This window comes from Advenella sp., assembly GCF_052108595.1.
Classification (GTDB): domain Bacteria; phylum Pseudomonadota; class Gammaproteobacteria; order Burkholderiales; family Burkholderiaceae_B; genus Advenella.
Window position 1 is genome coordinate 1 of the sequence record NZ_JBQEAU010000011.1, and the last position, 56,219, is coordinate 56,219.

The following is a 56,219-nucleotide window of genomic DNA, read 5'->3' on the forward strand; positions in this document are numbered from 1 at the left end:
GCAAGGCCAGATCATGGTAGCGTTCGGTATTGCCGTCGTTGATCGTAAAGTGCTGTGCCGCCTCGCTGGCCTCGATCACCTGGCCGAAGGGCGCAAAGGCGCTGCGTGTCAGCGGCTCTATTGTCAAACTCCTGAGTGTCATGCTTGTTGCTACCTCTAATCCTCGTTTGTTCCAGTCTGGCCATTGAGCGTATTATGTGCTTGTTGTCGGTCAATATCGCCTTCCCAGGCACCGATAACGATCGTACCGACACAGTTGCCGATCAGGTTGGTCAGGGCGCGGGCGATGCCCATGAACCAGTCAACTGACAGCACCAATACCAGTCCGATAGCAGGAATCGCGGGAATGGCGCTCAGGGTCGCTGCCAGTATCACGATGGCCGAGCCGGGTACGCCGTGCGCGCCTTTGGATGTCAGCATTGAAATTGCCAGGATCGTAATCAAATCGGTAAATGACAAGGCCGTATTGGTCGCCTGCGCGATGAAAACCGCAGCCAGGGTCAGATAAATGGAAAATCCATCGAGATTGAACGAGTAGCCGGTAGGAATCACCAATCCTACAGTGGAGCTTTTTACGCCCATTCGCTCCAATTTATGCATGACCTGGGGCAACACGGCGTCTGACGATGCGGTACCCAGCACCACCAGCAATTCTTCGCGCAAATAGGCAAGCAGTTTGAAAATATTGAAACCGGCAAGTCGTAGAATCAGGCCCAGGATGACCACCACAAATATCGTGCAGGTGACATAGAACAGGACCACCAGCATGCTCAACTGGCCCAGCGTTCCGACGCCATATTTGCCGACGGTAAACGCGACTGCACCCAATACACCCAGCGGCGCCAGGCGCACGATAAAGCCGATGATTTTGAAAAATACATGGGATAACTGGTTCACCAGCGCCGCCACCGGCCGCCCGCGTTCCCCCATCACGGCCACCGCCGCTCCGAACAGAATGGCAATGAGCAGCACCTGCAGGATATCACCGGAGGCAAATGCATCGGTAAAGGTTTTGGGAATCACCCGCATCAGAAAGCTGACCGTATCTGTTGCGTGCTCAGCCTGGGTCGCATAGGGCGCCAGCGCGTCGGCGTCCAGTGAGGATGTGTCCACGTTCATGCCATGGCCGGGCTCGAACAAATAGGCCAGGCCAATGCCCAGCGCCAGGGCAAAGGTTGTGACGATCTCAAAGTACAGCAGGGCCTTGGCGCCTACCCGGCCAACTTTCTTCAGGTCGCTGCTGCCGCAGATACCGTGCACCACCACGCAAAATACCAAAGGCGCAATAATCATTTTGATCAGCTTGATAAAGCCGTCGCCCAGCGGTTTGAGCTGCTCGCCAAAGTGTGGCCAGAACACGCCGATAATCGCGCCCAGAATCAACGCCACAACCACTTGGCAAAAGAGACTTCGATAAATAATACGCATTTTAGATCCACTCCCCGGGAGCACCGTTGAGTGCACCAGCCTGTTGGTTACCTGTGAAATGTCGTCTGAAATGTCAGATAACATTTCAACTATAATTAGAATGACTTAAAATGCGATAGTCGTGAAAACCCTTAAAAGGCCTCTCTCTTACCATGCGAACTCCCACACGCTCTTCGGACCAGTCTTTGGCGGAACAGGCTTTTGATGCCTTTCGGGATTTGCTCGCTTGTGGTCAGATACGCTCGGGCCAGATGATTTCGATATCAGAACTGGTTGAGGTGACCGGCCTGCCGCTGGCCCCCGTGCGGGAAGCGGTAAAGCGAGCCGCTGCGGCTGGACTGGTTTCGATTTTGCCCAAGCGCGGCGTGCTGGTCCTTGAAGCCACCGCAGAGGCGCTGCATGCCGGTTTTCACCTGCGTTATCTGTTTGACCAGGAAGGCGCCCGTCTGTTGGCGCAGCAGGCGCCGGACCGTGAGCTGGCTCACTTGCGCCAGGAACATGAGCGCGTGCTGGAACAGGCTTCAGAAGGCGCCATATCGGCTCAATTACAGTTGAAAGCGATGGAGGTAGATTGGTCACTGCATGCCTGGCTCACCGGAGCGTTGAATAATCCGGTTGCGCTGGCGGTCTATGACGAAAATCGTTATCGCCTGAGTGTCATGCAGCACTCGCGCCGCCCCTTGCCTGAAAGAATCATTCCGGCCATGACCGAACATTTGCAGATCATTGATCACATCCAGGCCGGCGCGCCGGAACAGGCCGTGCAAGCGGTCAGAACCCATTTGCAAAAAAACCTGCGCTGGTGGGGTATCGTTGACAATAACGGCCAGGTGTTCAAAACGGCCAGATAAGCGCAGGCAAGCGTGGACCGCATGTGGTAGCGGTGGCGCGTCCATGTCTGCGTGGCCACGTTACCCGTGTTGGGACTGGCTGGTACAGCGTACACCGTCGTTGCTTTACCTGAGTGGCGCATACAAGGAGAGAATATGACAAATGTTTTTATTGTTGGCGGTTCGGGAAAAGTGGCTCGGCATCTTGCCCGGCAGTTGAGCACGCGCGGGCATACGCCCCATTCGCTGCATCGGGATGCCCTGCAGACAGAGGAACTCAAAGCCCTGGGCGCGACTCCCGTCTACGGAGACCTGCTCCAATTGGAGACAGCGGAGCTGGCCCGATTCATGGCAGGCAGCGATGCGGTGGTGTTCTCGGCAGGGGCAGGCGGCAAGGGCGGAGCCCAGATGACCAACGCCATTGATGGGGATGGGCTGGCGCTGGCCGTAGCGGCAGCCATGGCAGCCGGAATCCGGCGCTTTGTCCTGGTGTCGGCGTTCCCGGAGGCCGGTCGCGGCAAGGCAATGTCCGAGACCTTTGAAAATTACATGGCAGTGAAAAAGCGCGCCGACGTGCATCTGGCAGCGACGGATCTGGACTGGGTCATTCTGCGGCCCGGCACATTGCTGGATACTCCCGGTACCGGCAACGTACGCGCGGGTCTGGCCATTCCCTATGGCGGCATACCGCGTGCCGACGTCGCGGCGGCCCTGGTCGAAATCATTGAACATCCTGAAGTAAACCGGATCATTATTGAGCTGACTCAGGGCGACACGCCGGTGGCCCAAGCCGTGCAGCAACTGGCGCGCGCCTGACTGACGACGGTTGGCTTAGCCGGGCTCACTTTCGGCAGGTACCGGCATTGGCTGCACTGGCCGACCGATCACACTGGGGCCGGGTTCGGCCAGCATCCGGGGAAAATCGGCAAGTGCATGAAGGCCCCGGCTTTCCTTGCGCTGGGCTGCACATGCCGCGATCAGCCAGGCACAGTCCAGACGATTGCGCAAATCCAGTTGCGTTGGTGTCCAGGCCTGCGGTGTTTGTGCCAATAGTCTGCGCCACCGTCCTAACTGGTCAAGTGCCTGGCCAATGCCCGACGCTGTTCGCATGATGCCCATGTTTTTCCCCATGAGCTGCCGGATAACGGCTGCATCAGGTATCACAGACTCATCAGCCAATGCAGACACATCAGGGTCGTCATTGACCGCTTGCTGGCCGTTGTCGGCAAGCGACGCTGTTGAGCCGGCAGGTTGCGTACGGCCCACTTGACTGCATTGCTCAATAATGGCTCGTGCGCAATTTCGCCCGATCACAATGCATTCAAGCAGCGAATTGCTGGCCAGCCGATTGGCGCCGTGCAGGCCGGTATCGGCAACTTCGCCTACAGCATACAGACCGTCAACATTGGTGCGTCCGCTCAAATCGGTAACGATGCCACCGCAGGAGTAATGTGCTGCCGGCGCAACCGGAATAGCTTGGCGGGTGATGTCCAGCCCCACGTCCAGGCAAGTCTGGTAAATCATGGGGAAGTGTTCGCGAATAAAGCCGGCCGGACGGTGGGAAATATCCAGCCATACAGGTTGCCCTTGTTGCCTGGTTATTTCAGTGTGGATGGCCCGCGCTACAATATCGCGCGGTGCCAGTTCGGCGCGCGAATCATAATCAGGCATGAAACGGCGTTTGGCGGCGTTCACAAGCACACCGCCCTCGCCCCGGACTGCTTCTGAGATCAAAAAGGAGGCAGCGTTCGGCAATGCCAGGGCAGTGGGGTGAAACTGTATGAATTCCATATTGGCAATCCGGCAACCCGCCCGCCAGGCGATGGCCTGGCCGTCACCGGTGGCGGTGGGTGGGTTGGTGGTATAGGGGAACAGCTGTCCCAGTCCGCCCGTGGCCAGGACAGTGTGGCGGGCGGTCAGGGTTAACGTTTTACCCGAGGCCATATCCACGGCATCAATTCCCTGGCAGGCAGTTCGATTTGCATGCCCATACGAGAGTAACTCACGCGTATTTAATTCATGCGTAATTAATGCATCGACGCACACGGTGTGCTCAAACACGTCCACGTTGGGCCGCTGTCGCAGTTGTGTCTGCAACACCGAGGTGATCGCTGATCCAGTGCTGTCTGCTGCATGAACGATACGGCGATGACTGTGGCCGGCCTCGCGCGTCAGATGTAATTGATCCGGGCCAGCAAGGGTAAATTGGACTCCATGGCGTCTTAACCAGTCGATCGCCGCCGGCGCGGCTTGCACAATGTGGCTGACACTTGTCATATCGCACAGGCCGGCGCCGGCAACCAGCGTATCGCGAATGTGGTTGTCGGTATGATCTTCGGCGTCCAGCACCGCCGCTATCCCGCCCTGGGCCTTGCTGCTGGCGGTGGTCTCCAGCGACAATTTGCTGACAATGGCAATCCGCATATTACAAGGCAGGGTTAGTGCAACCGACAGGCCGGCCAGACCGCCACCGACAATCAACACATCATAGTCGTGCGCTGTGGCATTCATCATGCAGGTCCGATCTGGGAAAATAAATGAACATCGCGGCTTAGGTCGCCGCTGGCCCGGATGTTCTTTTTGTAGGCAGCAGCAAAATCGAGCATGCGGCCGATGGGTTTGTGCGCCCGATAGCCCAACTGTGGATCTAGCACGATTTGTCCGCTATGCGTTTGCAGGCAGTTGGCCACGCCGGCAAGCCCATTCATTGCCATCCACGGGCAAAAGGCACAGCTCTTGCAGGTGGCGCTCTCGCCTGCCGTGGGGGCTGCAATGAAAGTTTTCTCAGGCGCCTGTTTTTGCATTTCATGCACGATGCCCTGGTCGGTTGCCACGATAAAGCTTGTCGCCGGCAATTCGGTAACGGCCTGGATCAGCCGGCTGGTGGACCCGACCACATCTGCCAGGGCGACCACCGAGGTCGGCGATTCGGGGTGCACCAGCACACGTGCTTGCGGATTGGCTTTTTTCAGGTCAGCCAGTTCTTCGGCCTTGAATTCATTGTGCACCAGGCAAGAACCCTGCCATAGCAGCATGTCCGCCCCGGTTTGCTGCTGTATGTACTGACCCAGATGGCGGTCGGGACCCCACAGAATTTTTTCACCCCTCTGGTGCAGGTAGGTAACGATTTCCAGGGCGATCGAAGAGGTCACAACCCAATCGGCCCTGGCCTTGACCTGCGCGCTGGTATTGGCATACACCACCACCGTCCGTCCCGGGTTGGCATCACAGAAAGCCGCAAAAGCATCGGGCGGGCAGCCCAGATCCAGCGAGCAATTGGCATCCAGATCAGGCATTAACACCTGCTTTTCGGGGCTCAGGATCTTGGCGGTCTCGCCCATGAATCTGACGCCGGCCACAACCAATGTAGTGGCCGGATGATCCCGGCCGAAGCGGGCCATTTCCAGCGAGTCCCCGACGCAACCGCCGGTCTGTAGCGCCAGGTCCTGTAGTTCACCATCAACGTAGTAGTGAGCAACCAGGGTTGCCTGCTGTTTTGCCAGAAGATCAACAATCAACTGCCGATAGGTGTCCCGGTCCTTTTTGTCGAGCGGCTCGGGCACGCTGGCCCAGGCCTGCTTTACCTGACAGGCCGAGCCCATGCCCGCGTCAGATATCGGCCGGTCCAGCGTCGGAAAATCAATGTCAAACGTCTTGCGTACAGAGTTGGAGTTCGATGTCATGTGCCTGTATCCCGTGCCATTTTCGAAAATATATTATGCTCTAATTGAGTATAAATCGTAAAGCACTTTTTATTTCCCAGGCGTAAGCGTTGTGGTGCAAATGCCATCAGGGCCGTTCTGATAGAATCCATACATCTTTGAGGGATATGTACAGGTATGGCTTCAGGTTTTTCCGTGTCGAGCACTGCAGAAGGCGCTACCGAGGTTGTCGCGGTATTGATCGCGATTACCAATCTGAACGCGAGGGTGCTGACCGTGGAAAACGGCAATATCCTGCCCTATGGGCCGCTATCGCCCGTGCATAGCTCGTTGCAGGCTGGTGTGCGCCAATGGGTCAAAAACCAGACCATGCAACCCATGGGTTACGTCGAGCAGCTCTATACCTTTGTCGACACGCTACGTACCCGCGCTTCAGGGCAGCCCCTGCTGTATGTCAGTTACCTGGGGCTGGTCAAGGAAGCCGATGAGCGCCAGTTGGAAGCCAACGCCAGCTGGCAGGACTGGTATCGTTACTTTCCCTGGGAAGACCATCGCGAGGGCAGGCCGGAATGGATCGCTCGCGTGTTTTACCCTTATCTGAGAAAATGGGTCGCCTTTGCGGAGGATGACGCGATTCGCCAGAGCCGGCAGCGACGCGTGGATCTGTGCTGGGGTCAGGGAGAACATGCCTGGATCGAGGACAATACCTTGTACCGCTATGAATTGCTCTACGAAGTGGGCCTCATTCCGGAATCACCGTTGTTTGATGAGGCAATCCCTGAAACCATGACGGGCAAGGCCATGCAGCACAACCATCGCCGGGTGCTGGCCATGGCCATGTCAAGGCTGCGGGCGAAAATCAGATACCGTCCGGTCATTTCCGAATTGATGGCCGCTGAATTTACGCTGCTGCAATTGCAGAAAAGTATCGAAAGCCTGGCCGGTGTAGAGCTGCACAAGCAGAATTTTCGGCGCCTGATGCAGCACCAGGACTTGCTCGAGGCGACCGGACAAAGCACGGTCCAGGAACGGGGACGCCCGGCACAGCTCTACCGGTTCAAGGATACGGTTTTGCTCGAGAGCTTGCTCTCGGGCAGCAAATTGCCTGTTAATAAATAAACTTTCCAATAAGCCATTGTCGGTTTTTTATAGCTGTTATATACTCAATTTGAGTATATAACAGCTCCTAGGGGGCGATTTTTTAACAGGAACTGCGTGCTTATGAATCCGGCTGTTCACGAATTACCCGACGTTGTTTTATTGCCATTTGTGCAGGCAGCGCTGGCAGAAGATATGGGGCGAAAAGGCGATATTACTTCCCAGGCGACCATCCCCGTCGGCAAGCAGGGGCGCCTGCATCTGGTGTCGCGCCGCCCGGGCGTGATCGCCGGAATGGCGCTGGCCCGGCTGGCCTTTGCACAAATTGATCCAGCCATCAAAGTAGATATTGTCCGGCAGGATGGAGCGCATGTTGAGGCAGGCCAGTTACTGGCGACGGTTTCAGGGGATATCCGGTCCATGCTTGCCGCTGAGCGTACGGCGCTCAATTTCCTGACGCACCTGAGCGGTATCGCCACGCAGACCGCAGATATCGTAAAACTGGTAGCCGATACGAACGCGCGCATTACCTGCACCCGCAAGACAATTCCGGGCTTGCGGGTACTGCAGAAATACGCAGTTCGCGTCGGAGGCGGCTGGAATCACCGGATGGCGCTGGATGACGCCATGCTGATCAAAGACAACCACATTGCGCTGGCCGGCGATCTGCGTACAGCCATTGCCCGGGCCCATGCGCATGCAGGACACTTGACGCCCGTCGAGCTTGAAGTCGATACCCTGGAGCAGCTGGCCATTGCCCTGGAAGAAGGCGTCAGGCTTGTGTTGCTGGACAATATGGATTGCGATACCTTGCGCCGGGCCGTGGCAATGTGCCAGGGCAAGGCGCAAACGGAAGCGTCCGGCGGCATTACGCCAGAAACGGTGCAAGCCGTGGCGCAAACTGGTGTTGACTATATCGCGATCGGATATCTGACGCACAGCACCAAAGCGCTGGATATCGGCCTTGATTTTCAGGTATGAATGCAATGGCGATGTGGCGGTCACCACACAGGAGTAGTCACGCTCTTGTCACGTTACGCCGTCAATAACACTGCAGTCAGGCGGCAAGCAAGTGGCAATGAACGGAGGTTAGACTTAAGCACCCGACAGCGCTGCTTTTTTTCGCAATAGGTTCGGTGCCGATACGGACACAACTCGCACAAGGTGCTTAAATTCAGTGTTTGTGCAGCCCATCGTCCTGTACGCGATTATTAAGCGCCAGGCGCCGATCCCAATCCTTATTGCAATGATTTTGGAGGTCACATGACCAGATCGATTGTTGTGGCAGTGTTCGCAGCCGTGCTACTGGCCTGCACGCCTATCTTCTCGGGAGCAGTCATGCAAGCATATCCGTTGCATAGTGCAGCAGGCAATGACGACGTTGCTGCCATCACGCAACTTTTATCCGGCGGGGCAGAAACAGACGCACGCGATAGCTCTGGCGCGACCGCGCTGCTTGTTGCCACCAGGGCGAACAAGGTGCGCGCTGCGCAAACGCTTATCGCGGCAGGCGCCGATGTCAACGCAAAAGACAATATCAGTGACAGCGCCTATTTGTATGCCGGCGCCAGAGGGCATTTGGAGATTCTCAAGCTCACGCTGGCACACGGCGCCGATCTGGCGAGTACCAATCGGTATGGGGGAACGGCACTGATTCCTGCTGCCGAACGCGGCCATGTCCAAACCGTCAGAACGCTGATTGAAGCCGGGGTCGATGTTGACCACGTTAACAATCTGGGATGGACCGCATTGCTGGAGGCAATTATTCTTGGCTCAGGCGGTGAGCAGCACCAGCAGATCGTGGACGCCCTGCTGAAGGCGCAAGCCAATCCCAATCTGGCTGATCGCGAAGGCGTTAGCCCACTTGCGCACGCGCGTTCACATGGCTATCGCGAAATAGAAAATAGGCTGCGCGCCGCTGGCGGGCGTTGACAATCGAAAGGTCACATCAATGCAAGACAATACAAATTTTCTCCAGCAGGCGATCGCGCTTGCCTATACCAACGCAGAAAAGGGTGGTCGCCCATTTGGGGCGTTGGTCGTTCGCAACGGCCAGGTGATCGCCCAGGCGGTCAACGAAATCATGACGACCAACGATCCTACCGCACACGCAGAGTTGCTGGCCATCAGGGCGGCCAGTCAGCATCTGGGTTTAGCCAGTCTGGCAGGGTGCAGCGTTTTTGCCAGCGGTCACCCGTGTCCCATGTGCATGGGGGCAATGAGGCTGGCGGGAATCAAAGACGTTACATACGCCTATAGCAATGAAGACGGTGCGCCCTATGGTCTGTCTACAGCAGAAATATATGCCGACCTGGCCAAGCCGTTTGCCGAACAGTCCATGACCATTCGGCATGTGCCAACCCGGCTTGCTGCCAGGCCCGATCTGTACGCCCATTGGAAACATCAGGAACAAAAAGGGGCTTGAATCCATGATGTGGGGCCAATCGACGCTTGTGCGAGCCATGCTTGTCGCAACTGTTGCGCTTATAGGGTTCAATCTGCGACCCTTCATGACAAGTATCGGACCTCTTGCCGGCAATATTCAGGAGCATACAGGGCTGGGCCTGCAAGGCATGGCCCTGCTTACGCTGGTGCCGATGTTGCTGATGGGCGGTGTGGCGTTTATCGGGCCGGCCCTGCAAAGTACTTTTGGTGCGCGCCGTTCTGTCATTGGCGCATTGCTGGTGATCTGTGGCGGTTGCGCTTTGCGTCTGCTGAGCATAAGCGGATGGAGTCTTGTTGCGACCGCAGCGTTGATTGGTTTGGGTGTTGCTGTCATACAGGCGATTTTTCCGGGGATCATCAAGCGTGAGTTTGCCCGTCATGTCGGTCCCATGATGGGACTTTATTCGGCAATGCTCATGGGCGGTGGAGCACTGGGCGCACTCACCGCGCCTGCCGTGTCTTCGAGCACAGGACTATGGGCCGTTGGCCTGGCCTGGTTCGCATTGCCGGCTGCTGTGGCGCTCATGCTGGCATGGTCCTTTCTGCCGATTGATGCCGGCATGAGCAAGGCGGAAGGCGCTGCCCGGCTGTTGCTGGCCCGACCTCGTACATGGCTTTTGATGCTCTGCTTCGGACTGATGAATGGTGGCTATACATCTGTAGTGGCCTGGCTGGCGCCGGCTTATCAGGAGCGTGGCTGGAGTGCCGGGGCCAGTGGCGGCTTGCTGGCAGTGCTGGCGGTGAGCCAGGCGCTGTCGGCACTAACGCTGCCACTGTTTGCAAGGAACTCACTGGATCGCCGGCCCTGGCTGTGGCTCACACTTGTGATGCAGGGTATCGGTTTTGCTGGTTTGGCGTTAGCGCCGGGCTACGCATCGCTTGTCTGGGTGATTGTGCTGGGGTGCGGTCTGGGTGGCTGCTTTGCCTTACTGATGATCGTAGCGCTGGACCATCTGCCCGATCCCGCACAGGCCGGGGCGCTCTCGGCCCTCATGCAAGGCGGCGGTTTTCTGATCGCCGCGGCGCCGGCATGGCTTGTTGCGGTACTGCACGAGGCGACGGGTAGTTACAAGGCCGGATGGATGGGACATCTGGCAACCGTGCTGGTTGTCACCATCCTGGTCTTGCGTTTTTGTCCCCGGCGTTATGCACGTGCCATGCGTGCGCCTGTCGCCAGGCGCGCGCAACAGGAGAGGTTGCTACCGGCCGCTACCGTGATGCCAACCCACGATATGCGCTGAATCATCAATCGCTTGCGCGGTTGCGATATTCGACCGGATGCCAGCTGAAATGGGTCTTCGCCTCGGAGCGGACATGGCCGATCCCGGGAAATGGCAAGTGGGGTGCAGCGATCAGCTGGCGCTTGTCGGCGAAATCGGAAAACGCATTTTTTCTTACCGATATTGCGTCTTCTGGCTTCAGGTCATAAACAATGGCGATGTCAGGTTCGGGAAATTGCAGAGACGCAACATGGACAATGTCTCCAACGAAAACAATGGATTGGTCTTGGCTGTTGACGGTAAAGAACGCGCTGCCTGGCGTGTGTCCCGGGTGAATGGACGCTTTTACGCCAGGCATTACGGTTTGCCCGTCATCAAAAGTTTTAACTTTTCCCAGTTTTTCATATACGCCTATTGTCTTGATCGCTTCTGCGAAATACTTATCATCATAGCCGGTTTTCTTGGCGTTGTCGGCATCCAGAAAAAAGGCCAGGTCGGGCGCACCGACATGGACGGTGGCATTTGCAAACGCCGGCTTGCCGTTTATCACCAGGCCGCCGGTGTGGTCAGTATGAATATGCGTAATAAGCACGTCGGTCACTTGTTCGGGTTTGATTCCCACGCTGGCCAGGCTATCATAAAGTTTGCCGCCGAAGCCGGGCCCAAAAAGCTCTCCGGAGCCGGTATCGACCAGAATAATACGTTCGCCATCGCGAATCACAAATGCATTGATGGATGCTTCTACCGGGTTCGCAAGGAAAGCCTTGTCCAGCAAATTGTCGATATGAGAATGCGATGGACCAATCAGTAATTGATAAAGATCCTGCGGTACGGTGCCGTCAGATATAGCGGTAATGGTCATGTTACCAAGCGGCATAGAATAGGCATCGGCCACTTGCGTATAAGTAGCGGTCTTGGCAACGGGCGCGGTTTGGGCAGAGGCGGCGGGCAAGGCAATCACACTTGCGATGGCCAGCGCGCCTGAAAAAAGAAGGGGAGTAATACGTGACATTTCGTTGATTTTCCATGGTTGGGTGGAGAAATCACATCATGCGCCATTGTCTGGCGCTGCACAAATTGTAAATTTCAATTCGACCTATCGATATGACTGATAGCTTGCAAACTCAATGACCATGCTTCGTCTGCACAGCGTCGAAAACCATCGACCGCAGCCAGCGGTGCGCCGGATCGGCATTCACTGTCGAATGCCAGAACAGCTTCATTGAGAATGTATCCAAGGTCAGTGGCGGGGTAAACAATTCCAGGTGGCTGGTAAACCGCTGTAGAAAACGTTTGGGTAGCGTGCAGATGCAATCTGTCGAATTCAGAATCAGCGGGGCCAGGGCGTAGCTCTGGACCGACACCGTTACGCGGCGTTGCCGACCGAGATCGGCAAGCGCCTCGTCAATCATGCCGTTGAACATGCCGCCGCTGGTCGAAATCAGCAGGTGATCCAGTTCGCAAAACGTATCCAGGGAGAGGGGACCTGTGCCGCGGGGATGGCCGATGCGTTGCGCCGTCAGGAACTCCTCGTTAAAGAGCAGGCGTCCGATCAGGTTTGGCGCCGCATCCTGCGCGGTGCCAATAAACAGATCCACTTCGCCTCGTTCCAGTTGCCCATTCACCTGGTTTTTATCGGGTAATGTAAAGGCGACCCTGACTGCCGGCGCCCGGGCTCCAATCAACGGTAGCAGCGCCGGGGCAAGAATAGCCGCCGGGTTATCCATCGCGGCAATACGAAATGTGCGTTCACTGGTGGCGGGATCGAAAACGTGCGCCGACTGGACAAACTGCGTCAATTGCTGCAACAGGCGTTGCAGTTCCGGCTTGAGTGCCAGGGTATGCGAGGTGGGCGTCATACCGCGTCCAGAAGATGACGGTACGAATAGCGGATCATTGAAAATACGACGCAGCCTGGTCAGGCGCCCCGATAGCGCCGACTGCGTGATGTTCAATCTGGCTGCAGCATGCGTCACATTCTGGTCCTGCAACAGCGCATCCAGCGCGAGCAGCAGATTGATGTCCAGGTCTCCGATCGGCCGGGTCATCGGCGATACCCTATGGCATTGGGGCTGTGGGCGGCAATGCGCGATGATATCCAGGGCAGCAGTACTATTACAATTGTCATCACCTTATGGGTCATGGATTATTCTGCAATATACATGGAAAGCATCGCATTTTGCCTGAAGCTGCCTGATCGCATTGATATTATTGCGATTGTGTTGCTGTCTTGTCGCTGGCGGGTTTGTCGGTGCTGCCGGGGGTTTGTGGAACATCCGGGCGCGGGTCAGGCACAAAGCCATCCCGATTGGGCATCTTGATTGCAGCAAGCGATTTTGCATCCAGGCGCGCGTCTTGCTCCACAAGCCCGTTCAAGTGAAGAAGATAGGCGGTAACGGCATATACCTGTTCGTTATTCAGGCTCTGGGGAGCAGTCAACGGCATGGCGCGTCTGATGTAGTCAAATAAAGTTGGAGCGTACGGCCAGTAGCTGCCCACTGTCTTGACCGGCTTTCCGCTGGCCAGTTTGCCAATGCCGCCCACCAGTTTGTCGCCACTGCCTCCTTCGCCCTTGCTGCCATGACAGGAGGCACATTGCTGGGCGTAAATGGCGCCGCCCTGCGTGACTGTGCCGCTGCCATCTGGCAGATTGCGTCCATCGGCAAACACATTGATGTCCCACGCGACTATTTCTTCAGGCGTGACTGGATGGCCAAAGCCGAATTTCTGTTCTGCATGAGCCGCGCCCGCAGTTGCACCCAGTAGCGCGACGCATGCAAGCAGCGCAACGGCGTGTCTGGCTGCATATGTTCCTGCAAGAGAAGTTTTAAGCGCGTGCATGAGTCACCTTTCCGTCAGATGCGATACGCCAAGGGGTAATCGCGTTGTTGTGATAGGTGCCATTGACGCCGCGCACCTCGATGAGTGATTCCAGCGTAGGCTGTATGTACCCTGTTTCATCGGTGGCCCGGCTTTGTATTACCACGGGTTCGCCGTTCCATTCCCATGGAAAGAGAAAGCGTGTCAACGCCTTGCTCAGGACCGGCGTCTGCAACCTGGCAGGTTGCCAGGTTTTCCCCTCGTCAACCGAGATCTCTACTTTGGTAATGCGTCCTTTGCCGCTCCAGGCAATACCGCGGATTTCATGAAACCCCTTGCCATCGATTTGCTGTCCGCCCGACGGGCTGGTAATGATGGATTTGGCTTCCATCACAAATGTGAATTCGCGGGCCTTGCCGTCGGGCAGGATGTCCGTGTACTTTGACGTTTCTTCGCGCGAATGCACCGGCTGGTCTGCGACCTGCAGACGGCGCAACCACTTGATGCTCATATTGCCTTCATAGCCGGGCACCAACAGTCTTAGCGGATATCCCTGCTCGGGGCGCAGGCGCTCTCCGTTCTGACTGTACACGAGCATGGCATCGTCCAGGCACTTTTCCAGCGGAATGCTGCGCGTCATGCCTGCGCCGTCGGCACCCTCGGCAATCACCCACTTGGCCTCGGGCTTGACGCCGGCCTCGTTCAGAACTGTCTTGAGCGGCACGCCGGTCCATTCGGCGCAACTGACCAGGCCGTTGGCTTCGGCTGCCGTCTTGCCATAGACCGCGTATCCCGGATTGCCGGAGCATTCAAGAAAATAAATCTGAGAGTGCGAGGGAAAGCGCCGGATATCATTCAGAGTGAAAGACAGTGCATTGTCTACCAACCCATGCACGACCAGTCGGTGTTCAGCGGGATTGATATCGGGAATGCCATTGTGGTGGCGTTCGTAGAAGAGCCCGTTAGGCGTAATGATGCCATCGAGTTCCTGTAGTGGCGTGCGGGTCGAGGAAGAAAAATACTGTTTGTCCGTCTTGCGAAGATGGCGAATAACCCCGCTTTCAAATTCGGATGGCTTGCCATAAGGACGACTGCCAACCAGGGCGCCTGGTTGCTTGGTCCACGGTGGGATGGCCAGCGCATTGTCGGCTGCGGCCGCGGCTTCTTTGCCCGCTGTCGCGGATTGGGCGGCTGCGGCACTCAGTCCGGCGCTGCTTGCAAGAACGCCGGTGACTGCAGTAACGCCATTACGCAAAAATTGCCGACGCGTGTGCTGTGCGTCTGCGTCTGTTACCGCCAGAGCTTCTTCAGTCGATTCGTTAGCCATGTAAATGGTCTCCGGTGCGAATGTTGATTGGATCGGTGTGGCTGCAACTAGTATAGGGTTGCGGTATGGTTGCGTCTAGTACTTACAGCTTATAAATTTAGCGGACGCGGTTATGTGTGAAACGGCAAATTGCAAAAGATGGGGGGCGGGTGTTATCGGTAGATTTATGAGTAGAAGTGCCGGTGAACAAGAAGTCCAAATTTGCACAAGCGTAAATGCAATAATGCACGCGGTTTGGCTACTTTATTTTGAGGAATGTTATGTAGTCGCTTCCAAACCCAGGTGGCTGGTCGGACCGCTCATACTATCTTTTCCGAAAGGAAATCAAATACCTGTCTTGCGCTTGGTGACAGGTCTCGAATGCGGCGGGCGCCAATCAGGATTTTGCGCTCCGCCCATTCTTCATCAAGCCTGACCCTTACTGTATCGGGCACTCTGTATAGATCCACACAGCCTTCAGGCAGAATGCCGATGCCCATATTTGCGTTGATGAGCAGGCACATGGCATCATAGCCCGATGTCTCAATATCAATCCTGACATTGGTCGACTCTGCCCGCGCTGCATTAATAAGCTGGTAATTGAGCTGGGTGCCTGCGGTAAGCGTAATGTGGCTATAGTCGAGCGTATCCCTGAAAGAAACCCGATCGCGCTTTGCCAGGGGATGTCCGGCCGGCACCAGAACGATCAGCGTATCCTTGCGAAAATGCGCAACCTCGATATCGTCCTGATAGGGAATTTGAGTGAAGATGCCGATGTCCAGTTTGCCAGCGGCCAGCGCCCTGGTAATGCTAAGGCTGTTTTTCTCTTCCAGGTGCAATTGGATATTGGGATACTTGCCTGTAAAGTCGGCCAGTAACGGAGCCAGAAATTGCGTTATGGCGGTGGGGTTGGCCGCGAGCGTGACGCTGCCGCGCTGCCCTTTGCCAAAGTCGCTAAGCTGGTGTTCTACAGCTTGTACGCTGTTAAGAATCGCGCGTCCTCGGTACAGCAGTTCCAGACCGGCGGGTGTTGGTGTGACACCGCGATTTGTCCGGTTCAGCAGGATCAGGTCCAGCTTGTCTTCCAGTTCTGAAAGGCGGCGGCTAACTGCGGCCGCCGCGATATTTTCCAGTTCTGCTGCGCGACTGATCGTGCCCTCATCAACAACCCGTATAAATAATTTTAATGTGAGCAGATCAATTTTCACGGCACGTTCAGTGGCAGAGCGAACCCGCTAGTTGCCCGACAGCAAGAATCCGGCGTTAGGCACTCGCGTTTCCAGGTTGAGAGTTTTCAGCATCTGATAAACCGTGGCTGCAGCAGCAGACAGCACAGGCTTGCCGATCTTGTCTTCAGCCTTCTGGATGGCAGGCAGCGACGGCATTTGCACGCAGGCCGACAGAATCACCGCATCCACACCCTCTATATCCAGGCGTGTCACGTGTTCCAGCAGATTAGCCGGATCCAGGCGACCGACTTCAAGGTTATCAGATACTTCCAGGCTGATGGAGTCATGAACACTGATTCCTTCAGCTTCAATGTATTCTATCACGCGCTGTGTGAGTGGCTTCATGTAGGGGGTGATAATGGAGACCTTGCCCAGGTTCTTTTCTTTCAGGCTGTCTACCAAGGCACCGGCCGAGCTCAGGATAGGAATGTTGGTGTTGTTCTCCTGAACCGCTTTTTGCAGTCGCGCCTGTGATTGGCGATGATAGCCGTTGCCCTGGGCCATAATGGCCACCAGGCAAGCATAGGCCATGACATCCATGCGGGCATCGCTCAGTTCGATGGCGCAACGGTCGCTGGCCTGATCCATCGCGGTCAATTCCTCTGGCGTGACGCTCATCATACGCATGCGCGCCGAGTGAAACGTAAAGGTTTCGTTAGGGAACAGGTCGCGGCGCGCGTTCAGCATGGCCGGAATTTCCGTTTCCATGGTGGTATTGGAACTGGGCACAATCTGGCCGATTCGGTAGTTTCTCATTTCTGACCCTTTAAAATCGTTGAAAATTGATTGTAATCAGGCATTTAAATTAACCAAATCAACCATTTACTATGGCGCCATCGCATTTTGCGATAGCTGAGGGCACGGGAAGCAATGCATAACACGATCTCTCTTTCCACTCTGGGTCCCAGAATCTGTATTCTGGGACCGTCAAACGCCGGAAAATCTACTCTGGCCACGGCGATTGCCTGCAAATGCAATCTGGAGCCGGTACATCTGGACCAACTTTTTCATGAAGCCAATACCGATTGGGTACCTCGCCCTGCAGCAACGTTTTCAGCGTTGCATGATGCGGCAATCGCGGGCGAGCGCTGGGTGATGGATGGTAATTATTCCAAGTATATGCCGCAGCGTTTCGAGCGGGCGACCGGTATTATATTGCTGAATGTGCATACGACGACCAGCCTGTACCGTTACTTGCGTCGTACACTATTTGAGCGTGAGCGTTATGGAGCCCTGGAAGGTGCTCAGGATAGTCTCAAATGGGAAATGATCCGCCATATTGCAGTTGTCACGCCAGGAAATCACAAACGTTATACAAAACTGCTTGAGCAAACCGCATTGCCTACAGTGTTGCTTTCCTCGGTGCGCGCCATTAAGGACATTTACCGGCAATGGGGACTGCAGATCGGTCGCTGAAACTGATCTGCGGACTAATGCGGTGAATACGCTGGCCATTGGCTCGTTGCTCGCTGCAAGTAACAAGGTATCCGGCCATTGTCCCGACTCATTCGCAGCGTACGCTTGATGTTTCGCAATAGTCTGTCTTGCAGTGGCTGTGGCGATTCGGTTTTCTTTTGCTGTTGATCAATACACACTCTATCGGAGGATTTATGTTCAGAAACGTATTACTGTGTTCAGTGTTTGCCTGCGCTGCTGTATTCGCATTCGCAAGTAACGAGAGTGACGCTGCGACGCAAAGCGATATGAACCAGGCGGCCAGTACCGACTATAAAAAAGCGGATGCGCGCTTGAACAAGGTTTATCGGGAAGTGTTCAATAAGCTTGAGGCCTCCCAAAAAACCGATTTGAAAGCAGCCCAGAACGCCTGGATCCAGTTCCGCGATCTGGACTGCAAATTCCAAAGCTCAGGAGCGCAAGGTGGCTCCATACAGACAATGCTTATCGCTGGCTGCCTGACGGATAAGACGCAAGAGCGGGCCGACGAGCTCAATACGCTGCTTCAATGCAAGGAAGGTGATGTTTCTTGCGTTACTGCGCCTTGATAAACAGTGCTGCCATGAACGATTGATGGGCGGGCAGCAGCCTTGCCCCGTGTTTTAGCCTGCGATTCGAACAAGGAGCGGGCGGTGCGCTTTCGTTTCAGATCGGGAATGACATATGCAAAAATTTTCATTGGAAATGCAATATCGTCGCCTCCTGCCGGGCGACGTCGCGTTGCTGCGGCAATTGAACTTATTGTTTAGCCGGGCATTTGACGATCCGGGCAGCTATGAGAGCAGGCCTGCGACTGATGCCTATCTGATGGATTTTCTGGCAAAGGAGCATGTTTCTGTCTTCGTTGCATTAGACGACGGACGCGTGCTGGGCGGGCTGGTGGCGTACGCGCTGGACAAGTTCGAGATGGCGCGGCGGGAATATTACATATACGATCTTGCTGTCGACGCAGGCCATCGTAGGCAGGGTATAGCCACAGCGATTATCCGGCATTTATGTGAGTTTGCGGCAGATAACGCAGGCTGGGTTGTCTACGTCCAGGCCGACAGGAATGACGATCCGGCCATTGCCTTGTATAACAAACTGGGCGTGCAGGAGCATGTGCTGCATTTTGATATTCCGGTACCGATTCGCAAGAAATAGCAAAGAGAAGGCCAAATAGTTTGGCTGTATTGGTGCAGCGGTCTGAATAATGAGCACCCGGATCATAAGGCGCTGATCGTTAACGTCCAAATCAGGCCGCATGGGCCACGCTTATCAAATAGTCACGCTCTGTACGGCTGCACGAGCGACATTATTTCAGGCGAACCAGCAGTGGTTTTCCAATACCAGACGCCGATTTTCCTTCCGAACATTAAGAATGTTATTAATCTGTAAATTAGGTTTAACGTCGCCTTTGACGGTATTAGGATAATAACTATAGGCTTCTTTTGAACATCGTTCCGACATGACATTTGTCATAAGGATAGGAGGTGCAAATGGTCTGGCATACTGTTTTTTTCTTTGTTCTGACGGTCATATCCGCAATACTGGGTTTTGGAGGGTTTCTGACCTGGGGGGCGCTGGTGGCGCAAATTCTGTTTATCGTATTTCTGGTGCTTACCCTGCTTACCATTTTCATTCGGAAGAAACGCTAAGGCGCACACTAACAAGTGATGGCCCCTGCCCCGCGTCGAACAAGCGGATATTGAAATTGGTGGTGGCAGCGCCTTATGCTACGGTGGTTGCCACGGAACTCACCAGCCGGTCAGAGGCCACTTGAAAGACTGTTTTTTTATGCTGTTCAATAAGCTATGCAGGAAGTCGCGCCAAGGCATGGTGGTCCGGCATGCCGGGTGGTTTATACTGCGGCTATCGGATGGCGTCGCTCAATGTGGTTCCGTGATTGAGGACAGGTTTGGCGCGTTGATCGGATGTGGTGGTGCCGGGCGTGAGCAGGTTTTATTGTCATCCTGCACCGTTACCCGAAAAAATCATCCAGCAAGGTCATCCGCGAATACATCCACAATACTCCCACAAAAGTAAGGCACCCACCAGGGTGCCTTTGACTTGTATCCTATAGCCGATTCTGCTCGGCCCAGAAGTCGTTAACCTCGCGTTCGGTGTCCTCGCGACTACTGCCATATTTCTCCTGTAATATACCGCACATTTTCTGTGCATTACCGTTGACTTGCGCGATGTCGTCATCAGTCAGATCACCCCATTTTTCCTTGATGGAGCCTTTGATCTGTTCCCATTTTCCTTGAGCAATGTCCTGGTTCATTTCTATCTCCTTTCAACGTAAGTGCATTGAGGTGGAACAACTCGGGGGGTGGATTAACCACAATTCATACTAGCAATTAAAACGCTCGCCTGAGCATTTTTGTTACATGTTATTAATAAATATAGGTATATGAAATATATAGATTTTTTGTATTTTGAGCGAGGCAGCCTGCACCATGGCGGACGGATCGCCGACGTTGCGAGGGCAATGCCAGAATTTATTTTTGATGCAAATGCCTGCCTTACGAGTATTTACAAAACGCCGTCGGCGATGTTTGCATCCTTCTGCATCGCAGGCAGATAATGAAGACGCTCACATCGACACGGAGATATCATCATGCCAGCAAAATCCCAAAGCCAGCAACAGGCAGCAGGCGCTGCATTATCGGCCAAAGAGGGCGAAAAAAAAGTGGGTGATCTGAAAGGCCCATCCAAATCAATGTATAAATCCATGTCCAAAAAGGAACTCAAGGAAATGGCCAGCACCAGCCGGTCCGATAAGCCGAAACACAAGCATTAAAGCCAGACTAACGCCAGTTGCGCACGTGCTCGTGGCTGAAGGGCGGGCCCGTTAAGCAGCGTTTCCCAGGGCCTGTGCCGTATAAAAGGGAATGCGGCTTAACGCATACAGTGCGCTGCGCTTGCGGATTTTTCGACTGCTGCCGGTAAATCGTCTGGTTTCCGTGAAGACAATCTCCTGGTTGTTGCCAGCTTGTCTGAACGCCCATGCATAGCATTGCGTTCCTGCCCTGATAGCGGGATCAATGTCATCGACGACACCGGTATTGGACACGGCAACATTGGCCGGGCTTCGGGCCAATGCGCCCACGGCCATTTCCCTGGCCACCTGCTCGCTCGTAAGATTAAATTTCTCGATCGTGTCAGCACTCACGTTCAATAGTTGCTCCTTGGCGGCCACTGTATACGTGACAAATGCGCAATCGAGCAGCCTGCCTGCGTTCGGCGCTTCCGACAGGGTCGAGGCGATCAGCCCTGCTGTGCATGATTCTGCAGTGACAAGGGATAGATCATGATCTGCCATATATCGGGCAACGAATTTTATAGAGAGCATTGGCGATCCAGCGTTGGTAAATAAAAAAACCGAGTGGAGCGGTACTACACCAGTGATGGGATTTTAAACCAGTCTAAAAAATACAGATCAGCGGTTGCAAACCCATACTCCGGTAGCCAATTGAAATATTTGTTGATTGATATCAAAACGACCGTCACATGCATAAGATATAAATACGATAAGATTGAATTTTCAATTAATGATTTCAGCGCTGTCGCCCAATACCAAACGCCGTATCTGTGCGAATTGAAGTGCTGAAGTATTGATCATTGCTGGTGCCTTATGCTGCTTGTCCTGCCGGTAAAAATGCTGCGATAGGTCATGATCCATGATTTTGTCCGTACTGGCAGCCATTGGGCCGCCGGCATACAGCCGTCATAATTTGTTTCAGAGGGGATGTGGGCCTGGATAACAAACAATTTAATTTTTTATGAATGGAGGTATTCATTGTTGCTGTTTGATTCATCAGATAAATATGGTTTGATTTCTCGGGCATTGCACTGGCTCATGGCTTTGGGCTTTGCCTGGATGTTTTTCACTGCGGCGCTGCATTATTTTGCCGATGAAACGCCTATTACTGATGCGTTATGGCCGACGCATTCGGTCATGGGGTTCACCGTGTTCTGTTTGGGCGTCTTCAGAGTAATCTGGGCGGCACTCAATATTTCACGCCGGCCACCGTCGCTGTCCACCGTGTCGGGATTGGGGCACAGCGTATTGTATGCACTCATGCTGGCCATTCCTGCTCTGGCGCTATTGCGCACCTACGGCTCGGATCGCCCATTCTCTTACCTGGGCATTTCGCTGATGGAACCCACCGGCCAAAAGGTCCAATGGATGATTGATCTGGCCGGGCTGCTGCATGGCGAACTTGGCTGGACGCTGCTGGCGCTGGTGCTTGGTCATATTGGCGTGGTCTATGCCCACAGAAAAGCATCTGGTGCGATCGATGTGCTGCCACGCATGCTTTGATCGGGCTACGTTAAGAATCGCCATAGCGCTCTTGTCATGAGACAGATCGCGTAGAGAACAGGTCTGCCAATAGCCAGCATTGCCTTCATACGGCATGTTGGCTTTTTGTGACTGCCCGTTTCGGTGTAACTCCTCTTCGTGCGACACCCATGCGCCATGGGCTCACTGCTCGTGAATCCGTCTGCCAAGGCATTCAGGCGGAGAAGGCTACACAGAGTGCTGTTTGCGGGCTTGACCTCTGACTGTGACTGCACTTCGGTGCTCAATACGTATTTCCGTTAGCGATCAATCCGCAACTCTGTCATGTGCTGCTTGCCACGATCTTGGCAGATCATTAATGACGGGTGTAATATGGAGAAAATGGAGCCGGCAACATGACAGCGAAGTTCAAAAAAGGTGACCATGTCAGCTGGAATAGCGAAGCGGGCAGCGTTTCAGGCAGGATCATCGCTATCCATACCAGCGACTTCGACTACAAGGGACACGTTCATCGTGCCTCTAAGGATGAACCCCAATACGAAATAAAAAGCGACAGGACCGACCACATTGCCGCACATAAGGGCAGTGCGTTGCGGCACATTAAGTGAAAAGCATTCTCTCGGAGCATCCGTGCAGTAGCGGCCTGCTTGACATGGCTCATGTCACTCGGCCACTGTTGCCATTTTTCTTAGACTTGCAGTCACAGACCCAGATACGACTGCATTGCAGATCCAGCGCATTTCAAGTATGAAACAGTCGATAAAAAATAGCGATGATCCTTCGTTCGCAGAGTATATAAATACGATTCGCAGTTGTCGGGTTTGTCACGACCAGCCTCGATTTGGACAGGCCATGGGTCCAGAGCCGCGTCCCATTATCCAGGTGTCTCAGACAGCATCCATCTGTATCGCCAGTCAGGCGCCCGGCACGCGGGTGTATGAAACCGGACGTCCTTTCAATGATGCATCCGGTGTTCGACTCAGGCAATGGATGAGTATATCTGACGAGGAGTTCTATGACGATTCCCGGGTCGCGATTATTCCTATGGGATTCTGTTTTCCAGGACTCAGAGCCGATGGCAGCGATTTGCCGCCACGGCGCGAGTGCAAGGAAATATGGCGCACGCAATTATTTGCCCGCTTGCCTAATCTGAAATTGCTATTAACAATAGGCGGCTATGCACAGCGCTGGCATCTGGGCCCGCAGGTGGCACGCCAGGGAGTCACGGAAACGGTGCGGTCCTGGCGTCAGTACTATCTGGCCGACCCTTCTTTGCGCATTTATCCGCTACCGCATCCGTCCTGGCACAACAATCGATGGCTTAAGCAGAACATATGGTTCGAAGACGAAGTGCTGCCGCAATTGCAACAGGATGTACGCGACTTGATTGCGCAATAGCTGCGCTTTCAGGCAGTTGCCGCAGCAACGAAGATTGTTGCAAAAACTTCGACAGTACACGAGTGTAATCTTGCACAGTCATGCGCAGCCGGCGCCGGTATTGCATGTTTTATAGATTTCGGCTGTCATATTAAATCAGGGACAGCTTGTTTTGCAGTACGATTATTTTCATACGCGCTCACCTCAAAAGGAACCATCGTGCCGGAAACAACCACTATCATTGCTTTTGCTGCGGTCTCCCTTGGAATGGTGCTCACCCCCGGGCCCAATATGATTTACCTGGTGTCGCGCTCGATCTGCCAGGGGCGGCGCGCTGGCATGATGTCCCTTCTGGGCGTGCTGCTTGGTTTCATTTTCTATATGGTTAGTGCTGCGCTGGGTATTACCGCCTTGCTTTTTGCCGTCCCTTACGCCTACGAAGCGCTCTGTTATGGTGGCGCCCTGTACTTGCTCTATATGGCCTGGCAGGCTGTACGCCCTGGTGGCCAATCTCCATTTCAAGTGAAAACATTGGCGCCCGATAGCCCCAGAAAACTGTTTTTGATGGGGTTTCTGACGAACCTGCTGAACCCCAAAATAGCAGTCATGTATCTTTCCCTGCTCCCGCAGTTTGTTGATCCGGAAAAAGGCAGCATTCTGGCCCAGTCGCTGGCTCTGGGATCCGTACAGATTGCTGTCAGCATCAGTGTAAATATGCTGATTGTCATTCTGGCCGGAAGCATTGCCTCTTTCCTGGCGGCCCGCCCGACCTGGGTGGTGGTCCAGCGCTGGCTGATGGGTACCGTGCTGGCCGGGCTGGCCATCAGAATGGCCATGTCTGCCAGACGTTGATCATATTTATCGGTTCGAGCAAGGCGAAAATGCCTCGCTGGCGGGACAGGTCGGGGCTTTGCTTACTGGCGTTAGGTTGCGTTGCCTGCGAAACGGCATCGCAACCTAACGCACGTTGAATCATTGCACCATTACAAATGCAATTGGCTGCTTTCCCTGATGATCAGATCACATGGCAACATGTCTTCAACGATATTATTGTCGCCGCCTGGTCCGGCCGCCAACTGCTTCAGCACGGTTCGCGCTGCGTGCTGGCCAATCTGATAGCGTGCCGGGCGCAGGGTCGTCAGGGCCGGGCGCAGTCTTGCGGAAATGGAGGCATCGCCAAACCCTGCAATGGCGCAATCGCGGGGCAGGACAAGATCGCATGAAGGGGCGTGCAATATGGCGCCCGCCGCCATATTGTCATTGGCAAAAATCAACGCCTGGGGCCGGGAATCTGCAGGTAAACGGGACAACGCTTCAATGCCAATGGCTCCGGCCTCGAACTCGTCATTTTCCGGAATAATTTGCACGTCCGCGTTCAGGCCGGCATTCGTCATGGCTTGGGCATACCCTTGCGCGCGTTGTTTGGCGCGGAAATCTTCGGTGGTGTGCGACATGACAAACTGGAGCCGGGTGGCGCCTTGTTCCAGAAAGTGCCTGGCCAGTATGGCTCCTGTCTCGATATGCGGGAACCCCACTTGATGAAACGGCCGCCCCGATACCAGTCCCCAGGCTTCGATCACGGGAATGTTGAGTGCGCGCAGCATGGCCTCGGCTGCGGGCGTGTGGTCGTGGCGTGTCAGGATCAGGGCGGTGGGATGCCAGCCAACAAAAGTGCGGATGGCCTGTTCTTCCAGTTCCTGAGAATACTGGGCGTTGGCCAGCAGCAGTTGCAGTCCCGATGCCTGCAGTTCGTCTGTCATACCCTTGACCAGATCGGCAAAGGTGGCGCTGGCGATGTTCTGCATGACCGCGCAAACCACCCGCCCATGTCCTGAAGCCAGCCCGCCTGCTACCTGACTGGGGACATAGCCGATCCGGTCAATAATTTCACGCAAGCGTTCTCGCAACGCTACGGAGACCTTTTCCGGCGAATTGAAGTAACGCGAAACGGTAATTGAGGAAACGCCGGCCAGAGCGGCCACGTCATGGATGGTGTATGAGCCTGCTTTGCGACGCGTGGTACGTGATGTTTGTTTTTGAGTCATGGTTTATCCCAATGGCGTGTTGTTTGACCAACGCCCTACAATTATATCAATGTTACCGGTAACAGTTACCGGTAACATACCGAACCGGCTAAATGTATTCTTACGATTGTGTGTTCCGACGATTGCCTGCACCTATGACCCGACCCATCCTCCTTGTTGTCACACCATTTTCGCAGGAAGCGCTTGTGCCCTTGCAGGAGCACTTTGATATTGTGCAATGGCAATCCTTGCCATCGCCCGAGGCATTTTGCGCCCAGCACGGGTCAGAGGTGCTGGTCTTGATTACCAATGGCATGGCTGGTGTGCCTGCACTGTGCCGCGACGCCTTGGCGAATTTGGCGCTCATTGCGTGCAACGGGGTAGGGCACGACGCCATTGACCTGGACTGGGCCGATGCCCGGGGGATTCGTGTTACCAACACACCAGACGTTCTCTCGGCGGATGTGGCGGATTTTGCAATGGCATTGGCATTGGCGGCATTCAGGCGAGTGCCGGCGGCAGACCGGTATGTGCGCGAGAACAAGTGGAGTCGCCTGGGCGCATTTGCGCTGACCAGGCGGTTCTGGGGTTCAAAAGTCGGCATTGTGGGTCTGGGTCGTATCGGCCATCTGATTGCCAGACGTGCTGGCGCATTTGAGACCCAAATCGGATACACGGGCCGACGACAACAGGACGGGGTTGCCTACGCATATTTCCCGACGGTGCTGGCACTGGCCCGGTGGGCAGACTTGCTTATTGTGGCCACACCTGGTGGCGCCGATACCCATCATCTGGTGTCTCGGGCCGAGCTGGAGGCGCTCGGCCCGGAGGGCGTACTGGTTAATGTCGCGCGTGGATCTGTTGTAAATCAGTCGGCGCTGATTGATTGCCTGGAAAGCGGCCGGCTGGGCGCAGCGGCGCTGGATGTCTTTGAGGAGGAGCCGCAAGTGCCCGAAGCAATTGCCCATTGCGCGTCCACGGTCCTTAGCCCTCACATTGCCAGTGCCACCGTGCAAACCCGCCAGGCCATGGCTGCACTCGTGGTGGACAATATTTTGCAGCATATCAATGTCAAAAGTCTTATTTCACCTGTGAACTGACCCTATAACAAGCAAGGAGATAACATGAACCCATCCAATCTAATACGTCGAACCTATACCATGGCCGTGCTGCTGGCAGGCATGATGTTTTTTTCACCTGTTTACGCCCAGACAGATCAATATCCCGAAAAGCCAATCACATTTGTCGTGCCGTACCCAGCGGGCGGGGTGGCTGATCAGTTTGCCCGAAGCATGGCTACCGAGTTGGGAAAGCGTCTGGGGCAGTCTGTAGTAGTCAGCAACCGTGCCGGCGCCAACGGTAATATTGGGTCTGCCTATGCAGCCAAGCAGTCTGCCGATGGTTATACCCTGTTGTTGGGCTCGACCAGCACCCTGGCCGTGAATCCGCATTTGTACAAAGATATGGGTTACGACCCGATCAAGGATTTGCAACCGGTGACATTGACGCACCAAATGCCAAATGTGTTGATTGTCGGCGCTGGTACCCCTTATAAGAGTGTTGCAGATTTAGTCAAGGCCGCCAGGGGCGAACCGGGTCGTATCGCCTTCGGATCTGCTGGCAATGGCAATTCCATGCATCTGGCGGGAGAGTTGTTCCAAAAACAGAGTGGCACAAAATTGATGCATGTCCCGTATAAAGGTGCACCTCCGGCCCTAACCGATGTCATGGGAGGGTCGCTGCCCACGATGTTTATCAATCTGCCTTCGGTGGTCGGCTATGCCGATTCGGACAAGATCCGGATACTCGCGGTTGCAGCACCCACGCGAGCCAAAGTATTACCGAATGTGCCTACGTTCGAGCAGGCCGGTGTTCCTGGTGTGATCTCCAGCGTCTGGAATGGCATTCTCGTTCGCAGCGGGACGCCCGACGCCATCGTCAGCAAACTGAATCAGAACATTGTGGCAATCCTGCAATCACAAGCGTTTCGCCAGCCACTGGAAAATCAGGGGTATGAAGTGCTGTCTTCCACACCGCAGGAGTTTGCAGATTTATTGCAAAAAGACACCAAGGTTATGGGCGAGCAAGTTCGCGGTGCTGGTATTCAAATAGATTGATCGAGGTATTGTTGTGCAGAAAAAACTACATCAATTGCGCAGCCAGCGCTGGTTTGCGAGCGATGATATTCGAGGATTTGCGCATCGTCAGCGTATGCAGCAGCAAGGGCTCTCGCGTGAGGAATTCATGGGCCGCCCTATTGTCGGTATTCTGAATACCTGGAGCGACCTGTCGCCCTGCCACGCGCATCTTCGGGATCGTGCCCAGGCGATCAAGCGCGGCGTATTGCAGGCCGGCGGATATCCGCTGGAGCTACCGGCCATGAGTCTGGGCGAGGTCATGGTCAAGCCCACGACCATGCTGTATCGAAATTTTCTTGCCATGGAGGCTGAAGAGTTGATCCGCAGTCTCCCACTGGACGGCGTAGTGTTGCTGGGCGGCTGTGATAAAACCACGCCGGGCCTGGTGATGGGAGCCATTTCCATGGATGTGCCGGCACTGTTCTGCCCGGCAGGCTCCATGCTGAATGATCGCTATCAGGGACAGGCAGTCGGGGCGGGAACACACACCAAGAAATACTGGGAGCAATACACCATTGGCGACATCGGTCAGTCTGAATGGATCAGTCTGGAAGCCCGGATGACCCGCGCGCCTGGCACATGCAACACAATGGGCACCGCCAGCACCATGACGTCCATCGTCGAGGCTATGGGGCTTGCCCTGCCCGGTTCAACCAGCCTGCCAGCCATGGATGCAGCACATACCCGCATGGCCTGGGCCTGCGGCCAGCGCATTGTCTCCATGATTTGGGAAGATTTGCGCCCCTCTCGCATTCTGACCCGCGATGCATTCCTGAACGGGGTTGCAACCTGGATGGCGCTGGGCGGCTCCACCAATGCGGCTGTCCACTTGCCAGCGATGGCCGGGCGAGCAGGGGTTGCACTGGACCTTGATGATTTTGATGCATTGGCACGCCAGGTGCCGGTACTGGCCAATCTGTTTCCTTCGGGCAACCGGCTGATGGAAGATTTTTACTACGCGGGTGGTCTGCCCGCATTATTGCAACGTATTCGGGCGTATTTGCAACTGGATGCCCTCACTTGCACCGGAACAACATTGGGCGCCAATATCGAGGGACAAGCCTGTTCCGATGACGATGTGATCCGCCCGCTGGACAACCCGGTCATTCCCGCAACACAACAGTGTCCAGAGGCAGGGATGGCATTGGCCGTATTGCGGGGCAATCTATGTCCGGATGGCGCGGTGATCAAGCCCTCTGCAGCGACCCCGGCCCTGTTACGACATACCGGGCCTGCTCTGGTTTTTGATTCCAATGCCGATATGCTGGCGGCCATCAACGATCCGGACCTGAACGTAAACGAGAATACCGTCCTGGTGCTGCGCAATGGCGGTCCGGTTGGCGGGCCAGGGATGCCGGAATGGGGCAATCTGCCTATTCCGAAGAAATTGTTGAAGCAGGGGATTCGCGATATCGTCCGTCTGTCTGACTCACGCATGAGCGGTACTCATTATGGCACTTGTGTATTGCACATAGCGCCGGAGTCGGCCGTGGGCGGTCCCTTGGCACTGGTGCGTACGGGCGATCTGATCCGGCTGGATATCAATGCGAGAACACTTGATGTTCTGGTTTCCGACAGCGAACTGGCGCTGCGCCGCAGTCAATGGCGTGCCCCCGAACCGCCCTATAAACGCGGCTTCACGCGCATCTACCAGCACGAGGTGACACAAGCCAATCTTGGTTGTGATTTCACTTCCCTGGCCGGAAACGAGAAGACTCCGGAACCACCCATCTACTGATTCAAACCCTTGCATTTGCATTAACGACAACAGGAGTATGTATGCCCGCAGCAACTGATCTGCTAGAAAACCCTTTTCGCGCCCGCCTTGCTCAGCCCGGGGCGCCGCTAGGCACCTGGCTCATGTCCGGTACGTCGAGTACCGCTGAGGCGATGGGGCGCGCCGGCTTTGATTGGTTGCTGGTAGATCTGGAACATGTACCGCTTGATAATCAGGATGCCCTGCATGTATTGCAGGCTATCGCGGGAACCAATGCCTGCGCGGTAGCACGCCTAGCGGCAAATGATCCTGTTCTGTTCAAGCGAGCCCTGGATCTTGGCGCCCAGACCGTGATGGTGCCTTTTGTTGACAGCGCGCAAGCCGCGCGGCAGGCGGTCAGCAACGCCAAATATCCCCCGCTTGGGACGCGTGGCTTTGCTGCAGTACATCGGGCCAGTGGCTATGGCACCGCAGCCGATTATGCAAAGCGCGCAAATGACTCGGTCTTCACCATTATTCAGTTGGAAACGCCACAGGCCGTGGCTGCGCTTGAGGACATTGCTGCCGTGCCCGGGGTGGATGCGCTGTTTCTTGGTCCTGGTGATCTGTCGGCGAACATGGGGCATATCGGCAATCTGGCCCATCCGGAGGTGCAGCACGTGATCGCCGACGTGGCGCGGCGTTGCCAGGCCATTGGCGTGCCTTGCGGCATTGTGGGGCCCACCCCGGAAATGGTCTCGACCTTTATCAGTTCCGGCTATGCGTTTGTGGCAGTGGCCTCTGACATGGGCATGATGATGCGTCAGGCCAGCGCGTTTATTCAGGCTATCCGCCCGGCACAGGCAAAGGGCTATGACGGTGGCGCTTATTGATCTGTCATCGTTGACGGCAAAGTAGTGTGCCGTTGCACTTGAACAATGAAGGAGACAAATATGATATTTGGCATCACGACATCGAATCGGAAAAAGCGTATCAAATATGCAATGCTCTTGGTCGCTACATCGGTCCTGAGTACGAGCGCCACAGCCCAGAACGCCTATCCGGAAAACCCGGTGACCATTCTGGTGCCGTTCGGCCCGGGCGGCACGTCGGATATCATGGCCAGGATTCTTGCAAAACACCTGCGCGAGGCGATGGGTGGCAATCTCATTATAGATAACAAGGGCGGCGCGGGTGGCGCAATCGGCATGATGCAGCTTAAGCGGGCCAAGCCGGATGGCTATACTCTTGGTTTATCCGTCATCGGCCCGGAAGTGTTGCAACCTGGCATGCGTAAGACCGGTTACACATATCAGGATTTTGATCATATCTGCGGGACCTATTCAGTGCCGCTTGTGATGATGGTGCCCCAGGACTCAGTATTCAAAAACATGCAGGATGTTGTCGCATTCGCCAGGAAAAATCCCAAGCAACTGACTTACGGCACGTCCGGTACAGGCACGTTGCTGCATATTGCCATGGAAATGCTCATGAAACAGGCAAATTCAACGGCGCTGCATGTGCCCTATAAAAGCTCTGCAGAAATGGTGACTGGGCTATTGGGAAAACAGGTAATGGTGATCAGCGATACCACAACAGTGGCCAAGCAATACAAGCTGCGTCCCCTGGGCATTTTTTCCGACCAAAGGCTCAAATCCAGTCCACAGGTGGCCACAACTCAGGAAGGTGGATGGCCGATCCAGGCAACCATCTGGGGAGGGCTGATTGCACCCAAGGGACTGCCGCAGGACATCGTCGCGAAACTGGAAACAGCATGCGAAAAGGCGGTGAACAGCGAAGGTTACAAAGCTGATGTGGAGCCCCTGGATACGCCACCTCATTTTATGGGAGCCAAAGCGTTCGCTGACTTTGCCAAAGCTGAATCGGAAAAATACACCAAACTGATTCAGCAGATGGGTATCAGTCTTGAAAAATAGGAATGATTCGATTTTTCACAACAGCAGGGAGGGTGTTTTCTGGGGCAATACGTAACGACCCTACTTGACATAATTTTCTCAAAAGATATACTTATTCGATCAAGGGGAGTAGCTTTCCGCCGCCGCATCGTCATTACGGCTGTCATGCCTTGGCATGACGCCCGGTGCCCGGGCAACACACCTGGTGTTGTAAGCAAGACCTTGCCATTAAAGGGCAAGGTCCATAAATCCTGATTAAGAATAAATGGCCTGTGTCCTTAACGGATCAGGCCATTTTCGTTTCTGTCGATACTTTCTGTATTGGCTGGCAGCACGTCACCCTGTCGTGCTGCCAGAACGGGCCGATCCATATTCAATTCGAATTTTTATATTATTGGATTCCGGGTGAACTTATGCTTGAATTTTTTCAGACTCTGAGCTGGACAGCGGTCTTTCAAATTATCATGATTGATATCCTGCTGGGTGGTGATAATGCGGTTGTGATTGCGCTGGCCTGCCGTAACCTGCCGAAAAAGCAGCGCATGCAGGGAATTTTGTGGGGCACTGCCGGTGCGATCATTCTTCGGGTCGTGCTCATTACATTTGCATTGACACTATTGACGATTCCCTATCTCAAGATTGTGGGCGGCTTGCTGCTCATCTGGATCGGGATCAAGCTGCTCATCCCGGACGATGATGGGCATGACAAGATCGATGGCGGCGCGTCGGTCTTGTCTGCGGTAAAGACGATTATCATCGCGGACTTTGTCATGAGCCTGGATAACGTCATTGCGATTGCCGGCGCGGCGCAGAGTGCGCACGCAGATCATCAGACGGGGCTGGTTATTGCGGGTCTGATTATCAGCGTGCCTATCATCATCTGGGGCAGCACACTGGTGTTGAAACTTATTGATCATTATCCCGGCGTGGTGCTTTTCGGTGCAGCATTGCTGGGCTGGATCGCAGGTGGCATGTTGGTCAGTGACCAGGTTGTGATAGAGCGTTTCGGCGAAGTCACCGGTACGGTCAAGATCGCCGTTGAAGTCGGTGGCGCCTTGCTGGTCGCGTTGGTCGGAAGCTGGCTGGCGCGACGCAAGAAAGTGGTATCTGCAAAGCAGGCATAACGCAGCAGCTGTACTGGCAACGACACAGGCGGTCTTGGTGGTCGCCTGTGCCGGTATCCTGGCGGGGTCGTCGCCCAGTTTGTTTCGGATCGCTTAAAGCGGCCTGCCGCGGCCAGTTCTTCGCGTAATCAGTCCGTAAAATTCGGGCCGTCGGTGGTTTTCAAAATTGAACACATTCTTGCGGAATACGTCTGCCAGCGCCAGATCCGCTTTAACGGTGATTACCTCGTCTTCTTCTGTGCTCGCTTGTGCAACGATCTCACCTGTGGGCGCAACGATCACGGATCCCCCTATCATGTGATGGCCGTCCTCCGACCCGCATTTGGCCGCCGCCGCAGCCCACACGCTATTCTGGTATGCGCTGGCCTGCAGTGTAATCAAATGATGATGCATTCGCAGATGAACCGGTTCCGGCCAATGGATATTCTGCGAGGGCGTGTTATACCCTAGCACGATGACCTCGGCGTTTTGCAAAGCCATGACGCGCCAGGTTTCGGACCAGCGGCGGTCATTGCACAAACACATGCCAATATTGGCGCCCATGGCCTCCCATACGCCAAATGTCTTGTCTCCAACCTGGAAGAATTTCTTTTCCAGATGTTGAAACGGAGCATCCATTTTGTGATCATCGTGCCCTGGCAAATGAATTTTTCTATATTTGCCAACTATTTCCCCTTTTTCATTGACCAGTATCGCGCTATTGTAGGGAGTACCTTCCGGTGTGAGCTCTGCATAACCTAGATAAAATGCGATCTTGCGTTTTCTGGCTTCATCAAACAGAGGTTGTACGGACGGATTAGGCATGCTCTGTTCAAAAAAACGCGCTTGCGCTTCATTTTCGTCCATCCAGTATCGAGGGAAAAAAGTGGTTAATGCTAACTCCGGGAAAACAATCAGGTTTGCACCACGCCCGTGTGCTTCTTTGAGCATTTCAATCAAGCGGTTGACGACCGATTGACGAGTATCGTCAAGGTTTATGCCACCAAGCTGGGCAACGGCGATTCCAAGAGTGCGAGTAGGATGATCTTTCAAGATATATGCGTCCACTATAGATGATGAAGTGAATCATGCCATCGTATTGCGGTTGTCGTAAATAGGGCGTGTGTCGGCAGTCCGTATCGTTTAAATGCAATCACCGGTTGGGTGAGAGTCTTTCCCCTATTGGCGTTGGTGCAAGGTGGTGTAGAAGGGCAGGCGACAACGTCGATAGTCAAAGGTTATGGGCTGCAGACAAAATTTGATATCGGAATCGGCATTATTGCTGCGACAAGGTCTTTTTTAGAGCGGCAACGAAGCGGCGAGCCAGTAAGGGCAATGGACTCAGATTGGACCGGGTCACCCAAATTTCTATCGTGGCTGCGGGCGATATCGGTTTGATAATAATGGATTCGTTCTCGCCGGGCAGGCAACTGCGGTCTACGAGAGCAGGCCCCAGTCCCTGGAGGACGAAGGCGTAGGCGCTGACAGGGGAACGTACCTCTATTGCTGCAGGACAATTGGCGCCGTGTTCTCCAAAGAAGTTCAATAGTGCATTGGCCAGTGGGGTGTTTTGCGGATAGCCTATCCAGGCAGCGTTTGTAAAATCATGTGGCGCAATCACCTCATGATTGGCAAGCGGATGGTCTTTTGGAACGATACAGACAATTGGTTGCTCTCCAATTTTCACTGAGCTCAAATGCGGATGATCCGATGCGTTCATCGAAATGCCGATATCTGCCTGTCCGCTCAGAAAATAGGCAACCTGCTCATCGAACGTGACATTTCGATGGTCGACGTTGGCGCTTTGGTTGCTGGCTCTGAAATATGCGAGCGCCTGCGGAATCAGTTTCTGACCAAAAGTGGCGCTTGAGATAATTTTCAGTTGCCCTGACCCATCGTTGCCCAGGGATGCAGCAAGACTATTTACTCGCTGCACAGTGTTATAGACCTCTTCTACTTGCGTGTATAAACGTCTTGCCTCAGGGGTCGGATGCAGTCCATTGCGAGACCGCTCAAAAAGCAGGTAGCCAAGTCTGCTTTCCGTCAGAGCAAGGACTCTGCTGATGGCAGGCTGGGACACGTGCAGTGCCCGGCCGGCATTACTGATCGAGCCGGCGACCATAATGGTGCGAAAAACCTCGATTTGCCGAAGACTCAGCGGTGGTCGGGCATGACCGGCATCTGCACCCATATAGTCAGAAAAATCGTCATTTTCCATAAGGCTTCCAGTCTTTATCGATAACGTCGGATTATAGCTTGGCAATATTTTTCGATAAGGGGGTTGTTATGTGTCGGTGCTAATCTAGGCGACACTGCATAAAATGAAAACAGGAGACCGTTATGTTTCGAATTATCCCGCAGGTGCTGGCCTTACTCATGCTGTCCGCATCCTCTTGCCTGATGGCGTTTGCTCATGCCGAAACGGGACAGTGGCCTCAAAAACCCGTTTCATTCGTCTTGCCTTCTGCCGCGGGAGGATCGCCAGACGTACTGTCCCGGCTGGTAATGAACCAGGTTTCGCAGCAGATGAATGCGACGTTTGTCGTTGAAAACCGCCCTGGCGCTGCAGGCAGCATTGGCATGGTTCAGTTAAAGCGTGCAGCAGCGGATGGCTATACCATTGGTTATGGCAATATCAATACGCTGGCAGTTAACCGCTCTCTGTTCAATACGCTGAACTACGATGTGCAAGCCGATTTTGCGCCCGTTATACATCTGTTTAACTTATACAACGTATTGATTGTACCTGCGGATTCCTCGGTAAAAAGCGTTACCGATTTAATAGAAAAAGCCCGTAAGGCGCCAAACAAGTTATCTTATGGCGCCTCGGGTGTGGGTACAACCGGGCATATGGGGGGCGAGTTGTTCAAAAGCCTGGCAAAGATTGAAGTGCAGTTTATTCCTTATACGGGAGGGCCGGCAGCATTACAGGATCTTGTCGGCGGACGACTGGATTTTATGTTCACCAACTCGTCTGAGGCGATGCCGATGATCAAGAGCGGTAAGGTTCGGGCGTTGGGGGTCAGTAGTCTGAAGCGGTTGGAACTATTACCAGAGGTACCTACTTTGGATGAAGCAGGTGTCAAAGGCTATGAAACAGTTGCCTGGGGCGGAGTAGTTGCGCCAAAAGGCACGCCAGGCGAAATTATTCAGACATTGAATAAGGCACTGGGCAATGCACTTCGTGCGCCCGAGGTGCTAAAGGGGCTCGCCTTATTGGGCGCGGAGCCGGTGGGAGGCTCTCCAGAGCAATTTACCCGCCTTATTGATTTGGAAACCAGAAAGTGGCGCCAGATTATCGAGACGGCTGGCATTGAGAAGCTCAATTGAGCCGGGAACACCAGAGGCAGGAAAACCAAATGCAAATGGACACCGTAATCGCGGGAGCAATACTGATCGATGGAAGCGGAAACGAGCCGTTTGAAGCTGACATTGGCCTCTATGGTGAACGTATTGTTTGCTTGGGGCAGTTTCAGCATCCTTCGGATGTGTCGGTAGTTGATGCTACCGGGTACATGATTGCACCAGGTTTTATCGATTCCCACACTCATGATGATGGGTATTTATTGGCGCATCCCGACATGTTGCCAAAGGTATCGCAAGGCATTACTACAGTGGTAACGGGAAATTGTGGCATCAGTCTGGCGCCATTGGCCAGAAAGGCGGTGCCACAACCGCTAGACTTGCTGGGACCGATGGATCTTTTTCGCTTTTCCTCGTTCAAATCCTGGATTGAAGCGCTGCGTGCTACGCCAGCAGCCGTTAACGTTATACCGTTGGTAGGTCATACAACGCTACGGGTTGGGGTGATGAACGACACATCGTGTGCTGCATCACCTGCCGAGCGGCAGGCCATGCGTCAATTGCTTAAAGAGGCCCTGCAAGCGGGTGCATTCGGCGTGTCTACCGGTACTTTTTATCCTCCAGCAGCGGCGGCAACCACAGACGAAATTATCGATGTGTGTTTGCCCATGAAAGAGCACGGCGGCATATATGCAACTCATTTGCGAGACGAGGCGGATCAAATCGTTATGGCGATGCAAGAGGCGCTGGAAATTGGACGAGCGATTGACTGTCGAGTCGTTTTTTCGCATCACAAACTGGCAGGTGAGAAAAATCACGGACGGTCACGCGAAACCCTGAAAATGATCGCTGAGGCTGCGCAGCTGCAGCCCGTTTGCCTTGATTGTCACCCTTACCCTGCTACCTCGACAATGCTGCGTCTGGATCGGGTCCGTATCTCGCGTCGCACCATGATTACATGGTGTCAGAATCATCCGGAAGTGGCCGGCATGGACTTCAGTCAAATCATGAACGAGTGGCAATTGGATGAGCAGGAGACGTTCGAGCGACTGAGTCCGGCAGGCGCTATCTACTTTCTCATGGATGAAGAAGATGTATGTCGGATTTTCAAATTCCCGATGACAATGGTTGGATCCGATGGGCTTCCTTTTGACTCACATCCTCACCCCAGGCAGTGGGGAACGTTTACCAACGTGTTGCGCACGATGGTACGGGAGCGCAAATTGCTGACACTTCAGGAGGCAATCCACCGAATGACAGGTCTTGCCGCTGAAAATTACGGATTGCATGAGCGAGGCCTGATACGCGAAGGTTACTTTGCAGACCTCATTATGTTTGATCCGGATAGTGTCGCCGATATGGCGACGTTTGAAAACCCGATCAGAGCCAGCAAAGGCATCGAGGCGGTCTGGGTAAATGGTGTCAGGGTCTGGGATGGGAAACAGACAGGCGCTTTGCGTCCGGGAAAGGTGCTCACGCCACGCCGCTTGAGTTCTTCAAATTAATGTCCGGGCGACGTCCGATTCCAGTAGATGGAGAGGGATTTGAACGCGCGCTTTGACCCTTGCGGCTACAGCTTTTCTCCCGGCAGTTGGCTGGCCTGCCGGATCCAGTCGCTGATTTGCTGCTCATCAAATTCGCCTTCCCGAATATCCAGATAGCGCACTTCCTTATGCTTGGACTCTCCTGGCGGGATCGGCCGCAACGAGGTGCCGCGGAAAAAAGTGATCTTGATATATTTCGTAAAGCAATGCAGGCTCAGAAACCACCCATCGTCGTTGACACCATAAAAGGGCGAGTTCCATTTCACGGCTTTGTTTACGCTCGGTACGATGTGTTCGATAAGGGCATCAAGTCGGCGTCCGGTCTCGTTTTTCCAGCCGGGCATGGCCTTTATATATGCCTGCACGGGTGCATCGCCATATCCTTTGGGAATCTGGGGGTTGCCGCCGGAAAGCAAAACAACGTGTTCTGGTGCCGACTTTGCCGCGGTACTGTTGTCGGGCTCTTCTTTGCGTGCCGCCCGAGCTTTGGGTTTGGGGGCAGCCGTTGTGGATTTTCTCGAACTGGCCATGACTGCACTCCTGTCTTTTCATGTTTGGTTAGATACGTCGCCTGACGAGACGCTATTGCAAATAAAATTCAGGCAAGCACGAGTCCGGTTAATCTGATTCGTGCTTGCGCCTTGTCACGACAGGTGCGACACAATCTTATCATCCACTGCATATAGCGTAAAACATGGCGCTTGAGCAACAGAGTCAGAACCCCCAGCCAGACCCGGCGCCAAGCAGGGTAGCAATGCCCAGCACCAGGAAAATACAGGCCGCGATTGTGTGTACCAGCTTCATGGATACGCGCTGGCCCAGCTGTTTGCCCAGGATTACCGCGGGTACGTCTGCAATCATCATGCCCAGGGTTGTGCCGATGACCACTTCAATCGGAAATGCGCTTTTGGCCGCCAGGGCGACTGTGGCCAATTGTGTTTTATCGCCCATTTCTGCCAGGAAAAAGGTTATCAGGGTCGCACCAAATACGCCGAATTTTCTGCCCAGCGGCGCTTCTTCCTCGTCTATTTTATCGGGAATCATGGTCCATGCAGCCATGGCAATAAAAGAAATGCCCAGAATCCAGCGCAGTGCTTGCGGGCTGATGGCAGTGGTAATCCAGGCGCCCACTGCACCGGCCAGTGCGTGATTGACGATGGTGGCACACAGAATGCCAAGAATAATAGGGATGGGTTTTTTGAACCGGGTTGCCAGAATGAAGGCAAGTAGTTGCGTTTTATCGCCGATTTCGGCCAGCGTAACCACGCCGGTGGAAAGCAGAAGGGTTTGCATGAATCAATACCGCGACCGGACAATAGACGAATGATCACCTTTTTTCTCCGGCCATAACGAAAAAAAGTGATCAAAGGTCTTGCCAAGCGATATCGCTGTCTACGCCATGATGCACGCATCAAGTATGTTGACGTAAACCTCAGGAAAATGAGCGGCTACTCCCCAATGATGGCTAAATTATATCGGACCTTTTACCGTAACGGGATAAACCGTAGAAAGTATATGGAAATATAAAATGCGAATAATTATCATTAGCAAACAGGCGAGTGCTGGCAGTGAGGAACGGCGCTGATCAACAGCCACGGGAGTACGTCAAATGTGTCATATGATCGCAATCCTTTTGCATTTGGCATAGACGATGTACACCAGTTAGCCGCAGCGGCAGGCCTTGTCGCAGAGGAGCGAACCAGATAAAAAGGAGCGTTTCGAGAAAAAGACAGGCATCGCCTGTCTCCAGTCTTTTTAAGGTGCTTAAAAATGCGGGTATCCGCGTCGTTTGTCGACTAGACGCCCGTGCACATATCCACTGCACCAGCTATGGCCTGCCAGGCGAGCCTCGGTGTGGATTTGTTAAATCATTTCACGGTCGCTTTTGTTGGCATGACGCAGATCGCGTACCAGCGCAACAACCAGCACCAATAGAATGACAGCCGAAATAACCGGCCAGATAAAAATATATGTGGTAAGTAGTAATTCATTCATAATTGATCTCTCCTTCAGGCGCGTGCAGGCGCTACATCGCCGTCTGCGTCTGTTGATGTTTCTTTGTCAGTGTCAGCATTTCTTTGGAATGACGTAACGCGTTCGGCAAGCAAGGCAAAATCGAAGCGTTCACTGTTGTTCCAGCTCATGGCGATGCATACCAATGCACTAATGCCATAGGAGGTGAGCGAGCTAAGCAATACCGGATAGTCGCGCAGGAAGCCCACTGCATTGGGAACGGCGATGATCACAGTTGCTATGGCAACAAAGATGGCAATCTTGCGGTTAAAAAAAGCGAACGCCATCAGACCCAGGACAACACCGGCACCCATAGAGGCGCACAACTCAAAGAACACGGCGATCACGCCCTCCAGCGGAAGTAGCTCAAAGCGTGCCACAGCAAACAGGGCGACGGCGCATATTACGGATGTCGTGAAGGCTTTGTTCGTTATCCTGTCCCAGTAAAAACTTACAATGACCGGGAACACGATCGCTCCCCACAGTGCGCCGACAAATACCAGCATAACCAGAATATCAAGACGCAGACTGGCAAACACCACGCCGATCATGGTAGCAACGATCATGGTCGCCCGACCCCACCACAACATCCGCTTCGGATCAGGCTTGCCGCGCGCCATGTTTTTGCCGTAAATATCGGTCATCATAATGGACGACAAGGCAGATAGATCGGAGTCTGCGGTCGAGGACAGGGAGCCCACCACCAGAAGGAAAAACAGCGCAATGCCAAATGGGGGCAGGTAAGTGGAGGCCATTTGTGGAATGATATTGTTCATATCGCCATCTGCAGGCGTCAGGCCTACGAACAGGGCAAGCATACCCAGCATGCCCAGCCCGATGACCACTGCACCGTAACCAATCGTGGCGGTCAGGAAGGTCGATTTGATCAGGTCTTCACGAACGGCAAACAGGCGCTGCGCGATCGTCTGGTTGCCAATGGCATAGGCAAGCACAGCCACGAAATAAGGCGCCCCCTGTTCCAGAATCGCTTTGGTCGAAAAGAAATCGGACTGTTCCGAGGACAGGTTGCTCCAATTGGCCGCGAGCATGTCGGTGCCGCCGGCGTTAAAGAATATCAACGGAATGATGACGATGGCCGCCAGAATCATTGCCACCAGTTGGGCAAAATCGGTCATGACCGAGGCGCGGAATCCGGACCATAGCGTATAGGACAACACACCCAGCCCGGCAATCAGCACGCCCTGGATGAAGGAGAGCGGACTGAGCACGGAAACCAGTGCGCCTGCAGCGGTAAAGTTCACCATCAGGCTGATACAGCTGCCTAGCAGGTTGGAAATGGCCATGATCAACTGGCTGGATGTTCCATGACGAGCGTGCATGACTTCTGCCAGGGTGTGCGCTTTAGGGGCCAGTGCACGAAAGCGGCGCCCGTAGGGATAGATGAACAGAATCATCAGCGCTCCCCAAAACCCATAGTGGATTGGTCCGGATAGACCATATTTGTAGCCTGAGGTTGCGCTGGCGTAAAAGGAGGCAGCCCAGATCCATGTGGCAATCATACTGGCAGCGGCAAGGCCGAAGCCTACAGCATTGTTCGACACCATGTAGCTGTCGACGTTTTCTTTTTTCTTGCCAATCATGAGCGACATCAGAAAGGTCAGGCCATAAAATCCGACCAGCAAAAGCAAGGCGGTGGTGCCAGACAGTTGGTAAAAGGCGGTTTGTTCTTGCATATACGTTCTATCGTCCTGGTTAAGGCTGCGCAATGACATGGACGCAGCTGTCCCCTGGTCCGAAGTTCGCGCATCCGGACGCAAGGGTTAAAAGAAACACACATAAGGTGCCTCTGTTGAATCGAGCGCATGTGACCACAATTGCAATCGCTGACGGATTGGACAGACATCGAAATGCCAATGACAATGCATTCGCTGCGGACTGTAATAGCCGATAGCGTTGCCTGTCAGGTCGACCTTGCTATTGTCGTGGTCAGCCCTGGCCGTTGGACAGGGCATGCGCTGGCGGTCAAATGGACCAGCCGGGTTGTTCCGCAGTCAAAGACTGGGTTGTTGTTCGGCAAATGCCGGGCTGCGAGGCAGCCTGATGACGGGGGCGTTTCCCCTGGAATAAACCTTATGGGTCGTTTCTGCAGCAACGAGCCGTATGGGGCGTTGGCATGGTTCTAATACCTGCTGTTGCGTATATGCAGACAATTACAGTCAAAATTCATTATGTCAACTGTAATACACCGGGTAGTGTATAGGAATTGCGACCACAAGTCCAGCCCGGGGATATGAATCATATGGATGACTGTGCTGCGAGCTGCCTGCAAACGGCAGTCAATCCCCGGTTTTTCAGGCAGTCAGTTTTTAGCGCGGATAATAATTATTAAATAAGAGTCATTCTCAATTTTGTGTGGTAGTGGTGCTCTGCCATCATCTTGCGGGTATCACCCTCTTTTTTCCGGCTTGTGGCTTTTGCAGGACTACCTGGGGCCTGCCCAGGGCGGGTTGCGGGCTGGTTCTCTGGCCAGTTTGTGGCCTCGGGGCCGCGCGTTGGTGATTGGCGGTTCGGCCTGTGCGCTGGTGGTGGGATTGTTTTCCGGCGTTTCCAACACTGGCTTGCGCCAATCATTATGGCAAGCGGACATCAAAACCGGAGCCGGACGCGCTGAACCGGATGAAGCGTCATAGCGTTGCGACCATAAGTGGCGGCCCGGCAGGGCATGACTGGATTGATTGTGTGCTACGTCGCTTGCGATTTTTCCGAATCGGGCAGGCCGGTGCTGGCAATCACGGCCGCTTTGAGCGACTCAATCCATGCCTGATCGTTCACCGATTGTGCAAGAAAGCCCGTTCCGACCATGGCCGCAAATAGCACCAGAATATCCTGTTCGGACATGGCCGCTTTCCCATCCGGAGGCGTCGATTGCAGGGCTGCTGCACGGAAGTGCCGATACAACGCTTCTGTGTGCGAGCCGTACAGGCCGACCGTCTCGGCGCCCGTCGTCTCGTGGCTGACATGCGGTGCAAAGGCAAGAATGGGGCAGGTTTGGCCCGCCTGTTTTTTTCTGAAATACTGCTGGATCAGCACCTGCAGGCCACCGTGTTCTGCTTCCCGGTTGGTATCGCAGGTTTGTTTCCATCTTTCGGAGGACTGTGCAAACACGGTGGATAACACCTCGTTGACCAGCGCCTCTTTTGATGCAAAGTGCCGGTAGAAGCCGCCTGCGGTCAGGCCGACCGCAGTCATGACATCTGCAATGGATACATTGTCCACGCCGCGCTCACGAAATAGCCCGCTGGCTGCCTTGAGAATTTCGGCGCGATTTTGTTCGGCTTGTTGCCTGGAAGACCGGCCCATAACAGTTCCTCTTAAATACAAACGAAATGATGCGGCATGATTGCGCCACCACACCTCTTATGCCACCAGCATGCGAAGGAGTCGCCTCACTCGCCAGGCTGGCTCTGGCATGGTAGTGATCAATACGCTCGACTTGGCAACATTGTAATAGATTACATGAAGCCGCTATTTATAAAACTGCAAACGGGTGTACTGTGCTGCAAAACATACACAAATTACATCAAATGGGGCGAGGTCTGCTGATATGATGATATTCATTGAACCCACCAATAGATTGTGTATATAATCTATTTCACTGAAAACTCTGGCAACAGGCACATTATGTCTTCGGCTCCCGCGCAAACCCGACCGCTTTCTGCATGGCAAATTCTAATCTGCGGGGGCATGATCGTCACCTTCTCCATGGGCGTGCGGCACGGCTTCGGTCTCTGGATGCAGCCTGTCATCCAGGCTAATGACTGGGGGCGCGAGACCTTTTCATTTGCCATCGCCATTCAGAACCTGGTTTGGGGAATCACGGGTGTGTTTGCCGGCATGCTGGCGGATCGCTTCGGGGCATTTAAAGTCATTATTGCAGGTGCCATTCTGTATGCGCTGGGTCTGCTGGGGATGGCCTACACCACTTCACCGCTTACGTTTACGCTGACCACTGGTGTTCTGCTTGGAATGGCGCAAGCCGGCACGACCTATGCGGTTATCTTCGGGGTCATCGGGCGTAATATTCCCGTCAGTCGCCGCTCGTGGGCCATGGGCGTGGCAGCGGCAGCAGGCTCTTTCGGTCAGTTCCTGATGCTGCCGACAGAGAACATACTCATCAATTCCTTCGGCTGGCAACAAGCGCTGGTCGTTCTAAGCTGTGCGGTGCTGATGATCGTGCCGCTGGCTTTCGGGCTGCGTGAAAAAAATATGGATGTCACCGCCGCGGGACAGTCGCCGGCATCCCCCATGGCTAGCCAACAGGGCATTATCCAGGCCATCCGTGAAGCATTTGCCTATCCAAGTTTCCGTCTGCTGGTGCTGGGTTATTTCGTTTGTGGTTTTCAGGTGGTCTTCATTGGCGTTCACATGCCTAGCTACCTGAAAGATGAAGGGCTGAGCGCCGAAGTGGCCAGCTATGCACTGGCGCTGATCGGCCTGTTCAATGTGTTCGGCACGTATCTGGTGGGCTCTCTTGGTCAGGTGTGGCCCAAGCGTTATTTGCTGGCCTTTATCTACTCGGCGCGCGGGGTGGCCATCATCCTGTTTCTGGTTGCGCCCATTTCAGCGACCAGTGTTTATATTTTCTCTGCCGTCATGGGGTTCCTGTGGCTGTCTACGGTGCCCGCCACTAATGCGATCATTGCCCAGATCTTTGGCGTTCGACACTTTTCCATGCTGGGCGGCTTTGTCTTTTTCAGTCACCAGATAGGCTCGTTCCTTGGCGTGTGGCTGGGCGGCAAGCTGTATGACATCTATGGCAGTTATGACGTGGTCTGGTATCTTGCCATCGCCCTGAGCGTGTTTGCAACGCTGATGAACCTGCCAATCAACGAAAACGCAATCGATCGCAAGCGCACGGCGATGGCATAATAGCCTGATGGCTACGCAGCTATGGCGTCAGCCGGAAGTACCGATATTTGCGCCATAGGGTCGCGCCTGCTTGCAACCCTTTGCGGCCATGGATAGCCATGACACCTGTGGTAATCAGCATTGCCGTCATATGTATGCCTGTAACGGCGAATGCGAGCAGGATAGAGCCGCTGGCAGTGATTTGGCCAGCGGGCGATCCTGTGATGCAAAGCGGAATAAAGGCCGGCACCAGCATCAACCCCGTACCATGTACGGTTGACACAATAAGTGACCAGAGCGCCAGCCCTGCGTGGCTTGACGGTGTCGCCAGCATTGGCAGCGCTTTTCTGCCAATGCAATGTATGCCGCCGGCTACAAGCAACAGGCCGACCACAATCGCCAGTACGACGCGGTGCATGAGCAGCCCGTACACAACCGTGGTCGCCACCAATCCTAGCGAGACCATATGACCGATTGCAATCGGGATCAAGGCACGTATTGCCTGCTTCTTGTCATGGCAGGCCAGCGCTGCGGCAAAGAGCCAGCCGGAGGCCGGATTTACACCATGCAGCGCGCCCGCCCCGGCGACTGCCAGCCATGGCCAAAGGTCTTGCATATCCGCCTCCTGCTTTGACTCATGTCGCTCTGTGACAGCATGACGCCGTGCCCGTTTCGGATACGTCGTAGCGGTCATGGTGGCGAACCCATTCCATTTTGTTGGGCACATCGCGCTCGTTTCTGCCGATGGGAGTCAGATCCATCAGGCTGTAGGCGCCCATCATCACTTCCACGCCCCGGCTGTATGTGGAATAGGTATGAAAAATATTATTGTTGTCATCTTTATAAAATACGCTGATACCGGGGGCCTCTGCTTGCGGGAAATACTGGTCGCAGTAGTTGTAGTGAACTTTCCCAGTAGTGTGTTGTTCGGGCAGGAAACTGACGCCGTAATCGTAGTTGAAATCAGTATCGTTGGACGAGACCCAGTTAAACTGCCATCCCATCCGCTGGCGGAAGCGTTCAATTGTCGCCAGCGACGCGCGTGAGACGGCCACGAATGCGGTATCGCGTTGCGCCAGATGCACTGTCATGCCGTCGGTGTGATCGGCCATGTAGGAACAGCTTTTACAACCCTGCTCCCAGTCTGGCCCGAACATGAAATGCTGCACGATCAATTGACGGTGGTTGCCAAACAGGGCAGACAATGTTCTTGGCCCATCGGGCGTATCGAAAAGGTAATTCTTATCGACCTGTTCCCATGGCAAGGCGCGGCGATCGCTTGCGATACGGTCACGCAGGTGAGTCAGCTCCCGCTCACGCGCCAGCAATTGCTTGCGGGCGGCGACCCATTCATCATGAGTGACCACCGCATGGCGATCGGCTGTAGTTTCTGAATATGACATATTCATTATGTGCTCCCTGACTCGTCGAGTCATTCTGGATAATGCAATTATTTTGGGCGTCGTACGGCGCGCACTTTTCCGCTGGCGCCGCCTCCGCAGTAGAAAAGATCGGCGCCGTCAGACTCAAGCCCGCTGACGCCGGTACCTGCCGGCATGACCAGTTGCTCCAGCACTGCGCCACTGTCGGGATCAATTCGGCGTATGTCGCTTTCATCTGCCTCCCATGTGCCGTGCCAGAGCTCGCTGTCGACCCAGGTCACGCCGGTGACGAAACGATCGGACACGATGGTGCGGATGACGGCGCCGGTTTCAGGGTTGATCTGAACGATAGTGCGATTGCGATACTGACCTACCCACAGACTGCCCTCGGCCCATGCCAGGCCGGAATCATTGCCGTGACCAGGCGCCGGGATTGTCGCCAGTACGTTGCCGTCGGTCGGATCAATTTTGTTGATATGCTCGCCGGTTATCTGATATAGATAGGTGCCGTCAAATGCCGTGCCTGCATCGCAGGTGCACGCCAGTTTGCGTGTGATCTGGTGCTGCGCCGGATCGAACTCAAGCAGGCTGGATCCGGTGGCGGCCCAGACGTGGTGTCCGTCAAAGGTCACGCCGTGAATGGTATCGGCATCTGCAAAGGGCCCATATTCCTGCACGATTTGCGCGAGGCTGGAGGTTGCCGCGGCTATGTCTGTGTTTGCTGATTGCTTCATGTCTGTCTCCCGTTTCCGTACCGCAAAGTGGTACGTTAAGGACATTCTATTTCAACGCGAGAACAGAGGGGAGTAACAATATTGTCGTGAAACCGGCCAGAGACGAGGATACCCAGCGTCGTACACGGGATTTTCCCACTGCATGGACCTGGCCGCTGGTTTGAAGGTCGGCCAGTGCCCGCTGTACTGTGCGCTGGCTGGCGCCTAATGCCAGCGCAAGAGCAGAGGTGGACCAGGGCGCACCATCGGCCAGCAGCGCCAACAATGCCGCTGCATCACTGTCAATGGGTGGAGCCAGCACGACTGTGCTTCGGTTGTCCAACGGCACCAGCGCATATCCGTTGGGGGTTGCTTCGATCTGCGCTATCGGGCTGACCAGCTTGCGCAGTCGCCCCATTTCTACCCGCAATCGTGCACGATGTGATTCATCGGGATGGCGTAGTCGAAAGACCGCTGCGATCAACGATTGTCGCGAAACATCACCAGGCCAGGCGCTGGCAAGCGCACGAATCAGTTCAAACAGAATGGGCCGCCGTGCCAGTGGTAGCCATGTACCATCAACGCTGATGCCACGGCGGCAACCATCGACCACCAGTGTCGTCGATGAGAACAGGGTGGCAACCTCTGCAAGCGTTAACGGCTTGTCATCATGGGCTGTGAGCAGGCGCGCGGCCGGACGCAGAAGGATTTTTTGCATTGCTGTTACTTCGGCCTGAAGCGCAGGAATACTCGCCTGGTCGGCCGCTGCCTGCGCCCGGCGCAACGCGGTATGCGCGCGTTCCATATGCAATGAACGCAGTGCAAGCTCGGCCTGAACCAGTTCGGCCACAGCTGCTAAAGAGGCGGGTACGCCGTTCGTATCAAGATCGCAGACGGTTGCCGATGCGTCCTGAAGGCGGCCGAGCAACAGAAAGCGGCGCGCCATGATAAGCCTGGCCTGCAGGGCGTTGGCATGGTCATTGCGCGCCTGCAGGGTGGTCAGCGCAGCGGTAAGCGCTTGCAGCGGGTTATCGAGCTGGCGCATGGCCAAGGCCACTTCCGCGCAGGCAACGATGCAGCGTGCTCGTTGCACCGGTTCATGGGCACCGAACTTACGGGCCGCCTGTTCGAGCAGCTCGCGGGCTCGCGCATAGTCGCCCAGGCGTGCCATGGCAACGCCACGCAAGGCGAGTGCGGGCGGATCATCGCGCAGCGCAACCAGCTTCAGGGCATTGAGCACATCGCCAGCAGCCAACATACGTGCGCAAGCAGCAGTCAGAGAATCCATGCCGATAGCATACACTTTCCAATTGACATAGTGATAACGGTAGCGAAAAAAAGACAGGCGGTGCGCCTGTCTTTTTAACGGAAACGGCAGATCAGTATTTCGTTACTTCATCAATATTTCGCTATCCCAATAGCTGCGGCAGCCACAAGGAAATGGCAGGAACATAGGTAACGATAGCCAGAAACCCCAGTAACAGGATCAGCCAAGGCGAGGCGGCCCGCATGACCTGACCAATAGACATCTTGGTGATCCCTGCGGTAACGAAAAGATTCAACCCGATCGGAGGGGTGACCATCCCAATTTCCAGGTTGACGACCATGATGATGCCCAGGTGAACCGGATCAATACCAAGCTGCGTGGCAATCGGAAACAGGATTGGAGCGAGAATCAGAATAATGCCAGTAGGTTCCATGAACATGCCGGCAACCAGTAGCAGAATATTGACGACAATCAGAAATTGCCATGCTTGCATGTCCCACGCAATGATCTGTTCCGCGATGATCTGCGGGATACGTTCTGTGGTCAGCACATGGGCAAACAACAATGCATTCACAATAATGAACATCAGCATGATCGTGACTTTGGCTGCATCAATAAGGACTTTGGGAACCTGACGCAATCCGATGTCGCGATAAACAAAGACGGCCACCAGGAACGCATAAACTGCAGAAACGGCGGCGGCCTCGGTTGGCGTAAATACACCGCCGTAGATACCGCCCAGAATAATGAACACCAACGCCAGCCCCCAGAACGAATCACGGCCTGCTGCGAGCACTTCACTGACGCTTGCCCGGGGCTGACGGGGATAGTTCTTGATTCTGGCCACAATGTAGATTGCTGTCATGAGCAATATGCCCAATGCAATGCCCGGTATCACGCCTGCCATAAAAAGCGCGCCGACCGACGTTTCGGTTGCGGCCCCGTAAACCACCAGCACAATAGAGGGCGGAATCAGAATGCCCAGTGTGCCGGCATTGCACACCACGCCTGCGGCGAAGGGTTTTGGATAACCAGAGCGAACCATGCCGGCAATCACAATAGAGCCCACCGCAACCACGGTGGCTGGGGAAGAGCCGGAGACCGCCGCAAAAAGGCAGCAGGCCATGACAGATGCGATAGCCAGGCCGCCATGGAAATGCCCGACCGTAGCGACCGCAAAGCGGATCATGCGCTTGGCTACGCCGCCGGTTGTCATGAATGCGCCTGCCAATACGAAGAACGGGATAGCCATGAGCGTAAAGTGTTCGGACGTCTCGTACATTTTAAGCGACAGCGAGGCCAGGGAATCTGTGCCGAAGAACAGGATGGTCAGCAGTGAGGACAGACCCAATGCAACCGCAACCGGCGTGCCCATGAACATGAACACGAACAGCATGATGAATAGAGCGACGGTAGTCATTTGACCTCCTGGTCGATCATAGAGGTGTCATCACTTGCGTGCTTGAGCGCTTCCTCGGCTTCATCGCCAAGTAGCTGGGCGCGGCGACCCCGCAGCATCTCGAGCAGAATTTCAGCAAAACGTATGAATAAAAGTGCGAAACCTACCGGCAACACCAGTCGCGGGATCCACTGAGGAACGGGCATATCCTGGGCAAGAATGCCGATGGTGTACATTTTGTCCACGTAAATCCAGGCGCCGTAGAACACGATCACGGTATAGATCAGGCACAGTACGCAGGCCGCAATGCCGGTGACGCGTGCGGCCTTTTTAGGCAGGGCCTTGACCAGCGCATCGACCCCAATGTGCGCCTTGATCCGCACGCCATAGGACAGGCCCAGAAAGATCAGTCCACCGAAGATGAACATAGCCAGTTCAAGCGCCCAGGTAAAACTGTAGTTGAATACGTAGCGCGCTATGACCTGAGCGAAGGTAATCAGCGTCATGGCGGCCAGCAGAAAGGCGATCAGTCCTTCCTCAAGCCGATGAAACCAGTTAGCGTTCATTTGTGATACTCCTTTTTGAACCCGTAAAAGCCTGTCGGTCATACAATTATCCATGCAACCACTGCCAGCCCGAATGTCGGGCGGGCAAGCGGTCAGCGTAAAAGAAAATACAATTTACTGATTGGCTTCCTGGGCCGCCTTGATCAGATCGGCACCAATATCGGCTTCAAATTTCTTCCATACCGGTTCCATGGCTGTGCGCCAGACGGCTACGTCTTCCTTGGACAGTTGTACCACCTGGGCTTTTTTGGCATCAATGATGCGCTGCTTGTCCTGTTCGTTCAGCTCGGCAGCCTTGCCATTGGCAAATGTGGTCGCCTCAGCCATGGCTTTTTCCAGACCGGCACGAATATCTTCGGGCAGGCCATCCCACCATTTTGCGTTGGTGACGACCATGTAGTCGATCACGCCGTGGTTAGTCTCGGCAATAGTTTTCTGCACTTCATGAAACTTTTGCGAGTAGATGTTGGACCAGGTGTTTTCCTGACCATCAACCACGCCGGTTTGCAACGCCTGGTATACCTCGCTGAAAGCCAGTTTCTGAGGATTGGCGCCCAGTGCCCGGAACTGCGCCTCAAGCACGTCGGATGCCTGGATGCGGAACTTCAACCCTTTGACGTCGTCGGGACGCTGCAGTTGCGCCTTGTTGGTGGACAGCTCTTTCATGCCGTTATGCCAGTACGCAAGCCCTTGTAGCCCACGATCCTTCATGGAGTCCAGCAACTCTTTGCCTTTGTCGCTCTGCTGGAAGCGATCTACGGCAGCCATGTCGTCGAACAGGAACGGCAAGTCAAACAGCTGGACCTTTTTGGTGTAACGGTCAAATTTTGACAGTGACGGGGCGATCAGCTGGACATCGCCCAGCAGCAGGGCTTCCAGTTCTTTGCCATCGCCAAACAATTGTGAATTGGGAAATACCTGGACCTGGACTTTGCCTGGTAGCAGTTTTTCGGCCACTTCTTTGAACTTCTGGGCACCCTGTCCCTTGGGCGTGTTGGCGGCCACGACGTGGCTAAATTTGATGACAATGGGTTTGTCGGCGGCCAGCGCGCTGGCTGAAAAAGCCAGTGCAACGCTCATGCCGAGCGCATTGATAATACGCATAGGAGCGAATTTCATAGGTGTTGTCTCCGTAATATTGTGATAACGTAGCTCCCAGAACAGTTCAACTGAGAACAGGATCAATATACTACATTCAGTCGATCGGATAGAATCGATAAAAACAATTACGGGTTTGTCATCATGTGCAGTGTAATGGCAAAACTAGCGGGCGCTGCAATATTTCAACTGGTTCAAAAGCACGCTTCAATCATTGGAAAGGCAAATCTATGAGTCAGCTTAATCGGTCAAGACGATTTTTTCTGAAGAAAACTGTGGTTGCAGGTATTACCGTGTATCTGGCGCCGCTCAACAGCAACGCATACAATGCACTGTTCGAAGAGAAAATCCTGGACGCCCCGATCTGGGATTCCAATACAAAAAGAATCCGTCACCGCATTGACGCCCAGTCCAAGGCGCTGGGTAAAAAGGTCTTTGCCTACGACATTCGCGCCGCGGATATGCCACACTGGCCGCAAAAACAGGCGCATGCCTTCATTCTTCGCACCACCTTGGCCGACCGTATTTTTGAAGGTATTGACCTGTCCCGTCTCGGGGACGAGTTCAAGCCTGATCGCCTTGTGACGGCCGAGGACCTGGCCCGCGACGGCCTTGCGTTCCCTGAGTTTTACGGAGACGACATGCTGCTGCCGGTCGGCAAGACGCCAGCCTATCTGGGACAGGCTGTGGCGGTGCTGATCTATCACGATTTTGCCCGATTCCGCTTTGCCAAAAATGCCGTTCAATTTCATGCGGATGCCATTCGCTATGGCCGGCAAACCGGCCCGCTGGAGCGCGACCCCTGGGGCACGTTCCGGTTTGTCCGTGTCGGCGGCGCTTCGCCCTATGATGAAGATACTTTTTCCAGCTTGAAGGACATGCCCATTTTTCCGGCCGGCCTGCGCAAGCGGCTGCCAGTCTGGCCGCAAGGACGTGAAGGTGGCAAGCTGGACGAAGAGGGGATGTACCACGCGCAGCAGATGGACAGTGAAATAAAGAATCCAACAGACGAAATCGAAGTGCTGTCGGCAGACTATTTCTCGCAATCGATCGATACTGCTGCCATGGAGGCCGATAACACCAATGGCTGGTTTGACCAGGCCAGCCAGACACTGCATATGGTTATTCCGACGCAGTCGCCCCCGGAGCTGGCCGAAGAAATCCCCAAAATGCTTGCCAAAATGAATACGCCGATCAGGCGGTTGGTCCTGCACCCCTGTTATACCGTGGGATACGGCTCAAAGGATCACAGCAGTTTTCCTTTTGTCGGCACCATGGTGGCCATATATGGTGATGGTCATCCGGTACGCCTGGCCAATGACCGGTATGAACAGTTTCAGACGTCGATCAAACGTCACGCATTCGATATTTCATATTCGATGACGGTAAACAAGGAAACCGGGAAAATTGATATTTTTCGCGGGTATATGACCGGCAACGGCGGAGGGCGGCGCAATTTCACGCCGTCTGTCGTGATGGTGGCGGCAACTGCAGCCCAATCCATTTACTATCTTCCCAAAAGCGACTTTGCCGCCGTGGGTGTGGCCACGCGCGCCGTTGACGCCGGTTCTGCCCGAGGCTACGGTACATTGCAGAGTATGGCTGCGACAGAAATGATGATGGATGAAATGGCGGCCAGACTCAATCTGGACCCCATCGATTTTCGCAAACGCAATGTGCTCAAGTCCGGCATGAAAAACACGCAGGGCGCGATTCCGGCGGGCGCCGTCCGTGCCGATGAAATTCTGGAGCTGGCGGCAAAGCACGACATCTGGACGGCTCGAAACAAACGCAAGACCGAATTTGAAACAAAACACCCTGGCAAACGCTATGGCGTTGGCTTTGCCTGTGTGCAGAAAGACTTCGGCACGGGCGCCGAGACCTCATTTGCGCGGGTGGAGTTCTCGGCCGACGGCCGGCTGGTGCTCCACCACAGCGGTGCGGAAATGGGTACCGGCATGACCACCTCGCAGGCAGTCGTCTGTGCCCAATGGATGGGTAAGCCGGCTGATGAATCACACTTTTCGGTCACGGACTGGGACATGCTGCCCATGGTCGCAACGGCAGATCCTTATATGATGCCGCAGGAGGACCAGGACAGACTATCTGCCGATCCCTTCTGGACGCCGTCATACTGTTCTCCGTCCAGTGCCAGCAATTCAGCGTTCTATTTCTCGCATACCACCAGGGAAGCATCGCGACTGCTTTTCGAGCAGAGCCTGTGGCCTGCCGCACTGGCGGTCTGGAAGTCCGGCATAGGAGGTGGCCAGGCTGCCCCGCTGGTTGTTCGCAGGGAAGATGCACGTTGGGTCCCCGGCGGACTCACTGCCGCGGGCATGCAAATCCTGCCCTTTGCCACATTGGCGAAAAAGGCGCATGAGATGGGCCTGGTCACCGGGGTGGTTGTGCACAGTTTCAACCGCTGGCAGTGGGCCCAAGCTGACTTTACGGTGAATGCCAGCCCGCTGCGTCTGCCTGTTGACGGACTGGCGCTGCGCACGGGCAGCGAGAGTGCTTACCAGGCGATTGCCCGCGACCGTGTCTACTATCCTCCGATGCAACGCAACAACGCAGCAGTGACCTACTACAGTGCCGTTGGTACATTGGTAGAGCTGTCAGTTGATACGGGGACGGGCAAGGTCGAGATTCTGAATCATCACTCTTTCATGGAGTGCGGCAATCTGATCGTGCCAGAGTTGGTGTCTGGCCAATTGCAGGGCGGCATCGCCATGGGTATCGGGCACGCGCTGCACGAATATCTGCCTTTGTATGAAGACGGACCTGGCGACGGCACCTGGAATTTCAATCGCTATCAAGTGCCACGAGCAAGCGATGTTGCCGTATGGCAGCAGACGGGCGATATTCTTCCCCCCTTGTCCGAGACCGATCCGCCCAAGGGCATGGCCGAAGTCGTGATGATCCCGGTGGTTGCTGCTGTAATCAATGCGATTGCACATGCCAGCGGACATTATTTTCGCCATCTGCCGGTCCGCGCTGAAAACATCAAAGGGGTCTTTCAATGAAAATCACCACCAGACCGATTACGTTGACCATCAACGGAAAGAAACAGGGTCCGCTCGATATTGCCGAAGGCATGATGATGATCGACTTCCTGCATGAATACGTGAACCTGACTGGCTCACGTCTTGGGTGTGGTCAGGGTGTTTGTCATGCCTGCGTCGTTATTGAAGACCAGCCCGACGGCAGTAGCCAGGAGACGCGAACCTGTATCACCGGAGCCCATTATTTCGATGGCAAGGCGATCCGTACCGTGGAAGGGCATGCTGCGCTCAATGACCAGGGCGAAGAAGTCCCGTCGCCCGTGCAACAGGCCTTTATGGATCACTACAGCTTCCAGTGTGGCTACTGCACGCCAGGGTTTGTGAACGCCGCGACGGTGTTCATTGAAGGGCTCAAGCGCAACCCCATTGCCAGGGATGAGCTGGAAAACGCGATCCTCAAGGCAATGAATAATCACATATGTCGTTGCACGGGCTATGTCCGCTACTATGAAGCGGTGCGTGACCTGGTCCTTAAGACGCCAGGCCTGATCAGGGAGACAAATAATGGCTAAAAGACGCTATCTTCCGGCCCTGTTTCTGATTGCAGTTGTGTTGCTGATAATTGTTGCGATCTTGTGGTGGCGTGAAAATCGCAGTAATGATAACCCCGTTCAGAAGGTTTCGGCCACGGATGAACAGATCGAGCGCGGACGCTATGCTGCCAGGGCGGCAGACTGCGCCGCCTGTCATACCGTTGAAGGCGGTGGCCTGTTTGCCGGCGGCTTTCCCATGGAAACACCCTTTGGGACCGTGCATGGGAGCAACATCACGCCCTCGGCCGACTATGGTATTGGTCGCTGGACCCGGGAAGACTTTTACCGCGCAGTCAGGGAAGGTATAACGCCTGGCGGGCGGCATCTGTATCCGGCGATGCCGTACAACTCTTATTACATGATGAGTGATCAGGACCTGGATGATATCTATGCCTATCTGATGACCAGACCGGCCATCGAGGTGCCAACGCCCCAGAATGACCTGCCGTTTCCGTTTAATCAACGCTTTCTGATGATCGGCTGGAACCTGCTGTTTCAGAACAAGGATCCGCTGCCGGCTGTCTCTTCAGGGGACTCCGAATTATGGGTGCGGGGGCGCTATCTGACAGATGTGATGGGGCACTGCGCCGAATGTCATACGCCACGCGGCATGTTCGGCCAGATGGATCTGGCCCAATCACTCAAAGGGGGCACCCTGGGGCGCTTCAAGGCAGCGGACATCACGCCGACCGCATTGGCAGAGCGAGGCTGGACTCCCGATGACCTGGGGCAATTTCTGGCTACCGGCACCGCCCCGCAAGGCTCTGCCTTCAGCGAGATGCATATGGTGGTGGCCCTTAGCACGCAGTATCTGACAAAAGACGATATGAAGGCCATGACTACGTATCTGATGGGTGATAAACCACCGCCACCCAAAGTGGCGCAATTGACACCAGGCGGCGATCAGGGGAGAGTGCAGTACCTGAATCTTTGTGCTGGCTGTCACGGTATCTCCGGCGAAGGCAAACCGAATGTCGCGCCGGCGATGGCAGGCAATGCAACGATCCGTCAGGCCGATGGCACCAACCTGATCGCGTCGATTCTTGATGGTCTGCCCGAGCAGGCGTTCCCCGGCGACGGCAACATGCAAAGCATGCCTGGGTTTGCCCGCAAGCTGAACGATCAGCAGATGGCCGAGCTGGTCAATTACACCCGTACTACCTGGGGAGGTTTGCCAGGGGATATCACGGCTGCGCAGATTGGCGCTTTGCGCGAGCATTGATGGTATTGATAGTACCATCGGCAATAGCAGCATCAGGCTGAGCGTCGGCCCGTGCTGCGAGACAGGACGGCGAATGCCCGGCGACGCAATCAGCCCAGCGGCTGTCGGTCGGCTGGCGCCAGATATATACTTTACTATCGTAGCCGGGCATTTGCATTTCAACTGAAATTACTGCGTTGGTCGATATCAGCAAAGGAGAACGTTGATGAGAAAAGTCATTGTTGGCGCATTTGTGAGTGTGGACGGGGTCATGCAGGCACCGGGCGGTCCGCAGGAAGACCCGGTGGGCGGATTCCGGTATGGCGGCTGGCTGATTCCCTATTTTGATGAATCACTGGGTGTCAAGGTCGGAGAAATCTTCGCCCGTCCATTTGATTTGCTGCTTGGGCGAAAAACCTATGATATTTTTGCTGCCCATTGGCCGTATGTTGGCCCGGAAGAGCCGTTAGGCGCATTGTTCGACCAGATAGAAAAATACGTTGCTACACGTAATGAAAATTTCAGGCCGGACTGGCAGAACAGCCAGGTGCTGGGCTCTGATGCGGTGGCGGCTGTGCGCAAACTGAAAGAACAGGACGGGCCGGATCTGCTTACTCAGGGGTCTACAGATTTTCTGCAAACCCTGCACGCACATGATCTGGTCGATGAAATGTATATCATGATATTTCCGCTGGTTCTAGGCAAAGGCAAAAGGCTGTTTGCAGAAGGGGCGCAGCCGGCGGCATTTGACTTGTTAAGCACGCAGGCGTCCGATAGCGGTGTCATTGTCAACCACTATGCGCGCGCCGGCAATATCGAAACGGGCTCGTTCGCTGCCGAGAACCCTTCGCCAGCCGAATTGGAACGACGCAAACATCTCAGTTGATCATTAACAAGGTTATCCGGGCGCGAACTGGTCGCCGCCACGGCGTGGCGAACAGACAGATTTTAGTGCATATACGGTCAAAGCAGCCAAGGCTGCGCAGATTGAATGGTTATGCAATGAGCCTTCATCCTAGACCGTAATGCTTCTGAACTGCGCCGGAGCGACCGACCACCGGACAAGGCCATTGCCCCATACGGGCCGATGGGAAAAACAAAAAGCCCGGATCAGGGCTACGCAGCCGTGCCCTGATATCGCACATAGGAATGCTGGAAGCGGCAGTACGCCAGCTGGCTAAACATTTATTAACGTTTTCCCTTATTGCATCTGTGATAGCGCTCGTTGTACCTTAAT

General features: G+C 54.7%; 57 protein-coding genes and 1 riboswitch. Of the genes, 30 read left to right on the top strand and 27 right to left on the bottom strand.

Going from position 1 to position 56,219, the window contains the following annotated elements:
* Positions 1-142 (bottom strand): ureidoglycolate lyase (locus ACTIKR_RS03355; protein ID WP_442327174.1); only part of this gene is annotated, 142 nt, incomplete at its 3' end.
* A 14-nt stretch (positions 143-156) separates the two neighbouring features.
* A complete protein-coding gene (locus ACTIKR_RS03360; RefSeq protein ID WP_193090594.1) occupies positions 157-1,428 on the bottom strand; it encodes a C4-dicarboxylate transporter DctA in 1,272 nt (423 codons plus the stop codon).
* A 152-nt stretch (positions 1,429-1,580) separates the two neighbouring features.
* Here ACTIKR_RS03360 and ACTIKR_RS03365 point away from each other — a divergent pair, with 152 nt between their 5' ends.
* Together ACTIKR_RS03365 and ACTIKR_RS03370 are read left to right on the top strand one after the other, a co-directional pair.
* Positions 1,581-2,279: a GntR family transcriptional regulator gene (locus ACTIKR_RS03365; RefSeq protein WP_442327163.1), complete on the top strand. Its 699-nt coding sequence runs from the start codon at positions 1,581-1,583 to the stop codon at positions 2,277-2,279.
* A 135-nt stretch (positions 2,280-2,414) separates the two neighbouring features.
* The gene (locus ACTIKR_RS03370) at positions 2,415-3,074 is read left to right on the top strand and encodes an NAD(P)-binding oxidoreductase (protein ID WP_442327164.1); all 660 of its coding nucleotides are present in this window, start codon (positions 2,415-2,417) and stop codon (positions 3,072-3,074) included.
* Between the two features lie 15 nt (positions 3,075-3,089).
* Here ACTIKR_RS03370 and nadB read toward each other — a convergent pair whose 3' ends face one another.
* Positions 3,090-4,772 (bottom strand): L-aspartate oxidase, encoded by a 1,683-nt coding sequence (gene nadB / locus ACTIKR_RS03375; protein ID WP_442327165.1) that lies wholly within the window; start codon positions 4,770-4,772, stop codon positions 3,090-3,092.
* Positions 4,769-5,941 (bottom strand): quinolinate synthase NadA, encoded by a 1,173-nt coding sequence (nadA, locus tag ACTIKR_RS03380; RefSeq protein ID WP_193090591.1) that lies wholly within the window; start codon positions 5,939-5,941, stop codon positions 4,769-4,771. The genes nadB and nadA overlap by 4 nt, the downstream gene beginning before the upstream one ends.
* 156 nt (positions 5,942-6,097) lie before the next feature.
* Here nadA and ACTIKR_RS03385 point away from each other — a divergent pair, with 156 nt between their 5' ends.
* The 5 genes from ACTIKR_RS03385 to ACTIKR_RS03405 all read left to right on the top strand — a co-directional run bounded on the left by ACTIKR_RS03385 (position 6,098) and on the right by ACTIKR_RS03405 (position 10,704).
* Positions 6,098-7,039, top strand: coding sequence for an NUDIX hydrolase (locus ACTIKR_RS03385; protein ID WP_442327166.1), 942 nt, complete (start codon positions 6,098-6,100; stop codon positions 7,037-7,039).
* A 102-nt stretch (positions 7,040-7,141) separates the two neighbouring features.
* Positions 7,142-7,999 carry a carboxylating nicotinate-nucleotide diphosphorylase gene (gene nadC, locus ACTIKR_RS03390; protein WP_442327167.1) on the top strand — a complete coding sequence of 286 codons (858 nt, stop codon included), beginning with the start codon at positions 7,142-7,144 and terminating at the stop codon, positions 7,997-7,999.
* Between the two features lie 282 nt (positions 8,000-8,281).
* Positions 8,282-8,950 (top strand): ankyrin repeat domain-containing protein, encoded by a 669-nt coding sequence (locus tag ACTIKR_RS03395; protein WP_193090588.1) that lies wholly within the window; start codon positions 8,282-8,284, stop codon positions 8,948-8,950.
* A gap of 19 nt (positions 8,951-8,969) precedes the next feature.
* Positions 8,970-9,443 (top strand): nucleoside deaminase, encoded by a 474-nt coding sequence (locus ACTIKR_RS03400; RefSeq protein ID WP_193090587.1) that lies wholly within the window; start codon positions 8,970-8,972, stop codon positions 9,441-9,443.
* A gap of 37 nt (positions 9,444-9,480) precedes the next feature.
* Entirely contained in the window at positions 9,481-10,704 is a 1,224-nt protein-coding gene (locus ACTIKR_RS03405; protein WP_442327175.1) for a cyanate transporter, read from the top strand.
* A gap of 4 nt (positions 10,705-10,708) precedes the next feature.
* On the opposite strand, the gene ACTIKR_RS03410 is transcribed toward ACTIKR_RS03405, so the two are convergent.
* The 6 genes from ACTIKR_RS03410 to ACTIKR_RS03435 all read right to left on the bottom strand — a co-directional run bounded on the left by ACTIKR_RS03410 (position 10,709) and on the right by ACTIKR_RS03435 (position 16,794).
* Positions 10,709-11,695, bottom strand: coding sequence for an MBL fold metallo-hydrolase (locus ACTIKR_RS03410; protein ID WP_442327168.1), 987 nt, complete (start codon positions 11,693-11,695; stop codon positions 10,709-10,711).
* A gap of 112 nt (positions 11,696-11,807) precedes the next feature.
* Positions 11,808-12,731 carry a LysR family transcriptional regulator gene (locus tag ACTIKR_RS03415; RefSeq protein WP_193090584.1) on the bottom strand — a complete coding sequence of 308 codons (924 nt, stop codon included), beginning with the start codon at positions 12,729-12,731 and terminating at the stop codon, positions 11,808-11,810.
* A gap of 160 nt (positions 12,732-12,891) precedes the next feature.
* The gene (locus ACTIKR_RS03420) at positions 12,892-13,524 is read right to left on the bottom strand and encodes a c-type cytochrome (RefSeq protein ID WP_226817324.1); all 633 of its coding nucleotides are present in this window, start codon (positions 13,522-13,524) and stop codon (positions 12,892-12,894) included.
* The gene (gene soxC / locus ACTIKR_RS03425) at positions 13,511-14,830 is read right to left on the bottom strand and encodes a sulfite dehydrogenase (RefSeq protein ID WP_193090583.1); all 1,320 of its coding nucleotides are present in this window, start codon (positions 14,828-14,830) and stop codon (positions 13,511-13,513) included. Before soxC ends, ACTIKR_RS03420 begins: the two co-directional genes overlap by 14 nt.
* 299 nt (positions 14,831-15,129) lie before the next feature.
* Positions 15,130-16,017, bottom strand: a complete 888-nt coding sequence (locus tag ACTIKR_RS03430; protein ID WP_193090582.1) for a LysR substrate-binding domain-containing protein — start codon at positions 16,015-16,017, stop codon at positions 15,130-15,132.
* Positions 16,018-16,044: 27 nt separating this feature from the next.
* Positions 16,045-16,794, bottom strand: a complete 750-nt coding sequence (locus tag ACTIKR_RS03435; RefSeq protein WP_193090581.1) for a maleate cis-trans isomerase family protein — start codon at positions 16,792-16,794, stop codon at positions 16,045-16,047.
* A gap of 114 nt (positions 16,795-16,908) precedes the next feature.
* Here ACTIKR_RS03435 and ACTIKR_RS03440 point away from each other — a divergent pair, with 114 nt between their 5' ends.
* The 4 genes from ACTIKR_RS03440 (at position 16,909) to ACTIKR_RS03455 (ending at position 19,130) form a co-directional block, all read left to right on the top strand.
* Entirely contained in the window at positions 16,909-17,454 is a 546-nt protein-coding gene (locus ACTIKR_RS03440; protein ID WP_226817323.1) for an AAA family ATPase, read from the top strand.
* A gap of 194 nt (positions 17,455-17,648) precedes the next feature.
* Positions 17,649-18,041: a lysozyme inhibitor LprI family protein gene (locus tag ACTIKR_RS03445; protein WP_193090580.1), complete on the top strand. Its 393-nt coding sequence runs from the start codon at positions 17,649-17,651 to the stop codon at positions 18,039-18,041.
* 115 nt (positions 18,042-18,156) lie between these two features.
* Positions 18,157-18,636 (top strand): GNAT family N-acetyltransferase, encoded by a 480-nt coding sequence (locus tag ACTIKR_RS03450; RefSeq protein WP_304519144.1) that lies wholly within the window; start codon positions 18,157-18,159, stop codon positions 18,634-18,636.
* Between the two features lie 335 nt (positions 18,637-18,971).
* Positions 18,972-19,130, top strand: a complete 159-nt coding sequence (locus ACTIKR_RS03455) for a DUF1328 family protein (RefSeq protein WP_193090579.1) — start codon at positions 18,972-18,974, stop codon at positions 19,128-19,130.
* A gap of 419 nt (positions 19,131-19,549) precedes the next feature.
* On the opposite strand, the gene ACTIKR_RS03460 is transcribed toward ACTIKR_RS03455, so the two are convergent.
* Positions 19,550-19,756: a CsbD family protein gene (locus tag ACTIKR_RS03460; RefSeq protein WP_193090578.1), complete on the bottom strand. Its 207-nt coding sequence runs from the start codon at positions 19,754-19,756 to the stop codon at positions 19,550-19,552.
* Between the two features lie 336 nt (positions 19,757-20,092).
* Between ACTIKR_RS03460 and ACTIKR_RS03465 the strand changes: the two genes are divergently transcribed.
* Positions 20,093-20,275 carry a DUF3008 family protein gene (locus ACTIKR_RS03465; protein ID WP_193090577.1) on the top strand — a complete coding sequence of 61 codons (183 nt, stop codon included), beginning with the start codon at positions 20,093-20,095 and terminating at the stop codon, positions 20,273-20,275.
* A gap of 51 nt (positions 20,276-20,326) precedes the next feature.
* Here the strand turns inward: ACTIKR_RS03465 and ACTIKR_RS03470 are convergent, their stop codons facing one another.
* Complete coding sequence (locus ACTIKR_RS03470) at positions 20,327-20,827, bottom strand: CinA family protein (protein WP_226817322.1); 501 nt, start codon at positions 20,825-20,827, stop codon at positions 20,327-20,329.
* A gap of 396 nt (positions 20,828-21,223) precedes the next feature.
* Between ACTIKR_RS03470 and ACTIKR_RS03475 the strand changes: the two genes are divergently transcribed.
* The 4 genes from ACTIKR_RS03475 to ACTIKR_RS03490 all read left to right on the top strand — a co-directional run bounded on the left by ACTIKR_RS03475 (position 21,224) and on the right by ACTIKR_RS03490 (position 24,007).
* Positions 21,224-21,799 carry a cytochrome b gene (locus ACTIKR_RS03475; protein ID WP_226817321.1) on the top strand — a complete coding sequence of 192 codons (576 nt, stop codon included), beginning with the start codon at positions 21,224-21,226 and terminating at the stop codon, positions 21,797-21,799.
* Positions 21,800-22,173: 374 nt separating this feature from the next.
* Entirely contained in the window at positions 22,174-22,386 is a 213-nt protein-coding gene (locus tag ACTIKR_RS03480) for a DUF2945 domain-containing protein (RefSeq protein ID WP_193090575.1), read from the top strand.
* Between the two features lie 244 nt (positions 22,387-22,630).
* Entirely contained in the window at positions 22,631-23,176 is a 546-nt protein-coding gene (locus ACTIKR_RS03485; RefSeq protein ID WP_226817320.1) for a uracil-DNA glycosylase family protein, read from the top strand.
* Between the two features lie 246 nt (positions 23,177-23,422).
* Positions 23,423-24,007 carry a LysE family translocator gene (locus ACTIKR_RS03490; protein ID WP_226817327.1) on the top strand — a complete coding sequence of 195 codons (585 nt, stop codon included), beginning with the start codon at positions 23,423-23,425 and terminating at the stop codon, positions 24,005-24,007.
* Between the two features lie 131 nt (positions 24,008-24,138).
* Here ACTIKR_RS03490 and ACTIKR_RS03495 read toward each other — a convergent pair whose 3' ends face one another.
* Positions 24,139-25,200 carry a LacI family DNA-binding transcriptional regulator gene (locus tag ACTIKR_RS03495; RefSeq protein ID WP_193090572.1) on the bottom strand — a complete coding sequence of 354 codons (1,062 nt, stop codon included), beginning with the start codon at positions 25,198-25,200 and terminating at the stop codon, positions 24,139-24,141.
* Between the two features lie 134 nt (positions 25,201-25,334).
* Here ACTIKR_RS03495 and ACTIKR_RS03500 point away from each other — a divergent pair, with 134 nt between their 5' ends.
* From ACTIKR_RS03500 to ACTIKR_RS03525, 6 genes are all read left to right on the top strand, one after another.
* The gene (locus ACTIKR_RS03500; RefSeq protein ID WP_193090571.1) at positions 25,335-26,279 is read left to right on the top strand and encodes a 2-hydroxyacid dehydrogenase; all 945 of its coding nucleotides are present in this window, start codon (positions 25,335-25,337) and stop codon (positions 26,277-26,279) included.
* Positions 26,280-26,303: 24 nt separating this feature from the next.
* The gene (locus tag ACTIKR_RS03505; RefSeq protein ID WP_226817319.1) at positions 26,304-27,296 is read left to right on the top strand and encodes a Bug family tripartite tricarboxylate transporter substrate binding protein; all 993 of its coding nucleotides are present in this window, start codon (positions 26,304-26,306) and stop codon (positions 27,294-27,296) included.
* 13 nt (positions 27,297-27,309) lie between these two features.
* Entirely contained in the window at positions 27,310-29,055 is a 1,746-nt protein-coding gene (araD, locus tag ACTIKR_RS03510) for an L-arabinonate dehydratase (protein WP_193090570.1), read from the top strand.
* A gap of 41 nt (positions 29,056-29,096) precedes the next feature.
* Positions 29,097-29,906: an HpcH/HpaI aldolase family protein gene (locus ACTIKR_RS03515; protein WP_442327169.1), complete on the top strand. Its 810-nt coding sequence runs from the start codon at positions 29,097-29,099 to the stop codon at positions 29,904-29,906.
* 60 nt (positions 29,907-29,966) lie between these two features.
* On the top strand, positions 29,967-30,950 hold the full coding sequence (locus ACTIKR_RS03520) for a tripartite tricarboxylate transporter substrate binding protein (RefSeq protein WP_193090568.1): 984 nt from the start codon (positions 29,967-29,969) through the stop codon (positions 30,948-30,950).
* Positions 30,951-31,342: 392 nt separating this feature from the next.
* Complete coding sequence (locus tag ACTIKR_RS03525; RefSeq protein ID WP_193090567.1) at positions 31,343-32,053, top strand: TerC family protein; 711 nt, start codon at positions 31,343-31,345, stop codon at positions 32,051-32,053.
* Positions 32,054-32,146: 93 nt separating this feature from the next.
* Here the strand turns inward: ACTIKR_RS03525 and ACTIKR_RS03530 are convergent, their stop codons facing one another.
* Positions 32,147-33,085 (bottom strand): N-carbamoyl-D-amino-acid hydrolase, encoded by a 939-nt coding sequence (locus ACTIKR_RS03530; RefSeq protein WP_193090566.1) that lies wholly within the window; start codon positions 33,083-33,085, stop codon positions 32,147-32,149.
* A 223-nt stretch (positions 33,086-33,308) separates the two neighbouring features.
* Positions 33,309-34,250, bottom strand: a complete 942-nt coding sequence (locus ACTIKR_RS03535) for a LysR family transcriptional regulator (protein WP_193090565.1) — start codon at positions 34,248-34,250, stop codon at positions 33,309-33,311.
* 122 nt (positions 34,251-34,372) lie between these two features.
* Here ACTIKR_RS03535 and ACTIKR_RS03540 point away from each other — a divergent pair, with 122 nt between their 5' ends.
* Complete coding sequence (locus tag ACTIKR_RS03540; RefSeq protein WP_193090564.1) at positions 34,373-35,362, top strand: Bug family tripartite tricarboxylate transporter substrate binding protein; 990 nt, start codon at positions 34,373-34,375, stop codon at positions 35,360-35,362.
* A 29-nt stretch (positions 35,363-35,391) separates the two neighbouring features.
* Complete coding sequence (locus tag ACTIKR_RS03545; protein WP_442327170.1) at positions 35,392-36,840, top strand: N-acyl-D-amino-acid deacylase family protein; 1,449 nt, start codon at positions 35,392-35,394, stop codon at positions 36,838-36,840.
* A 65-nt stretch (positions 36,841-36,905) separates the two neighbouring features.
* Here ACTIKR_RS03545 and ACTIKR_RS03550 read toward each other — a convergent pair whose 3' ends face one another.
* From ACTIKR_RS03550 to ACTIKR_RS03565, 4 genes are all read right to left on the bottom strand, one after another.
* Complete coding sequence (locus ACTIKR_RS03550) at positions 36,906-37,409, bottom strand: DUF1801 domain-containing protein (RefSeq protein ID WP_193090562.1); 504 nt, start codon at positions 37,407-37,409, stop codon at positions 36,906-36,908.
* 184 nt (positions 37,410-37,593) lie between these two features.
* The gene (locus ACTIKR_RS03555) at positions 37,594-38,172 is read right to left on the bottom strand and encodes a TMEM165/GDT1 family protein (RefSeq protein ID WP_193090561.1); all 579 of its coding nucleotides are present in this window, start codon (positions 38,170-38,172) and stop codon (positions 37,594-37,596) included.
* A gap of 1 nt (position 38,173) precedes the next feature.
* A riboswitch (yybP-ykoY riboswitch) is annotated at positions 38,174-38,348 on the bottom strand.
* Positions 38,349-38,742: 394 nt separating this feature from the next.
* Positions 38,743-38,874, bottom strand: a complete 132-nt coding sequence (locus tag ACTIKR_RS03560; protein WP_442327171.1) for a putative transporter small subunit — start codon at positions 38,872-38,874, stop codon at positions 38,743-38,745.
* Between the two features lie 14 nt (positions 38,875-38,888).
* A complete protein-coding gene (locus ACTIKR_RS03565) occupies positions 38,889-40,586 on the bottom strand; it encodes a sodium:solute symporter family protein (RefSeq protein WP_226816692.1) in 1,698 nt (565 codons plus the stop codon).
* Positions 40,587-41,327: 741 nt separating this feature from the next.
* On the opposite strand from ACTIKR_RS03565, the gene ACTIKR_RS03570 reads away from it, so the two are divergent.
* Complete coding sequence (locus ACTIKR_RS03570; protein ID WP_193088064.1) at positions 41,328-41,543, top strand: hypothetical protein; 216 nt, start codon at positions 41,328-41,330, stop codon at positions 41,541-41,543.
* 52 nt (positions 41,544-41,595) lie between these two features.
* On the opposite strand, the gene ACTIKR_RS03575 is transcribed toward ACTIKR_RS03570, so the two are convergent.
* Positions 41,596-42,213, bottom strand: coding sequence for a TetR/AcrR family transcriptional regulator (locus ACTIKR_RS03575; RefSeq protein WP_193088065.1), 618 nt, complete (start codon positions 42,211-42,213; stop codon positions 41,596-41,598).
* Between the two features lie 321 nt (positions 42,214-42,534).
* Between ACTIKR_RS03575 and ACTIKR_RS03580 the strand changes: the two genes are divergently transcribed.
* Positions 42,535-43,782, top strand: coding sequence for an MFS transporter (locus ACTIKR_RS03580; protein ID WP_193088066.1), 1,248 nt, complete (start codon positions 42,535-42,537; stop codon positions 43,780-43,782).
* Positions 43,783-43,801: 19 nt separating this feature from the next.
* Here ACTIKR_RS03580 and ACTIKR_RS03585 read toward each other — a convergent pair whose 3' ends face one another.
* The 7 genes from ACTIKR_RS03585 to ACTIKR_RS03615 all read right to left on the bottom strand — a co-directional run bounded on the left by ACTIKR_RS03585 (position 43,802) and on the right by ACTIKR_RS03615 (position 50,207).
* On the bottom strand, positions 43,802-44,377 hold the full coding sequence (locus ACTIKR_RS03585) for a hypothetical protein (protein WP_193088067.1): 576 nt from the start codon (positions 44,375-44,377) through the stop codon (positions 43,802-43,804).
* A gap of 19 nt (positions 44,378-44,396) precedes the next feature.
* Positions 44,397-45,170, bottom strand: coding sequence for a DUF899 domain-containing protein (locus ACTIKR_RS03590; RefSeq protein WP_193088068.1), 774 nt, complete (start codon positions 45,168-45,170; stop codon positions 44,397-44,399).
* 41 nt (positions 45,171-45,211) lie between these two features.
* A complete protein-coding gene (locus ACTIKR_RS03595; protein ID WP_193088069.1) occupies positions 45,212-45,877 on the bottom strand; it encodes a hypothetical protein in 666 nt (221 codons plus the stop codon).
* 46 nt (positions 45,878-45,923) lie between these two features.
* Positions 45,924-47,144, bottom strand: a complete 1,221-nt coding sequence (locus ACTIKR_RS03600; protein WP_193088070.1) for a helix-turn-helix domain-containing protein — start codon at positions 47,142-47,144, stop codon at positions 45,924-45,926.
* 121 nt (positions 47,145-47,265) lie between these two features.
* Positions 47,266-48,543 carry a TRAP transporter large permease gene (locus tag ACTIKR_RS03605; RefSeq protein WP_193088071.1) on the bottom strand — a complete coding sequence of 426 codons (1,278 nt, stop codon included), beginning with the start codon at positions 48,541-48,543 and terminating at the stop codon, positions 47,266-47,268.
* Entirely contained in the window at positions 48,540-49,088 is a 549-nt protein-coding gene (locus tag ACTIKR_RS03610; protein ID WP_193088072.1) for a TRAP transporter small permease, read from the bottom strand. The genes ACTIKR_RS03605 and ACTIKR_RS03610 overlap by 4 nt, the downstream gene beginning before the upstream one ends.
* Positions 49,089-49,202: 114 nt before the next feature.
* A complete protein-coding gene (locus tag ACTIKR_RS03615; protein ID WP_193088073.1) occupies positions 49,203-50,207 on the bottom strand; it encodes a TRAP transporter substrate-binding protein in 1,005 nt (334 codons plus the stop codon).
* 209 nt (positions 50,208-50,416) lie between these two features.
* Between ACTIKR_RS03615 and ACTIKR_RS03620 the strand changes: the two genes are divergently transcribed.
* The 4 genes from ACTIKR_RS03620 (at position 50,417) to ACTIKR_RS03635 (ending at position 55,868) form a co-directional block, all read left to right on the top strand.
* The gene (locus tag ACTIKR_RS03620; protein ID WP_193088074.1) at positions 50,417-53,209 is read left to right on the top strand and encodes a xanthine dehydrogenase family protein molybdopterin-binding subunit; all 2,793 of its coding nucleotides are present in this window, start codon (positions 50,417-50,419) and stop codon (positions 53,207-53,209) included.
* Complete coding sequence (locus ACTIKR_RS03625; protein ID WP_193088075.1) at positions 53,206-53,760, top strand: (2Fe-2S)-binding protein; 555 nt, start codon at positions 53,206-53,208, stop codon at positions 53,758-53,760. Before ACTIKR_RS03620 ends, ACTIKR_RS03625 begins: the two co-directional genes overlap by 4 nt.
* Positions 53,753-55,003, top strand: a complete 1,251-nt coding sequence (locus ACTIKR_RS03630) for a c-type cytochrome (protein ID WP_193088076.1) — start codon at positions 53,753-53,755, stop codon at positions 55,001-55,003. Before ACTIKR_RS03625 ends, ACTIKR_RS03630 begins: the two co-directional genes overlap by 8 nt.
* A 205-nt stretch (positions 55,004-55,208) precedes the next feature.
* Positions 55,209-55,868, top strand: coding sequence for a dihydrofolate reductase family protein (locus tag ACTIKR_RS03635; RefSeq protein ID WP_442327172.1), 660 nt, complete (start codon positions 55,209-55,211; stop codon positions 55,866-55,868).
* Positions 55,869-56,219 lie beyond the last annotated feature (351 nt).

Excerpts from the sequence above, each read along its gene's own strand:
- ACTIKR_RS03360 (WP_193090594.1), bottom strand. The coding sequence starts at position 1,428 with ATGCGTATTATTTATCGAAGTCTCTTTTGCCAAGTGGTTGTGGCGTTG.
- ACTIKR_RS03365 (WP_442327163.1), top strand. The coding sequence starts at position 1,581 with ATGCGAACTCCCACACGCTCTTCGGACCAGTCTTTGGCGGAACAGGCT.
- ACTIKR_RS03370 (WP_442327164.1), top strand. The coding sequence starts at position 2,415 with ATGACAAATGTTTTTATTGTTGGCGGTTCGGGAAAAGTGGCTCGGCAT.
- nadB (WP_442327165.1), bottom strand. The coding sequence starts at position 4,772 with ATGATGAATGCCACAGCGCACGACTATGATGTGTTGATTGTCGGTGGC.
- nadA (WP_193090591.1), bottom strand. The coding sequence starts at position 5,941 with ATGACATCGAACTCCAACTCTGTACGCAAGACGTTTGACATTGATTTT.
- ACTIKR_RS03385 (WP_442327166.1), top strand. The coding sequence starts at position 6,098 with ATGGCTTCAGGTTTTTCCGTGTCGAGCACTGCAGAAGGCGCTACCGAG.
- nadC (WP_442327167.1), top strand. The coding sequence starts at position 7,142 with ATGAATCCGGCTGTTCACGAATTACCCGACGTTGTTTTATTGCCATTT.
- ACTIKR_RS03395 (WP_193090588.1), top strand. The coding sequence starts at position 8,282 with ATGACCAGATCGATTGTTGTGGCAGTGTTCGCAGCCGTGCTACTGGCC.
- ACTIKR_RS03400 (WP_193090587.1), top strand. The coding sequence starts at position 8,970 with ATGCAAGACAATACAAATTTTCTCCAGCAGGCGATCGCGCTTGCCTAT.
- ACTIKR_RS03405 (WP_442327175.1), top strand. The coding sequence starts at position 9,481 with ATGCTTGTCGCAACTGTTGCGCTTATAGGGTTCAATCTGCGACCCTTC.
- ACTIKR_RS03410 (WP_442327168.1), bottom strand. The coding sequence starts at position 11,695 with ATGTCACGTATTACTCCCCTTCTTTTTTCAGGCGCGCTGGCCATCGCA.
- ACTIKR_RS03415 (WP_193090584.1), bottom strand. The coding sequence starts at position 12,731 with ATGACCCGGCCGATCGGAGACCTGGACATCAATCTGCTGCTCGCGCTG.
- ACTIKR_RS03420 (WP_226817324.1), bottom strand. The coding sequence starts at position 13,524 with ATGCACGCGCTTAAAACTTCTCTTGCAGGAACATATGCAGCCAGACAC.
- soxC (WP_193090583.1), bottom strand. The coding sequence starts at position 14,830 with ATGGCTAACGAATCGACTGAAGAAGCTCTGGCGGTAACAGACGCAGAC.
- ACTIKR_RS03435 (WP_193090581.1), bottom strand. The coding sequence starts at position 16,794 with ATGAGAAACTACCGAATCGGCCAGATTGTGCCCAGTTCCAATACCACC.
- ACTIKR_RS03440 (WP_226817323.1), top strand. The coding sequence starts at position 16,909 with ATGCATAACACGATCTCTCTTTCCACTCTGGGTCCCAGAATCTGTATT.
- ACTIKR_RS03445 (WP_193090580.1), top strand. The coding sequence starts at position 17,649 with ATGTTCAGAAACGTATTACTGTGTTCAGTGTTTGCCTGCGCTGCTGTA.
- ACTIKR_RS03450 (WP_304519144.1), top strand. The coding sequence starts at position 18,157 with ATGCAAAAATTTTCATTGGAAATGCAATATCGTCGCCTCCTGCCGGGC.
- ACTIKR_RS03455 (WP_193090579.1), top strand. The coding sequence starts at position 18,972 with ATGGTCTGGCATACTGTTTTTTTCTTTGTTCTGACGGTCATATCCGCA.
- ACTIKR_RS03460 (WP_193090578.1), bottom strand. The coding sequence starts at position 19,756 with ATGAACCAGGACATTGCTCAAGGAAAATGGGAACAGATCAAAGGCTCC.
- ACTIKR_RS03465 (WP_193090577.1), top strand. The coding sequence starts at position 20,093 with ATGCCAGCAAAATCCCAAAGCCAGCAACAGGCAGCAGGCGCTGCATTA.
- ACTIKR_RS03470 (WP_226817322.1), bottom strand. The coding sequence starts at position 20,827 with ATGCTCTCTATAAAATTCGTTGCCCGATATATGGCAGATCATGATCTA.
- ACTIKR_RS03475 (WP_226817321.1), top strand. The coding sequence starts at position 21,224 with ATGTGGGCCTGGATAACAAACAATTTAATTTTTTATGAATGGAGGTAT.
- ACTIKR_RS03480 (WP_193090575.1), top strand. The coding sequence starts at position 22,174 with ATGACAGCGAAGTTCAAAAAAGGTGACCATGTCAGCTGGAATAGCGAA.
- ACTIKR_RS03485 (WP_226817320.1), top strand. The coding sequence starts at position 22,631 with ATGGGTCCAGAGCCGCGTCCCATTATCCAGGTGTCTCAGACAGCATCC.
- ACTIKR_RS03490 (WP_226817327.1), top strand. The coding sequence starts at position 23,423 with ATGGTGCTCACCCCCGGGCCCAATATGATTTACCTGGTGTCGCGCTCG.
- ACTIKR_RS03495 (WP_193090572.1), bottom strand. The coding sequence starts at position 25,200 with ATGACTCAAAAACAAACATCACGTACCACGCGTCGCAAAGCAGGCTCA.
- ACTIKR_RS03500 (WP_193090571.1), top strand. The coding sequence starts at position 25,335 with ATGACCCGACCCATCCTCCTTGTTGTCACACCATTTTCGCAGGAAGCG.
- ACTIKR_RS03505 (WP_226817319.1), top strand. The coding sequence starts at position 26,304 with ATGAACCCATCCAATCTAATACGTCGAACCTATACCATGGCCGTGCTG.
- ACTIKR_RS03515 (WP_442327169.1), top strand. The coding sequence starts at position 29,097 with ATGCCCGCAGCAACTGATCTGCTAGAAAACCCTTTTCGCGCCCGCCTT.
- ACTIKR_RS03520 (WP_193090568.1), top strand. The coding sequence starts at position 29,967 with ATGATATTTGGCATCACGACATCGAATCGGAAAAAGCGTATCAAATAT.
- ACTIKR_RS03525 (WP_193090567.1), top strand. The coding sequence starts at position 31,343 with ATGCTTGAATTTTTTCAGACTCTGAGCTGGACAGCGGTCTTTCAAATT.
- ACTIKR_RS03535 (WP_193090565.1), bottom strand. The coding sequence starts at position 34,250 with ATGGAAAATGACGATTTTTCTGACTATATGGGTGCAGATGCCGGTCAT.
- ACTIKR_RS03540 (WP_193090564.1), top strand. The coding sequence starts at position 34,373 with ATGTTTCGAATTATCCCGCAGGTGCTGGCCTTACTCATGCTGTCCGCA.
- ACTIKR_RS03545 (WP_442327170.1), top strand. The coding sequence starts at position 35,392 with ATGCAAATGGACACCGTAATCGCGGGAGCAATACTGATCGATGGAAGC.
- ACTIKR_RS03550 (WP_193090562.1), bottom strand. The coding sequence starts at position 37,409 with ATGGCCAGTTCGAGAAAATCCACAACGGCTGCCCCCAAACCCAAAGCT.
- ACTIKR_RS03555 (WP_193090561.1), bottom strand. The coding sequence starts at position 38,172 with ATGCAAACCCTTCTGCTTTCCACCGGCGTGGTTACGCTGGCCGAAATC.
- ACTIKR_RS03560 (WP_442327171.1), bottom strand. The coding sequence starts at position 38,874 with ATGAATGAATTACTACTTACCACATATATTTTTATCTGGCCGGTTATT.
- ACTIKR_RS03565 (WP_226816692.1), bottom strand. The coding sequence starts at position 40,586 with ATGCAAGAACAAACCGCCTTTTACCAACTGTCTGGCACCACCGCCTTG.
- ACTIKR_RS03575 (WP_193088065.1), bottom strand. The coding sequence starts at position 42,213 with ATGGGCCGGTCTTCCAGGCAACAAGCCGAACAAAATCGCGCCGAAATT.
- ACTIKR_RS03580 (WP_193088066.1), top strand. The coding sequence starts at position 42,535 with ATGTCTTCGGCTCCCGCGCAAACCCGACCGCTTTCTGCATGGCAAATT.
- ACTIKR_RS03585 (WP_193088067.1), bottom strand. The coding sequence starts at position 44,377 with ATGCAAGACCTTTGGCCATGGCTGGCAGTCGCCGGGGCGGGCGCGCTG.
- ACTIKR_RS03590 (WP_193088068.1), bottom strand. The coding sequence starts at position 45,170 with ATGAATATGTCATATTCAGAAACTACAGCCGATCGCCATGCGGTGGTC.
- ACTIKR_RS03595 (WP_193088069.1), bottom strand. The coding sequence starts at position 45,877 with ATGAAGCAATCAGCAAACACAGACATAGCCGCGGCAACCTCCAGCCTC.
- ACTIKR_RS03600 (WP_193088070.1), bottom strand. The coding sequence starts at position 47,144 with ATGGATTCTCTGACTGCTGCTTGCGCACGTATGTTGGCTGCTGGCGAT.
- ACTIKR_RS03605 (WP_193088071.1), bottom strand. The coding sequence starts at position 48,543 with ATGACTACCGTCGCTCTATTCATCATGCTGTTCGTGTTCATGTTCATG.
- ACTIKR_RS03610 (WP_193088072.1), bottom strand. The coding sequence starts at position 49,088 with ATGAACGCTAACTGGTTTCATCGGCTTGAGGAAGGACTGATCGCCTTT.
- ACTIKR_RS03615 (WP_193088073.1), bottom strand. The coding sequence starts at position 50,207 with ATGAAATTCGCTCCTATGCGTATTATCAATGCGCTCGGCATGAGCGTT.
- ACTIKR_RS03620 (WP_193088074.1), top strand. The coding sequence starts at position 50,417 with ATGAGTCAGCTTAATCGGTCAAGACGATTTTTTCTGAAGAAAACTGTG.
- ACTIKR_RS03625 (WP_193088075.1), top strand. The coding sequence starts at position 53,206 with ATGAAAATCACCACCAGACCGATTACGTTGACCATCAACGGAAAGAAA.
- ACTIKR_RS03630 (WP_193088076.1), top strand. The coding sequence starts at position 53,753 with ATGGCTAAAAGACGCTATCTTCCGGCCCTGTTTCTGATTGCAGTTGTG.
- ACTIKR_RS03635 (WP_442327172.1), top strand. The coding sequence starts at position 55,209 with ATGAGAAAAGTCATTGTTGGCGCATTTGTGAGTGTGGACGGGGTCATG.